At 62.2% G+C, this 57671-nt stretch carries 45 protein-coding genes, 5 pseudogenes and 1 other annotated feature (1 of these 51 running past the window's edge); of the genes and pseudogenes, 25 read left to right on the top strand and 25 right to left on the bottom strand.

All coding sequences use genetic code 11. The annotated features are described in order from the left end of the window. Window positions 1–177, top strand: partial view of a helix-turn-helix transcriptional regulator gene (locus PG896_RS08675; RefSeq protein WP_181023102.1) — the end only. Its footprint begins 522 nt before the window's first position; only the last 177 of its 699 coding nucleotides appear in the window; its start codon lies off the left edge, out of view; it ends in the stop codon at window positions 175–177. A gap of 66 nt (window positions 178–243) precedes the next feature. Then, on the top strand, window positions 244–564 hold the full coding sequence (locus PG896_RS08670) for a hypothetical protein (RefSeq protein WP_143237504.1): 321 nt from the start codon (window positions 244–246) through the stop codon (window positions 562–564). Window positions 565–656: 92 nt separating this feature from the next. On the opposite strand, the gene hisIE is transcribed toward PG896_RS08670, so the two are convergent. From hisIE to hisG, 11 genes are all read right to left on the bottom strand, one after another. Beyond that, window positions 657–1292: a bifunctional phosphoribosyl-AMP cyclohydrolase/phosphoribosyl-ATP diphosphatase HisIE gene (gene hisIE / locus PG896_RS08665; RefSeq protein ID WP_029314506.1), complete on the bottom strand. Its 636-nt coding sequence runs from the start codon at window positions 1290–1292 to the stop codon at window positions 657–659. Continuing rightward, window positions 1285–2058: an imidazole glycerol phosphate synthase subunit HisF gene (gene hisF / locus PG896_RS08660; protein ID WP_042881382.1), complete on the bottom strand. Its 774-nt coding sequence runs from the start codon at window positions 2056–2058 to the stop codon at window positions 1285–1287. Before hisF ends, hisIE begins: the two co-directional genes overlap by 8 nt. A 178-nt stretch (window positions 2059–2236) precedes the next feature. Then, complete coding sequence (locus PG896_RS08655; protein WP_270835607.1) at window positions 2237–6208, bottom strand: PAS domain S-box protein; 3972 nt, start codon at window positions 6206–6208, stop codon at window positions 2237–2239. Continuing rightward, window positions 6205–8358, bottom strand: a complete 2154-nt coding sequence (locus PG896_RS08650) for a PAS domain-containing protein (protein ID WP_270835606.1) — start codon at window positions 8356–8358, stop codon at window positions 6205–6207. Before PG896_RS08650 ends, PG896_RS08655 begins: the two co-directional genes overlap by 4 nt. Continuing rightward, window positions 8351–9460 carry a response regulator gene (locus tag PG896_RS08645; protein WP_010674688.1) on the bottom strand — a complete coding sequence of 370 codons (1110 nt, stop codon included), beginning with the start codon at window positions 9458–9460 and terminating at the stop codon, window positions 8351–8353. Before PG896_RS08645 ends, PG896_RS08650 begins: the two co-directional genes overlap by 8 nt. Window positions 9461–9592: 132 nt before the next feature. After that, a complete protein-coding gene (hisA, locus tag PG896_RS08640; RefSeq protein ID WP_171865388.1) occupies window positions 9593–10339 on the bottom strand; it encodes a 1-(5-phosphoribosyl)-5-[(5-phosphoribosylamino)methylideneamino]imidazole-4-carboxamide isomerase in 747 nt (248 codons plus the stop codon). Between the two features lie 5 nt (window positions 10340–10344). Next, a complete protein-coding gene (hisH, locus tag PG896_RS08635) occupies window positions 10345–10968 on the bottom strand; it encodes an imidazole glycerol phosphate synthase subunit HisH (protein ID WP_171865387.1) in 624 nt (207 codons plus the stop codon). Beyond that, complete coding sequence (gene hisB / locus PG896_RS08630; protein ID WP_042017604.1) at window positions 10968–12101, bottom strand: bifunctional histidinol-phosphatase/imidazoleglycerol-phosphate dehydratase HisB; 1134 nt, start codon at window positions 12099–12101, stop codon at window positions 10968–10970. Before hisB ends, hisH begins: the two co-directional genes overlap by 1 nt. Window positions 12102–12120: 19 nt before the next feature. Further along, window positions 12121–13191, bottom strand: a complete 1071-nt coding sequence (gene hisC, locus PG896_RS08625; RefSeq protein ID WP_270835605.1) for a histidinol-phosphate transaminase — start codon at window positions 13189–13191, stop codon at window positions 12121–12123. Further along, window positions 13188–14513, bottom strand: a complete 1326-nt coding sequence (gene hisD / locus PG896_RS08620) for a histidinol dehydrogenase (protein ID WP_270835604.1) — start codon at window positions 14511–14513, stop codon at window positions 13188–13190. Before hisD ends, hisC begins: the two co-directional genes overlap by 4 nt. 31 nt (window positions 14514–14544) lie before the next feature. Further along, entirely contained in the window at window positions 14545–15441 is an 897-nt protein-coding gene (gene hisG, locus PG896_RS08615) for an ATP phosphoribosyltransferase (protein WP_103243148.1), read from the bottom strand. Between the two features lie 24 nt (window positions 15442–15465). Beyond that, window positions 15466–15594: a sequence feature (His leader region), on the bottom strand. Window positions 15595–15784: 190 nt separating this feature from the next. Here hisG and PG896_RS08610 point away from each other — a divergent pair. From PG896_RS08610 to rnd, 7 genes are all read left to right on the top strand, one after another. Then, window positions 15785–16030 (top strand): hypothetical protein, encoded by a 246-nt coding sequence (locus PG896_RS08610; protein ID WP_010674695.1) that lies wholly within the window; start codon window positions 15785–15787, stop codon window positions 16028–16030. Between the two features lie 61 nt (window positions 16031–16091). Then, on the top strand, window positions 16092–18011 hold the full coding sequence (locus tag PG896_RS08605; RefSeq protein WP_270835603.1) for an ATP-dependent DNA helicase: 1920 nt from the start codon (window positions 16092–16094) through the stop codon (window positions 18009–18011). Between the two features lie 97 nt (window positions 18012–18108). Beyond that, complete coding sequence (gene tsaB / locus PG896_RS08600; RefSeq protein ID WP_270835602.1) at window positions 18109–18810, top strand: tRNA (adenosine(37)-N6)-threonylcarbamoyltransferase complex dimerization subunit type 1 TsaB; 702 nt, start codon at window positions 18109–18111, stop codon at window positions 18808–18810. Window positions 18811–18860: 50 nt separating this feature from the next. Continuing rightward, window positions 18861–19376, top strand: coding sequence for a Slp family lipoprotein (locus PG896_RS08595; RefSeq protein ID WP_113978450.1), 516 nt, complete (start codon window positions 18861–18863; stop codon window positions 19374–19376). 9 nt (window positions 19377–19385) lie between these two features. Continuing rightward, on the top strand, window positions 19386–20237 hold the full coding sequence (locus tag PG896_RS08590; protein WP_042863844.1) for an alpha/beta fold hydrolase: 852 nt from the start codon (window positions 19386–19388) through the stop codon (window positions 20235–20237). A 196-nt stretch (window positions 20238–20433) separates the two neighbouring features. Next, window positions 20434–22110: a long-chain-fatty-acid--CoA ligase FadD gene (fadD, locus tag PG896_RS08585; RefSeq protein WP_010674700.1), complete on the top strand. Its 1677-nt coding sequence runs from the start codon at window positions 20434–20436 to the stop codon at window positions 22108–22110. A 98-nt stretch (window positions 22111–22208) separates the two neighbouring features. Then, window positions 22209–23321, top strand: coding sequence for a ribonuclease D (gene rnd / locus PG896_RS08580; RefSeq protein WP_039039174.1), 1113 nt, complete (start codon window positions 22209–22211; stop codon window positions 23319–23321). Between the two features lie 157 nt (window positions 23322–23478). Here rnd and PG896_RS08575 read toward each other — a convergent pair whose 3' ends face one another. The 4 genes from PG896_RS08575 to dusC form a co-directional block, all read right to left on the bottom strand. Continuing rightward, window positions 23479–23847 (bottom strand): TraR/DksA family transcriptional regulator, encoded by a 369-nt coding sequence (locus PG896_RS08575; protein ID WP_270835608.1) that lies wholly within the window; start codon window positions 23845–23847, stop codon window positions 23479–23481. Window positions 23848–23928: 81 nt separating this feature from the next. Beyond that, window positions 23929–24894, bottom strand: coding sequence for a DMT family transporter (locus PG896_RS08570; RefSeq protein WP_210538450.1), 966 nt, complete (start codon window positions 24892–24894; stop codon window positions 23929–23931). A 74-nt stretch (window positions 24895–24968) separates the two neighbouring features. After that, window positions 24969–25796 (bottom strand): AraC family transcriptional regulator, encoded by an 828-nt coding sequence (locus tag PG896_RS08565; RefSeq protein ID WP_171865379.1) that lies wholly within the window; start codon window positions 25794–25796, stop codon window positions 24969–24971. 56 nt (window positions 25797–25852) lie between these two features. Next, on the bottom strand, window positions 25853–26797 hold the full coding sequence (gene dusC / locus PG896_RS08560; RefSeq protein ID WP_113978443.1) for a tRNA dihydrouridine(16) synthase DusC: 945 nt from the start codon (window positions 26795–26797) through the stop codon (window positions 25853–25855). Between the two features lie 177 nt (window positions 26798–26974). Between dusC and PG896_RS08555 the strand changes: the two genes are divergently transcribed. The 4 genes from PG896_RS08555 to PG896_RS08540 all read left to right on the top strand — a co-directional run bounded on the left by PG896_RS08555 (window position 26975) and on the right by PG896_RS08540 (window position 31142). Further along, complete coding sequence (locus PG896_RS08555; protein WP_039039141.1) at window positions 26975–27352, top strand: YbaN family protein; 378 nt, start codon at window positions 26975–26977, stop codon at window positions 27350–27352. A gap of 132 nt (window positions 27353–27484) precedes the next feature. After that, window positions 27485–28030, top strand: a complete 546-nt coding sequence (gene apt, locus PG896_RS08550; RefSeq protein WP_010674707.1) for an adenine phosphoribosyltransferase — start codon at window positions 27485–27487, stop codon at window positions 28028–28030. A 177-nt stretch (window positions 28031–28207) separates the two neighbouring features. After that, window positions 28208–30688 carry a DNA polymerase III subunit gamma/tau gene (gene dnaX, locus PG896_RS08545; RefSeq protein ID WP_270835601.1) on the top strand — a complete coding sequence of 827 codons (2481 nt, stop codon included), beginning with the start codon at window positions 28208–28210 and terminating at the stop codon, window positions 30686–30688. A gap of 124 nt (window positions 30689–30812) precedes the next feature. Continuing rightward, window positions 30813–31142, top strand: a complete 330-nt coding sequence (locus PG896_RS08540; RefSeq protein WP_005301028.1) for a YbaB/EbfC family nucleoid-associated protein — start codon at window positions 30813–30815, stop codon at window positions 31140–31142. Window positions 31143–31253: 111 nt separating this feature from the next. On the opposite strand, the gene PG896_RS08535 is transcribed toward PG896_RS08540, so the two are convergent. Next, a complete protein-coding gene (locus PG896_RS08535) occupies window positions 31254–32180 on the bottom strand; it encodes a LysR family transcriptional regulator (protein ID WP_113978440.1) in 927 nt (308 codons plus the stop codon). Between the two features lie 118 nt (window positions 32181–32298). Here PG896_RS08535 and PG896_RS08530 point away from each other — a divergent pair, with 118 nt between their 5' ends. Then, a complete protein-coding gene (locus tag PG896_RS08530) occupies window positions 32299–33180 on the top strand; it encodes a pirin family protein (protein WP_113978438.1) in 882 nt (293 codons plus the stop codon). A gap of 57 nt (window positions 33181–33237) precedes the next feature. Here PG896_RS08530 and PG896_RS08525 read toward each other — a convergent pair whose 3' ends face one another. Next, window positions 33238–34560, bottom strand: a complete 1323-nt coding sequence (locus PG896_RS08525; RefSeq protein ID WP_010674712.1) for a YjiH family protein — start codon at window positions 34558–34560, stop codon at window positions 33238–33240. Between the two features lie 543 nt (window positions 34561–35103). Between PG896_RS08525 and PG896_RS21150 the strand changes: the two are divergent. Continuing rightward, a pseudogene (locus PG896_RS21150) lies at window positions 35104–35346 on the top strand (LuxR family transcriptional regulator); the annotation flags it as partial. A 28-nt stretch (window positions 35347–35374) separates the two neighbouring features. Here PG896_RS21150 and PG896_RS08520 read toward each other — a convergent pair. Further along, window positions 35375–36517 (bottom strand): IS4-like element ISAs18 family transposase, encoded by a 1143-nt coding sequence (locus PG896_RS08520; protein ID WP_139701073.1) that lies wholly within the window; start codon window positions 36515–36517, stop codon window positions 35375–35377. A 90-nt stretch (window positions 36518–36607) separates the two neighbouring features. Between PG896_RS08520 and PG896_RS08515 the strand changes: the two are divergent. From PG896_RS08515 to PG896_RS08480, 7 genes and pseudogenes are all read left to right on the top strand, one after another. Then, window positions 36608–37420 (top strand): annotated as a pseudogene (locus PG896_RS08515) (helix-turn-helix transcriptional regulator); the annotation flags it as partial. A gap of 83 nt (window positions 37421–37503) precedes the next feature. Then, a complete protein-coding gene (locus tag PG896_RS08510) occupies window positions 37504–37926 on the top strand; it encodes a CBS domain-containing protein (RefSeq protein WP_010674714.1) in 423 nt (140 codons plus the stop codon). Between the two features lie 189 nt (window positions 37927–38115). Then, complete coding sequence (gene hrpA / locus PG896_RS08505; RefSeq protein WP_270835599.1) at window positions 38116–42015, top strand: ATP-dependent RNA helicase HrpA; 3900 nt, start codon at window positions 38116–38118, stop codon at window positions 42013–42015. 71 nt (window positions 42016–42086) lie between these two features. Further along, on the top strand, window positions 42087–42917 hold the full coding sequence (locus PG896_RS08500; protein ID WP_052815105.1) for a LysM peptidoglycan-binding domain-containing protein: 831 nt from the start codon (window positions 42087–42089) through the stop codon (window positions 42915–42917). A gap of 163 nt (window positions 42918–43080) precedes the next feature. Further along, window positions 43081–43368 carry a 50S ribosomal protein L25 gene (rplY, locus tag PG896_RS08495; RefSeq protein WP_010674717.1) on the top strand — a complete coding sequence of 96 codons (288 nt, stop codon included), beginning with the start codon at window positions 43081–43083 and terminating at the stop codon, window positions 43366–43368. 204 nt (window positions 43369–43572) lie between these two features. Further along, a pseudogene (locus tag PG896_RS21145) lies at window positions 43573–46741 on the top strand (response regulator). Next, entirely contained in the window at window positions 46738–47754 is a 1017-nt protein-coding gene (locus tag PG896_RS08480; protein ID WP_128312998.1) for a response regulator, read from the top strand. The pseudogene PG896_RS21145 and the gene PG896_RS08480 overlap by 4 nt, the downstream one beginning before the upstream one ends. Here PG896_RS08480 and PG896_RS08475 read toward each other — a convergent pair. The 5 genes and pseudogenes from PG896_RS08475 to PG896_RS08455 form a co-directional block, all read right to left on the bottom strand. Beyond that, window positions 47730–48374 (bottom strand): MBL fold metallo-hydrolase, encoded by a 645-nt coding sequence (locus tag PG896_RS08475; protein ID WP_042017624.1) that lies wholly within the window; start codon window positions 48372–48374, stop codon window positions 47730–47732. The two genes, PG896_RS08480 and PG896_RS08475, sit on opposite strands and share 25 nt — an antisense overlap. Continuing rightward, entirely contained in the window at window positions 48368–49498 is a 1131-nt protein-coding gene (gene mnmH, locus PG896_RS08470) for a tRNA 2-selenouridine(34) synthase MnmH (RefSeq protein WP_124243829.1), read from the bottom strand. The genes PG896_RS08475 and mnmH overlap by 7 nt, the downstream gene beginning before the upstream one ends. Then, window positions 49495–50532: a selenide, water dikinase SelD gene (gene selD, locus PG896_RS08465; protein ID WP_128312997.1), complete on the bottom strand. Its 1038-nt coding sequence runs from the start codon at window positions 50530–50532 to the stop codon at window positions 49495–49497. The genes mnmH and selD overlap by 4 nt, the downstream gene beginning before the upstream one ends. A gap of 348 nt (window positions 50533–50880) precedes the next feature. Further along, window positions 50881–51741, bottom strand: a pseudogene (locus tag PG896_RS08460) (acyltransferase family protein); the annotation flags it as partial. Between the two features lie 172 nt (window positions 51742–51913). After that, window positions 51914–52282 (bottom strand): annotated as a pseudogene (locus PG896_RS08455) (acyltransferase family protein); the annotation flags it as partial. Window positions 52283–52541: 259 nt separating this feature from the next. Here PG896_RS08455 and PG896_RS08450 point away from each other — a divergent pair. Continuing rightward, window positions 52542–53177 carry a glutathione S-transferase family protein gene (locus tag PG896_RS08450; protein WP_270835596.1) on the top strand — a complete coding sequence of 212 codons (636 nt, stop codon included), beginning with the start codon at window positions 52542–52544 and terminating at the stop codon, window positions 53175–53177. 468 nt (window positions 53178–53645) lie between these two features. Here PG896_RS08450 and PG896_RS08445 read toward each other — a convergent pair whose 3' ends face one another. Both PG896_RS08445 and PG896_RS08440 read right to left on the bottom strand, forming a co-directional pair. After that, entirely contained in the window at window positions 53646–54839 is a 1194-nt protein-coding gene (locus tag PG896_RS08445) for a class I SAM-dependent methyltransferase (RefSeq protein ID WP_171865369.1), read from the bottom strand. A gap of 184 nt (window positions 54840–55023) precedes the next feature. After that, on the bottom strand, window positions 55024–56454 hold the full coding sequence (locus tag PG896_RS08440) for a methyl-accepting chemotaxis protein (protein ID WP_171865368.1): 1431 nt from the start codon (window positions 56452–56454) through the stop codon (window positions 55024–55026). 85 nt (window positions 56455–56539) lie between these two features. On the opposite strand from PG896_RS08440, the gene PG896_RS08435 reads away from it, so the two are divergent. Further along, entirely contained in the window at window positions 56540–56812 is a 273-nt protein-coding gene (locus PG896_RS08435; protein ID WP_010674727.1) for an acylphosphatase, read from the top strand. Window positions 56813–56824: 12 nt separating this feature from the next. Then, a complete protein-coding gene (locus tag PG896_RS08430) occupies window positions 56825–57559 on the top strand; it encodes a CHAD domain-containing protein (RefSeq protein ID WP_128313222.1) in 735 nt (244 codons plus the stop codon). Window positions 57560–57671 lie beyond the last annotated feature (112 nt).

Here is a 57671-nt window from a genome sequence, read left to right as displayed (position 1 = left end):
TGTGCGCTGCGCCGGGCCTACCGGGATTTCAGGGTGGATCGCATCGACACCCTGGCGCCGTGCCGTCAGGGGGAAGGGGCGCCCCCTGGCGCGACCCTGGCCGATTACCTTGCCCTGCGCCAGTCGGATGCGTTTCCCCCTGGGCGCAGTGGCGCCGAAAAAGTCATTCAGGACTGACACAAGGCTGTCAGTAGCCCTTCGTTATGCTGGGTTCTCCAGACCATCCACAACGGAGAAAACGAGATGATCATCAAGGGTGACATGCAACAGGCAGGGGGCGTCGAATTTGCCACCTTCAGGCTCAGGGAAGGGGTGACGGAGGCGGATTTGCTCGCCCTGTCACGGCGGGTCGAGTCCGAGTTTCTTCTTCAGCAATCCGAGCTCATCATGCACTGCCTGCTGCGCGGCGCCGACGGCCTCTATGCCGATGTGGTGATGGCCCCCAGCCAGTCGCTGGTGGAAGCCTATTGCCAGCAGTGGCTGCACAACGACGTGGCAGGGGAGTACCTGACCCTGCTTGACCATCACTCGGTCAACATGAGCTTCTGGACCCGTATCGGCTGAGGGCGGCGCGGGGCCTGCCATCCCCCGGCGAGGGGGCAATCATGAAATGAAACGGGCCCACAGGGCCCGTTTTGTTGAACAGAATTCAATAATTACTTGGTGTGGCGCTCATGCAGGCGCTGCACCACATCCTTCAAACCCAAGCCTTCGTTTTGCAGCAAGACTGTCAGGTGGTAGAGCAGGTCAGCGGATTCGTTGATGAGCTCTTCCCTGTCTTTCGCCATGGCGGCCAGGGCCACTTCCACCCCCTCTTCACCCACCTTCTGGGCGATGCGCTTGGTGCCTTTGCCATAGAGGCTGGCGGTGTAGCTGGTGGCGGGATCTGCCCCTTTGCGTGATGCCAGGATCTGTTCGAGCTCGGCCAGGAAGCCGAGCGGCGGCACGGGGTGGCCGTCGAAGCAGGAGGGGTTGCCCAGATGGCAGGTGGGGCCGACCGGGTCGGCGGCAATGAGCAGGGAGTCCTGATCGCAGTCGGTGGTGATGGCGACGAGCTTGAGCACATGACCCGAGCTCTCGCCCTTGGTCCACAGGCGCTGCTTGCTGCGGCTGAAGAAGGTGACCTGGCCGGTGGTCTGGGTCTTTTCCAGCGCCTCGCGGGTCATGAAGCCCTGCATCAGCACTTCGCCGCTGAGGGAATGCTGGACGATGGCGGGGATCATGCCCTCACACTTGGCCCAGTCCAGGCGCTCGGCCAGCGGCAATGCATTGTCTACTGCTTGATTATTCACGGATGGCGACTCCTTCGTTTTTCAGCCAGCGTTTCAATTCGGGAATGGGAATGAGGCCCTTGTGGAACACGGAGGCGGCCAGCGCCCCGTCCACGTCGGCCAGGGTAAAGGCATCGCGAAAGTGCTCCATGGCCCCGGCGCCGCCGGAGGCGATGAGGGGCACCTTGCACACGGCGCGCACCAGCTTGAGCTGCTCAAGGTCGTACCCCTGACGCATGCCGTCCTGGTTCATCACGTTGAGCACTATCTCTCCCGCGCCCCGGCGCTGCACTTCCTGTACCCACTCCAGGGTGGTCCAGGTGGTGGTGCGGGTGCGGCTCTCGTCGCCGGTAAACTGTTTGACCTGATATTGACCGAGGGCGGCATCGAAGTAGGAGTCGATACCCACCACCACGCACTGCACGCCGAAGCGCTCGGCGAGCCGGGTGATCAGGGTGGGATCGGCCAGGGCGGGGGAGTTGATGGAGACCTTGTCGGCACCGAATTCCAGGATCTGGCGGGCATCCTCCACGCTTTTGATGCCGCCGGCGACGCAGAAGGGGATGTCGATGACTTCCGCCACCCGGCTTACCCAGCTCTTGTCCACTACCCGTTCGTCGCTCGAGGCGGTGATGTCATAGAAGACCAGCTCATCGGCGCCCTCGGCGGCGTAGCGGCGGGCGAGGTCGACAATGCCGCCCATCACCTCGTGGTTGCGAAACTGCACGCCCTTGACCACCACGCCATCTTTGACGTCGAGACAGGGGATAATACGCTTTGACAACATGCTCATTGCTCCATGTAAAGCACGGTTAAAGAAACGTCGTTCTGCCGCCGGCGTTGGCCCGGGCGGCGGACGGGAACAGGGTTGGCATGCCTTGAACGGGGGCTCATGAAGGGAGAAACGACAGGCCCGGCAGGCCGTCTCGTCGCCTCTGGGCACCCCACTATATGCATGACTTCATTCAGTGATTCAACCCTTTGTCGCCCTTCACCTGCCCTGGATGGCAGGCTGGCGCCTCTGGGAGGGGAGCCCGATCGTCCGGGTGGGTCTCGTCCGTTGCCATATGCTGGCGCAGGGTGAGCAGGGCGGCATCAAAATCAAACGCCTTCAGTTGCCTGGTCAGGGTGTCGCTGCGAGACCCCAGCATGAGGCGAAGGGGACCGGCATACTGCTCGTAGAGGGGGATCACGGCGGTGTCGCTTTGCACCAGCAGAGCTTCCATCTGGCCCAGCAGTTGCTGGCGCCACTGATCCCCCAGAGGCACCAGATCGGTGGTCGGGGCGGCGAGATCGTCCCCGAGCAGAGCGCAAAGGGCGGCGATCTCTTCATCGATGGATGACATGAGTCCGGTGGGCTCAGTGTTGCCGTCCGCGATGGCCTGCTCCAGGGCCAGGCAGTGGCGCGACAGCTCATGTGCCCCCAGGGTGCTCGCCACGCCGCGCAGGCTGTGGACCATGCGGGTTGCACCGTTGTGCTCCCCGGCCTGCAAGTGGCGGTGCAGTCGGGCCATGTCCTGGCCATGCTCATGGATGAAGTAGCGAAGCAGGGCCAGGTATTTCTCCTGATTGCCGTTGAGGGCCGCCAGCCCCTGGTCGAGATCCAGACCCGGGTGTGCCTGCAGGCGGGCAAGGGGGCCTGTCACGGGATGGCGAGTGCTGTCGTCCGGGGCAAGCTCGGGGACCTTGCCCTGGGGCAGCCAGCGCTGCAGGGCTTCAAACAGCTTGGCGGGGGTGACGGGCTTGGCAATGAAATCGTTCATGCCGGCCGATGCGCTCGCCTTTCTGTCCTCCTCGAAGGCGCTGGCGGTGAGCGCCAGGATGGGCAGCCTGTCCATGCCGGGCAGGGCCCGGATGGCGCGGGTGGCGCTGTAGCCATCCATCACCGGCATCTGTATGTCCATCAGGATGAGGTCGAAGGGATGCTGGCTGACGAGGGCCAGGGCCTCCTGGCCATTGACGGCCGTCTCGATGACGAGGCCGCTGTGGCACAGGAGCTCGAGCACCACTTCCCGGTTGATGGCGTTGTCTTCCACCAGCAGGATCCGGGCGTGGCGAGGGAAGCTGAAGGCCTGTTGGTTCCCCTGCTCGGACGGGGTCCGGGAAGGGGCGTCCTCCTTTGCCTTGAACAGCCTGGCGGTAAACCAGAAGCAGCTTCCCTCGCCTGGCTCGCTGGTGACCCCGACCTCACCCCCCATCAGGGCGGCGATCCGGCTGGTGATTGCAAGGCCAAGGCCAGTGCCGCCATATCTGCGAGTGGTGGAGACATCCGCCTGTTCGAACGCCTGGAACAGCTTCTCGCGCTGCGCAGGGGTGATGCCGATGCCGGTGTCTTCCACCTCGAAGCGCAGCAGGTAGCCGGTGGTGAGGGGGCGGGCCAGCCTGACGCGCAGGGTGACGGTTCCCTGCTCGGTGAACTTGATGGCGTTGGTCGCATAGTTGAGCAGGGCCTGGCGCAGGCGGGTGATGTCGCCGTGCACCCAGGCGGGGGTATCGCCGATGTCCGTCACTATGGTGAGCCCCTTGGCCCTGGCCTGGTCGCTCATCAGGGTGCGGACGTTGTCCAGCATGGCGGTGAGGGAGAAATCGGTCAGCTCCAGCGTCATCTTGCCCGCATCTATCTTGGAGAGATCCAGGATGTCGTTGAGGATGCTGAGCAGGTGCTGGGCGGCAGTGTCTATCTTGGTCAGCCGTTCGAGGTCGGTGGGATCCCGGGTGTCGCGCTTGAGCAGATAGGTGAGCCCCAGGATGGCATTCATGGGGGTGCGGATCTCGTGGCTCATGTTGGCAAGGAAGGCGCTCTTGGCGTGGTTGGCACTTTCGGCCCGCTGGTGGGCCTGGGCCAGCTGCCGGGTGCGCTCGTTGACCATCTCCTCCAGGTGGTAGCGATACTGGTCCAGCTCCTCGCCGAGCTGCTTCTTCTCGGTGATGTCGGCCTGGACCGTGACGTAGTGGGTGATTTCGCCGCTCTCCTGGCGGATCGGCGACACCGTGGCCAGCACCTGGTAGTGGGAGCCATCCTTGCGCTGGTTGATGAATTCGCCATGCCAGCGCTGGCCGTGGTTGATGGCATCCCACAGGGCGACATAGCTGGCATCCGGGGTGAGGCCCGAGCGCAGCAGGGACGGGGTCCGGCCTATCACTTCGTGCTGCTGGTAACCGCTGGCGGCGAGGAAGGCGGGGTTGACGTACTCGATGCGCGCCCGGGTGTCGGTGATGAAGACGCCGTCAGGGCTCTGTTCGAGGGCCAGGGACAACTGGCGCAACTGCTGCTCGGCCAGCTTGCTCTGGGTGATGTCCAGATGGATGCCAAGGAGGCGCACGGGTCGCTGCTGGGCGTCCCGATAGACGCTCCCTTTGCTCACCAGCCAGCGGATGCCGCCATCTGGCAGCAGGATCCTGAACTCCAGCTCGACGGGGGCGCCGCTGACCGCCCGCTCCGCCAGCAACTGCTCGATGCGGGGCCTGTCATCCGGATGCAGGCAGGCCTGCCAGGCTGCCAGCTCGCCGAGCACCTCGGCACTGCGGCCATAGAGGCGGGCGCATTCCGGCGAGAAGAAGAGACGGTTGCTGACCATGTCCCATTCCCAGATGCCGACATGGGCCCCTTCCTGGGCCATCAGCAGGCGCTGCTCGCTCTCGCGCAGGGCGCTGCTGACGGTTTCGGCGCGCACCCGTGCACTGATGGCGTCGTCCATCAGGTTCAGGGCTGCGAGGCGAGCACGACGCTGGGTATCGAGCGCCATCTGCTGATTGTGTTGCAGGCGCTGCTCCGCGAGCTTGCGCTCTGTGATGTCCTGCACGGTGCCGTAGAGCTCGAGTATGGTGCCATCCCTGTCCCTGAGCGCCGCCCCGCGGGCAATGACCCAGGCGGTCTCCCCCTGCTCCGTGATCACTTCGGCATCGCACTCGTAGGGCTGCCCGTCCATCCTGCAGCGCTCGACGGCCTGGGCCACCGTGTGCCACCCCTCCTGAGTGAAGTATTTTCTGACCTCGGGATAGACGGCGGGGGGGAGGGCCGGATCCCGGCCATAGATGCGATAGATCTCCGGTGACCAGAAGTGGCTGTCATCGGCCACGCGCCAGCGCCAGTTCCCTATCTTGGCGAGACGCTGGGACTCGCGCAGTATGGCTTCGTTGCGGCGCAGCGCCTCCTCGGTCTCCTTGTTCTGCCGGTTGTCCTCGATGATGGAGATGAAGTAGTCGGGATTGCCTTCGGCGTCGCGCACCAGGGCCACCGTCAGAGTGGTCCAGATGATCTCGCCCCCCTTGTGCAGGTAGCGCTTCTCCAGGGTGTAGTGGGGGATTGTCCCCGCCAGCACCCGGGCGACGTGGACCTCATCGAGGTAGAGATCGTCCGGGTGGGTCAACTGCTGGAATGTCATCCCGGTGAGCTCGTCGGCCCGGTAGCCCAGGATGTGGCACAGTCGCTGATTGACACGCAGCCAGTGTCCATCGGGGGAGACCAGGGCGATGCCGACCGCAGCCTGTTCGAAGGTGACCTGGAAGCGGTTCTCGCTCTGCTGCAACTGGTTCTGGGTGTTCATCAGCTCCTGCCAGCGCAGGACCTCTCTGGCCCGGGCGCGATGAAAGGCGGCACTGAGCACGCTGATGAGCAGACCGTTGGCGATGAGCAGGCACCATTGCACCAGATCCTGGCCAGCCTCGACACTCAGTGAATAAATGGGGGGGAGCATGAAATAGCTGGTGACCAGGGCGGTGATCAGGGTGCAGAGCAGACCTGGCAACAAGCCCCCCAACAGGGCGCAAATGATGATGGGCAACATGAAGAGAACCAGCAGCGGTCGCTCGCCAAAGGCGATGGGCAGCTGGACCCGGATTTGCAACATCAGAACGGGCAGCAGCACGGCCAGTAGGGAGATCCCCCAGCGCTGGGTGGAGGGGCGCACATGCCACAGGGGTGACCAGCTCATCATGGGAGATCCTCCGGTGGCATGGGGGCCTGGGGATAGGGGGGCGGCACTCCGAGCTGACGGGAGAGCCCGTTGATCTGGTGCTTGAGGGCCAGCATGGCGAGCTCCCTGTCCACCATCACCTTGTTGAACCGCTCCAGCTCATGGTTCTGCTGGCGCAGCTCGCTGGCCTGGCGGGTCAGGGCCTGTTCAACCTGCTCCCGTTCGGTGACGTCGAGCAGAATGCCGATGATGGCGGGCTGGCCGAGGTAGTCGACGCGCCGCCCGTACAGCTCGACCTCCAGGGATTCCCCGTGCTGATGCAGGGCACTGAAGCGGGTGTGGATATCGCGCGCGTCCTGCTCGCACGCGTGCACCAGCTCGGCGACCCTGGTGCTGTCCCTGGGAGCGGCAAGGGCGTGTAACTGGCCAACGGCGATCAGCGCCCCCGGGGTGTCATAGCCAAACAGTCGGGCAAAACAGGGGTTGATGTAGCAGAGCCGACCCTGCTGGATGATGTAGATCCCGGCAAGGGATTGCTCCACCAGTGCACGGAACAGTCCCTCGCGCTCTCGCAAGTCGGCCTCGGCCCGTTTGAAGTCCGTGATGTCCCGAGAGATGCCGAAGATCCCGATCACCTGCCCCTCGCTGTCTTGCAAGGGGCCTTTGGTTGCGAGAAACACATGCTCGCCATCGGGCAGGGTCAGGTACTCCTCCTCGGTCTGCACCCGGTTGCGCTCTATGACCTGGCGCCCGGATGCCATCAGCATCTGCGCCTGCTGCGGCGGGAAGAGCGTCAGATCATCCTGGCCCAGCACCTCGTCAACCGGCTTGCCGACAAACTGGCTGGCGGCCCGGTTGAAGAGGATGTATCTGCCCTCCTTGTTCTTGGCGAAGATGGCGTCTTCCGAGCTGTCGGCGATGGTGGAGAGCAGTTGCAACGCCTCCAGCCGCTGGGACTGGGAATGCTGAAGCTGCTCGGCCATCTGCAGCCGGGTGTGCTGGCGCAGCAGGATGATGCCGGCGTTGGTGACAAAGAGCACCAGCAGGCCGATGAGACCGATCCAGACGCTCTCCTTGAAGGTGGCCTGGTAGAGTTCCGCCTTGTCGATCTTGGCCAGCAGGTACCAGTCCGTGTTCATGACCGGATAGACAACCCCGAAGACCTCGCTGCCCCGGTAATCCTGGCCATAGAGTACCTGGGGCACGCCGCGTTCGGCGAGCCGCAAATACTGGGCAGCCAGCAGGGTGGGGTGGGTGACGGGATAGTGCAGAGTGAGAGCCGGTTCCGGGCGATAGCGCAGGCTGCTCAGATAGTGGACCTGATCCCCCTGCTGGCGAAACAGAATGGCTTCTCCGCTGCTGTCTGGGACGGGCCAGGCCCCCAGGATCTGATCGAGCCAGCGATTTGCGCTTATCTGCATCACCAGCACGGGGGCAGGTCCTGCAGCAACCTCCAGATTGACCAGAAAGTCCAGCCTGGCGTGACCGCGATCATCGAGATAGGGACCAAGACGCATGACGTTGCCCTGCTCGAGCCGTGGCAGGGCGTCACGCAACGTGGCATTCATGGTGTCGCCACCCGGGGTATGCCACAGGGGCTGTCCGGCAGGATTGAACACGGCCGCACCGTGAAATCCGCGTACCGAGATGAATTCGAGCAGCCTTGCCAGTGGTGGCGTGATCGCTTCGGGTGAGGATGGTGCTTGTCCGGGACGATAGAAATCAGTACTGCCCAGACCCTTTATGAGCTGGTGAATATCCTGCTCGTGGGTTCCGAGCCACTCGGTGACGCGCTGGCTCTTGAGATCCGCGATGGCTTCGAGACGAGCCACCTCCTTGTTGCGTGCCAGTTCGATGTTGCGGGCGATGGCCATGGCGGTCAGGGCCAAAATGAGCCCGTTGAGCAACAGGAAGGGGATCCATTGACGCCGCGTAAAGACAGGTGTGCTGCCGGTGGTGTCAATGCGACGACGCAGCATGGCATAAAGCATGAGGGCCGTGATGAGGATAAAGAGCCAGCCCTTGATGGTGCTTGCCATGGCGAACTGGGCAGGGGTGCTGAACAGCCACTCCACCGCCTTGTCGGAGAGCAGGATCCACAGGCTTGCCACGGCGGCATAGGTGAGCACGACGTTGAGCACATGTGCCCGGGTCAGAGGAGCCTCAGCCATCCACGGCCTCGCTGCCATCCTGGTAGCGTTCGGCAATGGTGACGAATGCGTCGAAATGGCGATCGAAGGCGGTCACGACATCGGGATCGAAATGGTGGCCGCTGCCGGAGAGGATGAGGGCGCGAGCCTCGTCGTAGCTCATGGCCGGCTTGTAGACCCTGGCGCAGATGAGGGCGTCAAACACGTCTGCCAGCGCCATCAGGCGAGCCGAGAGGGGGATGGCGTCCCCTTGCAAGCCGTCCGGGTAGCCGCTGCCATCCCACTTCTCGTGGTGCCAGTGGGCGATCTCCTTGGCCAGGGTGAGGAAGGCCAGGGGCTGCTCCATGTCCTGTTCGGCCTCCTCAATGGCATCGCTGCCGAGCTTGGCGTGGGTGCGCATGATCTGCCACTCCTCCGGAGTCAGCTTGCCCGGCTTGAGCAGGATGTGGTCGGGAATGCCCACCTTGCCGATATCATGAAGCGGTGCGGAGCGGCTCAGCAGGTCGATGTAACCCGGGGTCAGGGTATCGGCGAAACGGGGGTGATCAGCCAGGGCGCTGGCCAGCAGACGTACGTAGCCCTGGGTGCGCAGGATATGGTTGCCGGTTTCGGGGTCGCGGATCTCCGCCAGATGGGCGAGTGCGCGGATGGAGACCTGCTGGATCAGGTCGTTTTCCGCCATTCGCCGCGCGACCTCGGCTTCCAGCGCCGCATTCTGGTTTTGCAGGCCGTCACGGGCCTGCTTGGCCTCCAGCTGGGTGCGCACCCGGGCCTGAACGACCACCGGCTTGATGGGCTTGGTGATGTAATCGGCAGCGCCGAGGGAGAGGCCGAACTCCTCGCTCTGGGGGTCGGCGAGGGCGGTGAGCAGAACGACGGGAATACGGCTGCTGATCGGGGACTGACGCAATTGCCTGAGCACTTCATAACCATCCATGCCGGGCATCATCACATCCAGCAGGATGAGGTCAGGCTTTGGATCCGCGCTGACGATGCGCAGGCATTTTTCCCCGCTCTGCGCAGCCAGCACACGGTAATGAGGCGAAAGCAATTCGGTCAGTACCATCAGATTTTCGGGTGAGTCGTCGACGATCAGGATGGTGGCGTTGTGAGGTGTCAACATATGTCTTCCATGACGCTATCCCTGTGAGGTCGAGTATAGAGCCAATTGCTGCCAAATCATAAGGTTCGCCCCCATCGGGGAGAAAGAGGCCTGCCCGGATGGGCAGGCTGTCTGATGCCGGAAAGGGGCGCGTCACGCAGCGCGGCCGTCACCCCAGCAGCGAATGGCTTCTGCCACGTCAAACTTGCCCTCCAGCAGGGCACGGCCGAGGATGATCCCCTTGACGCCGGTTCCCTTGAGCGCCTCGATATCCGCCAGACCGCCGATACCGCCGGACGCCTGGAAGCCGACGCTCGGGTAGCGGGCACAGAGATCCCGGTAGAGTTCGACGTTGGTGCCCGCCAGGGTACCGTCCCGGCTGATGTCGGTGCAGAGCACGTGTCTGAGTCCGGCGGGGAGGAAGCGCTCGATCAGCGCCTCGATGGAGATGCCGCTGTTCTCCTGCCAGCCAGCCACTGCGATGTGGCGGTTGCCCTGTTCATCGATGTTGACATCCAGCGCCAGCACGATGCGCTCGGGGCCATATTTCTCCATCCAGCTGGCCACCAGATCCGGGGATTTGACGGCGGTGGAACCGATCACCACCCGGCTGGCGCCGGCCGCCAGCAAGTCGGCCACATCCTGTTCGCTGCGCACGCCGCCGCCGACCTGCACCGGTGCCTCGGTGGCGGACAGCAACTGGGCGATGAGGACCAACTGGCGGGCCTTGGCATCCTTGGCGCCGTCCAGATCCACCAGGTGCAGCTGCGCCGCCCCCTGGCTGACATAGTCATCGAAGCGGGCCTGCGGGTTGTCGCTGTAGGCGGTTTTCTGGCCGTAGTCGCCCTGGTAGAGGCGCACGACCTGACCGTTGATAAGGTCGATTGCGGGAATAATCATGCCTGTCATAGCTCCAGAAAGTTTTGCAGTAGGCGGGCACCGGCCGGGCCGGATCGCTCCGGGTGGAATTGGGCGCCAAAGAAGTTGTCCCGCCCGGCGATGGCGGTAAAGGGCAGGCCGTAGTCGCAGGTCGCCAGGGTCGCGTCGGTCACCTCCAGCGCATAGGAGTGGACAAAGTAGAAGTAGCTGCCGCTGGGGATGCCTTTGAGTAGCGGGTGGGTCTCGTCGTGTTCAATCTGGTTCCAGCCCATGTGGGGCAGGCGCAGGTTGCCCACCTCCATCAGGCGGATCCTGCCAGGCACGATGCCGAGGCAGTCGATGAGCGCTCCTTCGCTGCCATCGGCGCTCATGTTCTCTTCCGAGGCCTGTGCCAGCATCTGCATGCCGAGGCAAAAACCGAGCAGCGGCTGCTTGGCGGCGCGAATGAGGGGCACCAGTTCCCGCTCATTGAGGTTCTTCATGGCGGCGATGGCAGTGCCGACGCCGGGCAGGATCAGCTTGTCGGCCTGCTCGATGTCGGCGGCCTTGCAGCTCACCCTGGGCTGCACGCCGAGGCGCTCGAACGCCATGCGCACCGAGGCGAGATTGGCGCAGCCGGTGTCGATGATGACCAGGTTCTGTTTCCCCATCACAGCACCCCCTTGCTGGAGGGAAGCTCGCTCCCTTCCACGCGAATGGCCTGGCGCAGGGCGCGGCCAAAGCCTTTGAACAGCGCTTCCACCTGGTGGTGGGTGTTGCCGCTGCCCACCTTCATCTGCAAGGTGATGGCCATGGCGTCAGAGAGGGAGCGGAAGAAGTGGGGCACCATCTCGGTGGCCATCTCTCCCACGCTGTCGCGACCAAAGCCGCTCGGGCAGTCGAACACGAAGTAGGGACGGCCGCTCAGATCCAGCGCCGTGGCCACGTCCAGCTCGGTCAGCGAGGTGTTGTCAGCCTCCTGGCGGGGACGCCCGTCGATCACCGCCTGCACCTCGTCCATCGCCAGCACGAAGCCGAAGCGGCCGATGCCGCGCTTGTTGCCAAGGGCCTGGCGCAGGGCTTGACCCAGCGCCAATCCCACATCTTCCACCGTGTGGTGATCGTCGATGTGCAGATCGCCGCTCACTTTGAGCTTGAGGCGAAAGCCCGCGTGGGTCGCTATCTGATCCAGCATGTGATCGAAGAAGCCGATGCCGGTGGCGATCTGGTTGCCACCGCTCTTGTCGAGATCCACCGCCACCTGGATGCGGGTCTCCTTGGTGTAGCGCTCCACCTCGGCCACGCGCCCCTTGGAGAGCAGCTGATCACGAATGGCAGTCCAGCCGTGATCTTGCGGGTGGTAACGTATGCCGCGGATGCCCATGTTCTCGGCAAGCTGGATGTCGGTCTGTCTGTCGCCAATCACGAAGGAGTTGGCAAAGTCGATGCGGCCCGAGGCGAGATACTCCTTCACCAGCCCAAGGTGAGGCTTGCGGCAGCTGCAACCGTCGGTGGGGAAGTGGGGACAGATCAGCACTTGCTCCCAGGTAACACCCTGGGATTCGAAGAGGTGCATCATCAGGTCGTGGGGCGGCTGGAAGTTTTCAAGGGGCAGGCTGGCGGTGCCGAGCCCATCCTGGTTGGTCACCATCACCAGCACGTAGCCGGCGGCCTGGAGCTCACGCAGCACAGGTATCACCATGGGCTCGAAGCGCAGCTTCGCAAGGCTGTCCACCTGCTTGTCGGTGACCGGCTCCTCGATCAGGGTGCCGTCACGGTCGATAAACAAAAACGGGGTTTTCATCGCTACATCCTTGCTTGTCTTACAGAGAGGGTGGGGGCAGGTCACGCAGCACGGCCAGCACGGCGTCCATTTCGCCCTGATAGCCGATGGTGATGCGGATGCTGTTGTCAAGGCCAGGCTTGCTGGAGAAATCACGCAAGATGATGCCGGCGGCCTTCATGGCGGCGAACACGGCGGCGCCATCCACGAAGCGCACCAGCACGAAGTTGCCCTTGTCCTCGAACACTTCCTTGACGCAGGACAGACGAAGCAGCTCCGCCTTGATGAGCGCCTTTTGCTTGTTGAGCTCCTGCACCCGCTCCTGCATCAGTTCCAGCCCCATGGGAGAGAGCGCCTGAGCGGCAATCTGGGCGATGGGGTCGGGAATGGGGTAGGGCGCGATCACCTTGGCCAGCATGGCAATCACCTCGGGATCCCCCAGGGTAAAGCCGCAGCGGATCCCTGCCAGGGCGAAGGCCTTGGAGAGGGTGCGGGTCACCACCAGGTTCGGGTATTGGGCGAGCAGGTCCACCACGGAGGCCTCCGGGCAGAACTCGATGTAGGCCTCGTCCACGACGATGATGGCGCGGTCCCGGGCCTTCTCCAGCAGGGCGAAGAGTCCCTTGCGGCCCACCAGATCCCCGGTGGGATTGTTGGGGGAGCAGAGGAACACCAGCTTCACGTCAGAGAGGCGATCGGCGATGGCGGGCCAGTCCGGCTGACGGCTGGCGGTCAATGGCTGCTCGACAATCCCCACGCCACAGGTCTCGGCGCTGATGGCGTACATGCCGTAGGTGGGGGGGCAGATGAGGATCTGATCTTCCCCAGCCTCGCAGAAGGTGCGGATCAAGAGCTCGATGGCCTCGTCGGCGCCGCGGCTCACCAGCACCTGATCCGGATTGACCCCGGCGTAGGCGGCATAGCCATTCACCACCTCGGCCGGCTGGCACTCGGGATAGCGGTTGAGACGGCTCCCCTCGACGGTGAAGGGGTAGGCCAGGGGGGCCTCGTTGGCATTGAGCCAGACGTGGCCCTGGCCGCCGATGCGGCGCGCGGACTGGTAGGGAGTGAGAGCCCGCACGACGCGACGGGCCAGATTGACGATGCTCATGACAAATCCTTCTGCTGTGCTGTTTGTTGGGGCTCGGCGGCCAGGGCGTTCAACCTGAGGGTGACGGCATGCTTGTGGGCATCGAGCCCCTCGGCCTGGGCGATGCGCTGGACGATGGGGCCAAGGCCGCGAATGCCGTCTGCAGTGAGCTCTTGAACCGTGTAGCGGCGCTGATAGTCGGCAAGTCCCAGGCTCGAGCAGGTGCGGGCATAGCCGTAGGTGGGCAGGGTGTGGTTGGTGCCGCTGGCGTAATCACCGACCGACTCCGGTGTCCATGCCCCGAGGAAGATGGAGCCCGCGTTCTCGAGCTTGTCCAGCAGATCCCGGGGGGCCCGGGTCTGCACGATGAGGTGTTCCGGGGCATAGGCGTTGGAGATGGCGCAGGCCTCCTCCAGGTTGTCGCAGAGGATCACCAGGCTTGCCTTCAGGGCTTGCTCGGCGATGTCGCGGCGGCTGAGGTCGGCGAGCTGCACCTGGAGCTCGCTGCCGATGGCATCGGCCAGGGAAGCGGAGGTGGTGACTAGCACCACCTGGCTGTCGGGGCCGTGCTCGGCCTGGGAGAGCAGATCCGATGCCACGAAGGCCGGGTTGGCGCTCTCGTCTGCGATCACCAGCACCTCGGAGGGGCCGGCTGGCATGTCGATGGCGGCGCCCCGCCAGTCACGGGAAACCTGGCCCTTGGCTTCGGTCACATAGGCGTTGCCCGGGCCGAAGATCTTGTCCACCTTGGGGATGGTCTGCGTGCCATAGGCCATGGCCGCGATGGCCTGGGCGCCGCCGATGGCGAACACCTGGCGAACGCCACAGGCGCGGGCGGCAAACAGGATCTCGTCGCTCGCCGGAGACGGGGTGCAGAGCACCACCTCACGGCAACCGGCCAGGCTTGCCGGAATGGCCAGCATCATCACGGTGGAGGGGAGCGGCGCGCTGCCTCCCGGGACATAGAGACCGACCCGGCTGATGGGTTGGGTGCGCAGCTCGCACAGCACCCCGGGCTGGGTCTCGACGCGCACGACGGGCTGCACCTGGGCGGCGTGGAAGGTACGGATATTGGCGATGGCGGCCTCGATGGCGCCCTTGATGTCATCACCGAGTCGAGCGCAGGCGGCATCCACTTCCGCGTCGCTCACCCGAAGCTGTTCGCGGGGCGCGCGTTCGAAACGCTGGCTCAGCTCGCGCAGGGCCTCATCGCCCCGGCTGCGTACCGCAGCAATGATGTCTCGCACCACGGTACCGATGTCGGCTTCGTCGCCAAGGGCGGGCCGGGTCAGGACCTCGGCTTGCCGGGCGGGGGAGAGGGTCTTCCAGATCAGGGTCTGCATGATGTGTCTTCCTTATTCCATCTCTCTCGGCTTATTCCATCATCTTTTCAATGGGCAGCACCAGGATGGAGCTGGCACCCAGGGCCTTGAGCTGTTCCATGGTCTCCCAGAAGAGGGTTTCGCTGGAGACGACGTGCAGGGCCACCTGGTTGGTGTCACCGGCGAGCTGCATGATGGTGGGACGTTCCGCCCCCGGCAGCAGATCGGTGATGGCATCGAGCTTGTCTTTGGGGGCGTGCAGCATGATGTATTTGCTTTCGCGCGCCTGTTGCATCCCCTGGATGCGAGGCAGCAGCTTGTCGATGAGTTTCTGCTTGGCATCGTTCAGGGGGTTGGGGGCCTGCACCAGGACGGCCTTGGAGCGGTAGATCACCTCGACCTCTTTCAGGCCGTTGGCTTCCAGGGTTGCGCCGGTGGAGACCAGATCGCAGATGGCATCGGCCAGACCCGCGCGGGGGGCCACTTCCACCGAGCCGCCCAGCATCACGCTCTTGAAGCCCAGGCCCTTCTCGTCGAAGAAGCGCTTGAGCAGACCGGGGTAGGAGGTGGCGATGCGCTTGCCGGCCAGGCTCTGTGGCCCTGTGTAGTTGACATCGTCCGGCACCGCCAGAGAGAGGCGGCAGCCGCCGAAGTCGAGCTGCTTGAGGGTCTTCACCGCAAAGGGCTGCCCCTGGGCTGCGCGGATGAGCTGCACCTCTTCGAGAACGTTCTCGCCGATGATGCCAAGATCGACCACCCCTTCCATCACCAGACCCGGGATGTCGTCATCACGCACTCGCAGAATGTCGATGGGCATGTTCTCGACATGGGCGATGAGGCGCTGTTCCCGCAGGTTGATCTTGAGGCCGCAGCTCTTGAAGAGGGCCTGGGAATCCTGGCTCAGACGACCGGACTTTTGCATGGCGATGCGCAGACGTTGTGTTTCCATTGCTCGATTTCCTTTTAGTCAAAAACGAAAAAACCCTCGGAAGTATGTGCTTCCGAGGGTTCATGAATCTTGCGGTCCTTTTGGAAGTCACCAGTTAAGTGTCTTCCAGCAGTCAACCTCCTGAAAGACTATTCGGGATGATGATGGTGATGATGAGTCTTCAGGGTGGTGAACTTCATGATGTAATCAATCCTTTACAAATCAGATGCCGTTGTTGACGCCCGGTTTAAACTACCTGCCTTGACAGAAAAAGCAACCGAAAAATGTGATCCGGACGATTAAAGTTGAGAAAACGGTTTTCTGGTCGATAACTAGACAATGAGATGCCAAAGGAGGCGACATCATGCCCAGCCAGGACCTGTTATTTCCCATCCTGCCCCGCGCACCCTCGACACCGAGCCCGGATGACATCAAGCGGGAGGTGACCCAGATCAGCCAGAAACATCAGCTGCGCAAGATAGGCACCGACAATGGCGGCGGTGGCCAGCATCACCAGCAGAGAGAGCAGCCGCCAAAGCCTGATCAACCAGCGGTGCAGGATGATGATCACAAACCGGATCCGGACCACCGGATTGATCTCTTCGTCTGAACGCATTATCAGTCCCGCTTTTTCCGCGCTTTTGGCATAATGCCCGCTTTTGCAGCGGGACATGCCTTTGACCATCATCCAGACCCTGTTCAAGCCAGACGGCCCCCTGGCCCGCCATATTGACGGCTTCAAGGCCCGTGCCCCGCAACTGGAGATGGCCGAGGCGGTGTCGCGCGCCATCAAGCAAGGTGGCCGCTTGCTGGCGGAGGCTGGAACGGGCACTGGCAAAACCTATGCCTATCTGGTGCCTGCGCTGGAATCCGGCAAGCGGGTGGTGATCAGCACCGGGTCCAAGAACCTGCAAGAGCAGCTCTTCTATCGGGATCTGCCCACGATCACGGGGGCGCTTCACTACACCCCGCCGGTGGCATTGCTCAAGGGGCGCAGCAATTACCTCTGCATCGAGCGGATGAACCGGCTGTTGAGTGAATCCCATCTGCAAAAGCCCGAGATCCTGAGCGATCTCGTGAAGGTCAAATCCTGGTCGACTGCCACCGACAACGGCGATGTGGGGGATATCCCGGGGCTACAGGAGAACGCCGAGATCCTTGCCCACGTCACCAGCACCAACGACAACTGCCTGGGTCGCGACTGCCCCTATTACGATGATTGTCATCTGGTCATCGCCCGGCGCCGTGCCATGGACGCCCAGGTGGTGGTGATCAACCACCACCTCTTTTTCGCCGACATGGCGGTCAAAGACACCGGCTTTGGCGAGCTGGTGCCCGAGGCGCAGGTCTATGTATTCGACGAGGCGCACCAGCTGCCTGAGATCGCCAGCCATTACTTCGGCAAGTCCGTGGGCAGCCGCACCATCCAGGATTTGGCGCAGGATATCCAGCTCGCCTACCGGGCAGAGGCTCATGACATGGCCCAGCTTGGCAAGGCGGCGGACAGGCTCGCCATTGCCAGTCAGGATCTGCGCCTTGCCTTCGGCGTGGAGGGGGGGCGCGGCAACACCCGGGATCTGCTGAGACAATCCCTCTGGGCCCAGGCGCTGGCCCGCCTCAACGATGCCATCGGGCTCTGTTATGAAGTGCTGAAACTGGCGCTCGGGCGAGGGGAGCAGCTGGATCACTGCTTCGAGCGCATCAGTGAGCTGCGCACTCGCCTTGGGGAGGTGCTGGCGGTCAACCAGACCGGTTTCTCCTACTGGTATGACTGTTCGCGTCTGCACTTTACCCTCAATCTGACGCCGCTGTCGGTCGCCGAGCGCTTCGGTGCCGAGGTGCAGCGCCCCGAGGTGGCCTGGGTCTTCACCTCGGCCACCTTGACGGTGGACAATCGCTTCGCCCACTTCGTCGCCGAGATGGGGCTGGCCGGCAGCGCCGAACTCATTCTCGACAGTCCGTTCGATTACGCCGAGCAGGCGCGCCTGTGCGTACCCCGTTTCCTGCCAGAGCCCAATGCCTTCGGGCGCGGGGAGCAGCTGGCGACCCTGATGATCCCCCTCATCAACAAGACGCCGGGGGGGTGCTTCTTCCTCTGCACCAGCCATCAGGTGATGCGCCAGGTGGCCGAGGTGCTGCGCCGGGAAATCGGCCGCACCGTCCTGCTGCAAGGGGAAGACAACAAGCAGCGGCTGCTCAAGAGCTTCGTGGAGAACGGTCGGGCCGTGCTGGTGGCCACCAGCAGTTTCTGGGAAGGGATAGACGTGCGGGGGGCGGCATTGTCCTGTGTTATCATCGACAAGCTGCCCTTTGCGAGCCCGGACGATCCCCAGCTCAAGGCTCGGGTGGAGGATTGCAAGCTCAAGGGGGGAGATCCCTTTGCCGAGCTGCAGTTGCCCAAGGCGGTGATTGCCCTCAAGCAGGGGGTGGGGCGGCTCATCCGTGATCGCAGTGATCACGGCGTACTGGTTATTTGTGATCCCCGGGTGGTCAACAAGCCCTATGGCGCCACCTTCATCAAGAGTCTGCCTGCCATCCCACGGACCCGGGAGCTGGCGACCCTGGGAGAATTTTTCGGACCACGGGAGTGAGTCCGCCGCGCCGGGGCTGATTGCACCCGGCCATGCATGACGGCAGGCCTTGGCCATGCTGACGATTTAACTGACTGATGTGAAGAGAATAAAAAGAATGGATGAGTTGAAGATCCTGGCCGTGGATACCGCCACCGAAGCCTGCTCCGCAGCCCTCATGGTGGGCGATACCCTCTACTCCCGCTGGGAAGAGGCGCCCCGTGACCATACCCGCAAGATCCTGCCCATGGTTCAGGCTCTGTTGGATGAAGCAGGTCTATCGTTGGATGAGCTCGACGCCATCGCCTTCGGCCGTGGGCCTGGCTCCTTCACCGGGGTACGGATCGGGATCAGCGTGGCCCAGGGGCTCGCCTTTGGTGCCGGCGTGCCGATGATCGGTGTCTCCACCCTGGCAGCCATGGCCCAGGGGGCCCATAAGCTGGAAGGGGCCGAGCAGGTGCTTGCCGCCATCGATGCGCGCATGGACGAGGTCTATTTCGGCCACTACGCCTTGGTGGACGGAGTGATGACGCTGGTGGGCGAGGAGGTGGTGAGCGAACCAGCCGCACTGGTGCAGTCCCGTGACAAGCTTACTGGCGCGGTGAGCTGCGTTGGCACCGGTTTTGAAACCTATGGCGAGACCCTGTGCGGCCTGGCAGATGTGCTGACCCCAAGCCAGGTGCGTTTCCCGGCGGCCGCCGACATGCTGCCTCTGGCACGCCAGGCCTGGCTTGCGGGTGAGGCGGTGCCGGTAGAGCAGGCCACCCCTGTCTATCTGCGTGACAAGGTGACCTGGAAGAAACTGCCGGGTCGCGAATAGGCGGCAACAGCTGCCCCGGGCTGCTTTGTCGGACGATGAAGGAGAGACGAATGAGAAAATCCGTGATCATGCTGGGATTGGTGGGGCTGCTGCTGGGCGGTTGCAGCACGGTGCCCAAAGAGCTTGCCTATGAGCCTGCGGATCAGCTAGTGGCCTATCAACCCGCCCTGCAGGGGATGGAAAGCAAGCCGGCCCGCTGGAGCGGTGTCATCTCGGCGGTCCACAACAAGGCGGATCAGAGTGTCATCGAGGTGGTCTATCTGCCCCTCAAGTCCAACGGGGTGCCGGAGCAGACCGAGCAGAGCCCAGGTCGTTTTCTCGCCATCATGCAGGGGTTTGTCGACCCGACCCTCTATGCCAAGGGTCGCAGCCTGACGGTGCTCGGCACCCTCGACAAGCCGGTGGACAGCCAGATTGGCGAGCACAAGTATCGCTTCTCGGTACTCAAGGTGACGGGGAGCAAGCTGTGGCCACCGGTGAAGGAGGTGGAGATCCGCTACATGGATCCCTACTTTTACGATCCTTTCTATGATCCCTTCTGGCCCAGACGGCCCCTGCGCCGCTGAGGAGCCCGGATGACGGCGACATTGCAGGAGCGCAGGCTGCGCCTGGCGGACGGGCGGCACATCGCCCTGCTGGACAATGGTCAGGAGGGCAGACCGCTGCTGGTGGCCCTCCATGGCTGGCTCGACAACGGTGCCAGCTTTTTGCCTCTGGCCCCCTGGCTGGGAGCGTTTCATCTGGTCTGCGTCGATCTGCCGGGCCATGGTCACTCCGATCACAAGTCGACTCCCTATGTCTTCGTGGACTGGCTGGATGATCTCTACCAGATCACCCAGGCCGCGGGCTGGCAGCGTTTCATCCTGCTTGGTCACTCCCTAGGGGCGCTGATTGCCTCTGCCTATGCCGGCGTTTTTCCCGAACAAATCGAGCGGCTCATTCTGCTGGAGGGGCTCGGCCCCTTGAGCCAGCCCGACGAGGAGGTACCGGGGCAGCTGCGCCGCGCCATCCTCAACCGCACTCGTACCCGTGAGCGTGCAACCAGTGGATTTGCCACCCTCGAGGAGGCGGTGGCTGCCCGCTGCAAGGTGGCAGACATCCCCCCGAGTGCGGCACGCCTTATCTGCGAGCGACAACTGGAGGCGCGGACAGGGCGCTGGTATTGGCGCAGTGATCCCCGTCTTCGCGATCTCTCGCCCCTGCGCATGAGCGAGGGGCAGGCCCAGGCCCTGATCCGGGCCATCGTCTGTCCGGTGCTCTTTATCCGGGGAGAGCAGGGCTTCCCCGGGCTCCTGGCACAGTGGCAGTTGCGGGAGGCGGCCTTTGGCCACATTGAACGGGTGACAGTGGCAGGAGGCCATCATTTTCATATGGAAAATTCATCAGAAACCGCCGTTTATATCGAAAACTTCGCTCAAATCCGGTAGGATCGGCGGCTTTGAATCATGTCAGGTTTGCTTTCTCCCTCACATTTCCCGTTGTTAATTCACTGTTAATTGATGTTGCCTTATGTAAATATGTGCGGCATTAGAGCATGAACTTAAAACAATTGATTGAAATGGATGTGACAGGGACGGAGGCAACACAGTGAGCGCACAGGTGCGAGTTATGCAGGAGAAGTTCGTGGAAAGAGTCTGGCTGAAGCGTTATCCAGAAGGGGTGCCCGCCGAGATCAATCCAGACCAATACGGCTCTCTGGTCGAGATGTTTGAAGAGTCGGTGAACCAGTTCGCCGATCAGCCCGCCTTCGTCAACATGGGGCAGACCATTACCTACCGCCGGCTGGAGGAGCAGTCCCGAGCCTTCGCCGCCTACCTGCAAAACGAGCTCAAGCTCGGCAAGGGGGACAGGGTGGCCGTGATGATGCCTAACCTGCTGCAATACCCCATCGCGGTATTCGGCATCCTGCGGGCCGGCATGACGGTGGTGAACGTCAACCCCCTCTATACCCCGCGCGAGCTGGAGCATCAGTTGAAAGACTCCGGCGCCAAGGCCATCGTCATCGTCTCCAACTTTGCCCACACCCTGGAAAAAGTGGTGTATGACACCCCGGTCAAGCATGTGATCCTGACCCGGATGGGAGACAACCTGGGGCTGGCCAAGGGGACCCTGGTCAACTTCGTGGTCAAATACGTCAAGAAGCTGGTGCCCAAGTACAACCTGCCCCATGCCAGCACCATGCGCCAGGCCCTCGCCAAGGGGCGCTACCTGCAGTACATCAAACCCGAGATCAGCAACCAGGACATCGCCTTCCTGCAATACACCGGCGGGACCACCGGCCTCTCCAAGGGGGCCATGCTGACTCATCGCAACATGATCGCCAACGTCGAGCAGTGCCTCGGTGTCTATGGCCCCGTGCTGGAGCGCGGCAAGGAGTTTGTGGTCACGGCGCTGCCGCTCTATCACGTCTTCGCCCTGACGGTGAACTGCCTGCTGTTCATGCGTCTGGGGGGCTACAACCTGCTCATCAGCAACCCCCGCGACATCCCGGGTTTTGTCAAAGAGATCAAGAAGTATCCTTTCACCTGCATCACCGGAGTGAACACCCTGTTCAACGCCCTGGTCAACAACGACGAGTTCAAGGGCATGGATTTTGCCAAGCTCAAGCTCACCATCGGTGGCGGCATGGCGGTGCAACGGGCGGTGGCCGAGCAGTGGAAGGGGCTGACCGGCACCCCGCTGCTGGAGGGCTATGGCCTGACCGAGTGCTCGCCGCTGGTGAGCGTCTGCCCCTATGACCTGGTGGATTACAACGGCTCCATCGGCCTGCCGGTCTGCTCCACCGAGATCCGTCTGGTGGATGACGAGGGGAACCAGGTCACCGAACGGGGCGCCCCCGGCGAGATGCAGGTGCGCGGTCCTCAGGTGATGACCGGCTACTGGCAGCGCCCGGAGGCGACCGCAGAGGTGATGCAGGATGGCTGGCTCTGCACCGGCGACATCGCGGTATGCGACGAGCAGGGTTTCTTCAAGATCGTCGATCGCAAGAAGGACATGATCCTGGTCTCCGGCTTCAACGTCTACCCGAACGAGATAGAAGACGTGGTTGCCCTGCATCCCAAGGTGCTGGAGGTGGCCGCCGTCGGCGTACCCAACCCGGTGTCCGGCGAGCAGGTGAAGATCTTCGTGGTCAAGAAAGATGCAAAGCTGGCGGAAGAGGAGATAATTGCCCACTGCCGCAAACATCTGACTGCCTATAAGGTGCCGAAACTGGTAGAATTTCGCGACGAACTTCCCAAGACCAACGTGGGCAAGATCCTGCGCCGCGTGCTGCGCGACGAGGAGATTGCCAAGCAGTAACCGGCATGCACTGCTTTGCAGTCCAGCGCTGTCGTTATGCAAAACCGTGGGACATCCACGGTTTTTTCTTTCTGGATCCGACCAACGTGCAGGCAACGATGCAATATCAACTCATTTCACAGCAAGCCGAACTGGATCAGTATCTCGCTTCTCTGGCCGACGTTCCCCTGGCCATCGATACCGAATTCGTTCGCACCCGTACCTACTATCCCCAGCTCGGTCTGTTCCAGATCTACGATGGCAAGCAGCTTGCCCTGCTCGATCCCCTGACCCTGGATCTCTCCGGTTTGTGGCAGCGCCTCGGTCGGGCCGGACAGATTGCCATCCTGCACGCCTCCGGTGAGGATCTGGAACTTATCCAGCATCAGGCGGGTCACCTGCCCAACCAGATGCACGATACCCAGCTGGCGGCAGCCTTCCTGGGCCATGGCGTGTCGGTGGGGTTTGGCGCCCTGGTCAACGAATTCCTCGGGGTCGAGCTTGAGAAGGATCAGGCCCGTACCGACTGGCTGGCGCGCCCCCTTACCCCTCGTCAGCTGGAATATGCCGCGGCGGATGTCTTCTACCTCATGCCCCTCTACGAGAAGGTGATGGCCAGACTGCGCGAGAGCGGCAAGTTCCCCTGGTTCGAGCAGGAGTGCCAGAACCACTCTGCCCGCAAGACCCAGGGCAGCGATCCCCGTCAGGCCTACCTCGAGATAGTCAACGCCTGGCAACTGGGTCGCCGTGAGCTGGCCATCCTGCGCGAGCTGGCCGCCTGGCGCCAGCAGGAAGCGGTACGCCGGGATCTCGCCCTCAACTTCGTGGTCAAAGAGCTGCACCTGTTCAAGGTGGCGGAGCGTCGTCCCGCTTCCCTTCGGGATCTCAACGAACTGGGCCTCTCGCCCATCGAGATCAAGATCCACGGCAAGCGGATGCTGGACATCGTCGCCGCCGCCCAGCAGAGCGACCCTGCGAGCTGGCCCGATCCCATCCGCCGTCTGGTGGACTTCCCCCAGTACAAGGCCGAGCTCAAGCGCATCAAGGCCATGGTGGAGGAGAAGGCCAAGGCCAGCAACATTCCACCGGAGCTGGTGGCGAGCAAGAAGATCATCCACCAGTACTTCACCTGGAGCTGGCGCATGAGTGCCGAGGAGCGGGCCAGGGCGGACAAGCCCATGCTGCTGCAAGGGTGGCGTCATGAGCTGGTAGGCCACCTGCTGGCCCAGTGACGAGTACGCAGTACGAGAAGGGGAGTCAATGACTCCCCTTTTTCATGCCTGTGCGGTTGCCCCCGGGGTTGCCGGGATCGTCGCGCCAGGGGGTTGGTCATGATGGGAAGCGAGTAGGGGGGGAGGAGGAAAATGGCGGGCACAAAGGGTGCCCCCATCAGAGTTCGTGAGCGTGGAATCCCTTGCGGTAGCGGGCCTCGCAGCGCGGGCAGCGTTGCAGGGTCGGATCCTGTTCCAGCTGTTCAGGGAGCAGCGGCTCCTCACAATCGGAGCAGAAGCCATAGAGCCCCAGATCCATCTGGCAGAGCGCCGCGTCGAGCCGTTTGAGGCGTGCCACGCGGTGTTCCACCCCGGGCAGATCGAGACGGCTGGTCAGATCAACCAGTTGATCCCGCTCGCAGCGCTCCACCTTCTGTGCCCAGTCATCTTGTCGACAGGCCTTGAGCTGACGGATCAGCTCCTCTCTTGTTTGCGCCCAGTCGGTCAGAAGGCGCTGATGCCATTCGGCCAACCGGGCTTGCGTCACTTCACACACAGCAGCCCCCAAAAACGAGTGATAAAACTCGGCCAGTATAGGGAAACCCGCGGTTTATCAAGATGACATGAGTCAAGTTAACCGTGCTTTGACGGGTTTTTCCGGCAGGTGCTGCGGCTTACCGGTGATGACGTAGAGCACCCCCGCCACCAGACAGACGACACCTACCAGGGTACTCATGGGGGGCATGATCCCGCGCAGCATGAAGGCGTACAAGAGTCCCGCAAGAGTCTCGAACACGATGAGCGGCCCGACCAGCACGGTCGGCAGGCGCTGGCTCGCTTCGTTCCAGCACAGGGTGCCGAGCCAGGAGCAGAAGAGCCCCACTGCCCCCATCAGCAGCACGAAGCGCAGGGGCGTCGGCCCGAAGGGCAGGGGAAAGTCCGGTGCGCTCAGGGCAAGATGGCCGAGGCTGCCGAGATAGGCAATGAGCGCTACCGGTAGGGTCACCAGCCCCTGGGCGGTGGCCCAGACGGCCGGACTGCGGCCCGGGTGCTCGCGCAGCCAGCGGGCGTTGCGCAGGGGATACCAGGTCCAGCACAGCACGGCGCCCACCGCCAGGGCGAGCCCAAGCAGTTGTTCGGTGCGCGCCTCGGTGTGCCAGATCAGCTCGGCGCTGTTGACCAGATAGAGGCCGGCCCCCATCAGCACCAGGGACGGGTAGAGCCGGGTGCGGGAGAGGCGACCGTCCCGTGCGCCATAGAGGCGGTTGGCGGCCAGGGCCGTCACCACCGGCAGGGTGCCGATAAACATGGCCGCCAGGGGCGAGCCGATGCGCAAGATGGCCCCCGACAGGCAGAAGTAGTAGAGGAGGTTCCCCACCAGAGTAAGGGCGAGGGCCTCTCGCCAGTCGCTGGCCGAGAGGGCCGCCAGGTGTTTGCGGGCCTGCCAGGCGAGCGGCAGCACGATGAGGCCGAAGGCGAGGTAGCGGCCGCTCGCGAGCAGGGCGGGGGGGTAGCCGTCCACCAAGAGGGGGGCGACGAAGATGAGCCCCCACATCAGGCCGGCCAGCAGGGCAAACAGCACTCCGATCAACATGTTTCATATCCGGTAAAGAAGAAGGAGGCCAGCCTAGCAGGGGGGAAGGGGGGCGTATTGAACCAGATTGCGCTTTAGCGGCCAGCCTGCACCTGTTTCTGGTAGCGGACCGGGGTGGTGCCATAGCGGCGCAGGAAGGCACGGTTGAGGTGGGACTGATCGGCCAGACCACAGGCGGCGGCCACCTCGGCCGCGGGCAGGCCGGCAGCCAGCCACCCCTTGGCGCGCTGCAGGCGGATGGCCATCAACATCTGCTGGGGGGTGACGTGAAAGCGGGCCTTGAAGCTGCGCTGGAAGTGGTAGGGGCTGAGGTTCACCGAACCGGCCAGCTCGGCCAGGGTAATGGGGCGGGCGAAACAGGCCTGCATATAGTCGATAGCGCGGCCCAGAGGGTGGGCCGCTTCGCGCGGGGCAGCCAGGGCCCGGGCATGGGGGCGCAGGGTCTCGCACACCCTTAGCAGCAGGCCGTCGGCGGCGAGCTTGCTGTCACAGTGCCAGAGGGCATCCAGGGCCGCCTGCAGGACGGGGGCAGTGCGCGGATCGCTTCGTACGGCATCGGTGAAATACCAGTCGCGCTCGCCGCTGATGGCCTCGAGCCGGTCGGCGGGCAGGTAGAGCATGCGATAGCGCCATCCCTGCTCGCAGGCTGACTCGCCCGTGTGCAGCTCATCGGGGTTCATCAGCACCAGGCTGCCGGGACCGGCAAGGAGCTGGCTGCCGCGATAGCGAAAGCGCTCGGCACCGCACTCGATGACACCGAGGCCAAACCCCTCGTGACTATGGGGATCGAAGATGTGGTGCTGGATGTGGGCGCGATAGAGCTCGGTCGCAGGCTGCCCCGGCAGGGCGCGGAAATCGGCCCTGTCGTGCTGATGGGTAAAGTTGACCGGCACTCCCTGCATCCTGACCTCCTGTCAATGAGCCTTCATCATAGGGCGCCGCGGGGCGGCGGCCAAGTCTAGGCCTGTGAGGCGCACTCGCGCTCGAGGGCGGTGCGGATCTCCTCTGCGGTCTTGATGGTGCGGATGCGACGAAACAGCTCGTCGGCCTGGGGGTATTCCCGCACTATGTAGGAGAACCACTGCTTGATGCGACTGGGGTAGTAGTCGGCCTTGTCGCTCGCCAGATCCTGCTCGGTGTAGGTCACCATCAGTTGCAGTACCTCGGCCCAGCTCATGTGGGCACACCCCGTCTTCATCACGTTGGCCAGGTTGGGCAGGGAGATGGCGCCCCGGCCCACCATGAGGGCATCGCAACCGGACACCCGGGCACAGGTCAGGGCATCGGCATGGTTCCAGATCTCGCCGTTGGCGGTGACGGGGATGGGCAGGGCGCGGCGGATGGCGTCCACGTACTCCCAGTGTGCCGGCGCCTTGTAGCCTTCGCGCTTGGTGCGGGCATGCACCGCCAGCTCGTTGGCCCCCCCCTGATAGACGGCCTGGGCGTTGTCCAGATAGAGATCCTTGTCATCGTATCCCAGACGGATCTTGGCGCTCACCGGCAGGTGGGCAGGCACGGCCTCCCGCACCGCCTTGACGATGCGATAGATGGTCTCGGGCTCCTTGAGCAGCACGGCGCCCCCCTTGCTCTTGTTGACCGTGGGGGCAGGGCAGCCGAAGTTGAGATCGACCCCGGGAGAGCCGAGCTCGATGGCCCGTATGGCATTTTCTGCCAGCCACTCCGGATGTTGTCCCAGCAGTTGCACCCGTACCGGGGTCCCCGCACGGGTCTTGCCATCCTGTTTCAGCTCGGGGCAGAGGCGATGGAAGACCTTGGCGGGCAGCAGTTGATCGACCACCCGGATGAATTCACTGACGCAGAGGTCGTAATCATTGACGGAGGTGAGGACCTCCCGCATCAGGTGATCCAGCACCCCCTGCATGGGGGCCAAAATAACGCGCATAGCTGCTTCCGAAGACAAGGGGAGAAAAAAGAGCGCAGATTGTAGTGGCAATGGCCGGGATTGTCAGCCGTCTGCCCACTCGATGACCCCAATCGACGGCCGCCGACTGGGCCAGGCTGTCAGCTTCCGGGCCAACTCTGTTAGGCTAAAGGCAGAGATACATGCAGAGGAGTACCCATGAAACGCTGGTGTCTGATGGCCCTGGGCTGGCTTGCCTTCGCCACCGGGATAGTCGGGATAGTCCTGCCCCTGCTGCCGACCACCCCTTTCATGTTGCTGGCGGCGGCGCTGTTTGCGCGCTCCTCCCCCCGCTTTCATGGCTGGTTGCTGGCGCATCCCTGGTTTGGCCCCCCCATCCTCGACTGGCAGCAGTATCGCGGCATTCGCCGTCACGCGAGACGCCGCGCCATCATCTTTATCCTGATCTCGTTCTCGGTATCGCTGCTGGTGGTGCCGTTGCCCTGGGTGAGGTGGCTGCTGGTTGTCATAATGGTGATCCTGCTCACCTGGTTGATGCGTCTGCCGGTGCTGGAGCCGGTTGCAATGAAGAAGTGAAATCCCTAAGCTATCGCGGCAATAATGCTATGGAGTCGGCTCGTCATTTTTGCGTGACGGGCCTTTTTATTGCCCCCAGGCGGAGACCCCGTGCGCCGCCATGGCAGGGCTCAAAAAATAAGCGGTCAAATAATGAATCCGGAAACCCTGAAGTTTATCGAAGCGAGCATCAAGACCATTCCCGACTATCCGAAGCCGGGCATTCTGTTTCGCGACATCACCAGCCTGATCGAGAATGCCGAGGCCTTCAAGGCCACCATCGATCTGCTGGCCGATCATTACCGTGATCAAGGCATCACCAAGATTGTCGGCACCGAGGCCCGTGGCTTCATCTTCGGCGCCCCGGTTGCCTACGCCATGGGGCTGGGGTTCGTGCCGGTGCGCAAGCCGGGCAAGCTGCCCCGCGCCGTCATCGAGGAGTCCTACGCCCTGGAGTACGGCACCGACACCCTGCAACTGCACACCGATGCCATCGTGCCCGGTGACAAGGTGCTGGTGGTGGACGATCTGCTGGCCACCGGCGGCACCGTCGATGCCACCGTCAAGCTCATCCGCCGCGCCGGCGGTGAGGTAGCGGATGCCGCCTTCATCATCTCCCTGCCGTCCCTGGGCGGTGATGCCCGCCTGACCGCCGCCGGCGTCAAGGTGGTCTCTCTGGTGGAACTCGCGGGGGCGTAAATCGCCCCTTCGCGCGGCAGGCCTCGTCACCCTGCTTTCTGCCGCAAACCGGTGCCTGAACGGGCACCGGTTTGAAATTCAAGCGATCCCTCCCAAGGCGGCGCATCCCCCATACAGCCAGCCCTCCATTTGTGTTAGCATCCAGCCTCAATGCCTCGTTTCCCAGCATCGAGATCTATGAGCTATCAGGTTTTGGCGCGCAAATGGCGCCCCCATACGTTTGAACAAGTGGTCGGCCAGCAACATGTGCTGACTGCCCTGACCAATGCCCTGGATCAGGGACGGCTTCACCATGCCTACCTGCTGAGCGGGACCCGCGGGGTGGGCAAGACCACCATCGCCCGCATTCTGGCCAAGAGCCTCAACTGCGAGCAGGGGATCAGCAGCCATCCGTGCGGTGTGTGCGATACCTGCCGCGAGATCGATCAGGGCAATTTCGTCGATCTGCTGGAAATCGATGCGGCGTCCCGCACCAAGGTGGAAGACACCCGCGAACTGCTCGACAACGTCCAGTACCGTCCGGCCCGTGGTCGTTTCAAGGTGTACCTCATCGATGAAGTGCATATGCTGTCGCGCCACAGCTTCAATGCGCTGCTCAAAACCCTGGAAGAGCCGCCCCCCTATGTGAAATTCCTGCTGGCCACCACGGATCCGCAGAAGCTCCCCATCACCATCCTCTCGCGCTGCCTGCAGTTTCATCTGAAGAGTCTGGATCAGACCCAGATTGCCAGGCAGCTCGAATGGGTGCTGGATCAGGAGGGACAACCCTTCGAGCCTCGCGCCCTGCTGGCCCTGGCCAAGGCGGCCGATGGCAGCATGCGCGATGCCCTGAGCCTCACCGATCAGGCATTGGCCCACGGCAACGGCAGCGTGCGCCTGGAGAGCGTGCTCGCCATGCTGGGGACCCTCGATCATCACCACCTGCACCAGTTGCTGGAGGCAGTGCTGCGCCAGGATGCACCCGCTACCATGGCCAAGATCACCGAGATTGCTACCCTGGGGCCGGATTTCGATCAGCTTCACGCCGAGCTGGAAGCTTTGCTCCATCGGGTGGCCATGGCGCAACTGCTGCCTGCGAGCGTGCAGGAGCAGGGGGCGGATGCCGATGCCTTGCTGCAGCTCGCCGGAGCCATGAGCCCGGAAGAGGTGCAGCTCTGCTATCAAATCGTGCTGGGGGGGCGCAAGGATCTGCCCTGGGCCCCTGACGGGCGCACCGCACTGGAGATGACCTGTCTGCGGATGCTGGCCTTCTCTCCCCGGCGCGAGGTGGTCCATCCCGCCAACCTGGCGGCCCAACCTCTCATGACAGGGCACTCCGGCGTGATGGCGGCTGCGAGGGAAAGCGCGCCGCTCCTGCCGGGAAAGCCCCAGGGGGCTGAGCCGGCCCCGGCTGCCAGCGCAGCACCACAGGCTCCCGCCGCGCCAGCATCGGTCCTTGAGGCCGAGCACGTCGCCCCCGCACCCAAGGCGGAGGAGGGCGCAGTGCTGGATCCGCTCTTTGCCGAGCAGGATGAGCTGCTGCGTGAGGCCGAACGGATGGGCTACGAGGCCGTGGTGCCCGCCAGTCCGCCTGCAGCAGAGCCAGCCTCTGCGCCGTTGGCGGCGGATGACGCCGGGCAGACGCAGCAGGTTGAGGTCCAAGGGGAAGACGTCGCCATCTCTTCGACCTCCAGCATGCAGAGCCTGCTTGGCAAGCGCAATCTGCTGCGAAGCCGCCTGCGTGGCGAGCAGAGTGCAAACGCCGCGCCCCCCCGAGTCACTCCCGTCAAACCGGTGGCCGCGACCAAACCGGCCCCGATGCCTGCCGTCGCGACTTCGCCCCAGGCCGAGGTGCAACCAGCGGCGCGGCCCGAGATGCCGGGGCAGGGATCTGCCATGCAAACGGGGTATGACGACCTGCCCCCTCTGGATGCCTATGAAGAGGGGGCCAGTGACTACGAAGAGTATCTGAATCAGGGGTTTGACGAGGGGTTTGCCAGTGCCCCGTTGCCCACGCGGGCAGTGACTTCCGCCCAGCCAGCTCCCGCCACCATGGCATCTCCTTCGCAGGAGGATCTGCCGCCCTGGGATCTGGGCGCTGACGTCGGCAGCGCGGATACGGCGGCACCTGCGGTTGCCGCTATGGTGTCTGCCGCGCCTCCAGTGGCCGCCAGCGAGCCTCAGCCCGCCATTGCGTTGATGGAGACTATCGACTGGGATGCCCTGGAGAGCGACGCCCAGCCCGAAGAGGAGGGGGAGGTCGCCCGTCTGATCCCCTCGTCCTTGCTGGTCAATTGCGGGGACGCCTGGGCCGAGCTCATCGCCCGCACCGGGGTGGGTGGTCGGCTGCGTCAACTGGCCATCAACGCGGTGATGACCCGGGAAGGCAATCGGGTCTCCCTGCTGCTCAAACCCGAGCAGCGCCATCTGGTGAGCGACAAGGCCCGCGCCGATCTGGCCGAGATCATCGGTCCCGAGCTGGGCGGCCCGGTTCACATCGATGTGACCCTGGGCTCGGATCCCGCGCGGGAGACGCCGCTCGAGATAGAGCATCGTCTCTATCTCAGGGTGCGTGAACAGGTGAGCCGGGATCTGGCGGCGGATCCCAACGTACAATTCTTGCTGCAGCGTTTCGGCGCCGTGCTCCATCCCGAGAGCATCGAACCCCTGAGTCGCTGAGTTGCGGTGAAAAAACCGTGCCGGGGTTTGTCCCCGGTTGAAAAGACCTTTGGCTGCCCCCACTTAGGGCAGATGAACCCACAGCCCGGCGCTGGATGCCGGATTTCAAGACGAGAGACGATCTATGTTTGGTAAAGGTGGAATGGGTAACCTGATGAAACAGGCCCAACAGATGCAAGAGCGCATGCAGAAGATGCAAGAGCAGCTGGCCCAGATGGAAGTGGTCGGTGAGGCGGGTGCAGGCATGGTCAAGGTGACCATGGCCGGCAGCCACAGCGTGCGTCGTATCGAGATCGATCCCAGCCTGATGGAAGATGACAAGGAGATGCTGGAAGATCTGGTCGCCGCCGCCGTCAATGACGCCGTGCGCCGCGTGGAAGAGCAGAACAAGGCCAAGATGGGCGAGCTGACCGGCGGCATGCAATTGCCCCCGGGCTTCAAAATGCCCTTCTGAGGATCCTGCCCGTATGCGTTTCTCCTCCTCTGAGAAGGGGAAAAATGAAAAGGCCAGAGCCAAGCTCTGGCCTTTTGCATGTTGGCACCCCCGGGAACGGCCATGCACAGATCATGGCGGGAGCTGCGTACTTGCCTGCCCCAGGGGGGAGAAGCCCTCGACCAGATGATCGATGAGGGCGCGGATGGCAGGCAGCAGACCGCGGCGTGAGGGGAAGACCGCGTGGATCACCTCCTGGCGCGGTGCCCAGTCGGGGAGCAGACGCACCAGCCGGCCATCGGCCAGGGGCTCATTCATCATCATGGTGGGCAGTTGCACGACCCCGAGCCCGTCGATCGCCCCCTGACGCAATGTCTGCATGTCGGTGGTGGCAAAGCGGGGGCTGTGGTGCTGTTTGACTCGGGCACCATCGGGGCCCAGCAGGGTCCAGTGATGGCCTTCCAGGCTGGCGCCGTGACCGAGGCTCGGCCATGACAGCAGATCTGCGGGGGCCCGGGGCATGCCGAGTGACGCGACAAGGGCCGGACTTGCCACCAGACACTGGGTCGCATAACCCAGCACCCGCATGGCGAGATCGCTGTCCTCCAGGGGCAGTGGTCGCACCCTGAGCGCCATGTCCAACCCCTCCGCGACCAAATCCACCGCCCGGTTGACCCCGACGAGTTGCACCTTGACGCTGGGATGGGCCAGGGCGAAGGAGACCAGCATCCTCCCTACGTGGGCGTGCAGCAGATCGATGGGGCAGGCGATGCGAACCAGACCGCAAGGCTCGCTCTGGGTCGCGGCGATGAGATCCTGCGCCGCATCGGCTTCCACCAGCATGGCCCGGCAACGGGTGTAATAAGCCTGCCCGAGTTCGGTGACGGTGAAGCTGCGGGTGGAACGCTGGATAAGGCGCACTCCGAGTCGCTCCTCCAGCATGACGATGCGGCGGCTGAGCCGCGATTTTGGCATGCCGAGGGCCCTGCCGGCCTGGGCAAAGCCCCCGTGATCCACCACCTGGACATAGAAATAGAGGTCGTTGAGATCCTGTTGCATGGGTTTATCGTTCACAAAATAGGACGCTGATGGCCAATTTTACGTCTACCGGACGCAGCGTTCCAGACTCACAATGCGAGCAACGGCACATCCCGTGACGATCACCCAGGAGAGCATCATGAAAAGAGTCATCGGTATTTACAGCGCCCCTCGACAACACTGGGTCGGCGACGGATTCCCGGTTCGCTCGCTGTTCTCGTATCAGACCCATGGCCGCGCCTTGAGCCCTTTCCTGATGCTGGACAGGGCTGGCCCGGCACATTTCGAGCCCGCCGATCATGCCAGGGGAGTGGGGGAGCACCCGCACCGTGGTTTTGAGACGGTCACCATCGTCTATGAAGGGGAGGTCGCCCATCGCGACTCGACCGGCCAGGGGGGGATCATCGGTCCGGGAGACGTGCAGTGGATGACGGCCGCCGCCGGCATCATGCACGACGAGTTCCACTCCCAGGGGTTCACCCGTCGTGGTGGCACCCTCGACATGGTGCAGCTGTGGGTCAACCTGCCCGCCAAACACAAGATGTCGACGCCCGGTTATCAGGGCATCACCAGCGACAGCATCCCGCAACTGAGCCTCAAGGAGGGCGATGTGCGGGTGCGCATCATCGCCGGGAACGATGCCGGGTTGCAACAAGGCGAGGTAGAGGGGCCAGCCCGAACCTTCTCGCCCATGAACATCTGGGATCTGCGGCTCAAGGGCGGGGCCAGCGTGGTGCTGCCGGCGGTAGCGGGATGGAACAGCGCCTTGGTGGTGCTCAAGGGCTCTCTCATTATCAACGGTCAGGAGCGCGCGGGCGAAGCACAACTGGTGCTGCTCGATCCCAACGGGGAGGAGTTCATGCTGGAGGCGGAGGGCGAGGCCAGCTTGTTGCTGCTGAGTGGCGAGCCCATCGATGAACCCATCGTGGGTTATGGCCCCTTTGTCATGAACAGCGAGGCAGAGATCCATCAGGCGATAGATGATTTCAACAGCGGCCGGTTCGCCGTCATCGCCCCCTGAGACAATCCTGATAAAAACAAAGCGCCTGATGGCGCTTTGTTTTTTTATGAGCCCTGGTCAACCGAGCCAGCCGAGGGCCAGCGCCAGCCTGCCGCACAAGGCGGCCAGCAGGATGCCAAGCAGGGTGCGCAGCAGCCAGATCACCACCAGCTGTCCCACGCTCACCGGGATCCGGGTGGCCAGGATGCAGGGGATGGAGGCAGAGAAGAAGAGCACCGAGCTGACCGAAACCACGGCCGCGACATAGCGCACCAGCAGGTCGGCATCCTTGAGCAGGATGGCGGGCAGGAACATCTCGGCCAGACCGGCCGAGAGGGCCTTGGCGGTGGCGAGCGGCTCGCCGAGATCCAGCAGCCAGGTCAGTGGCCAGAGCAGCCAGCCCAGCAGATCGAACAGGGGGGTGTGCTTTGCCAGCAGCAGGCCCAGCAGACCGACGGACAGTATGGTGGGCACCACGGCAGCGGCCATGTGAAGACCGTCCCTGAGGTTGTCCTTCAATTGCCGCAGCAGGGGATCGGCCTGGTGGGACTGGGTCAGGCCGCAGGTGAGGGCTGCCTGCCAGCGGCTCATGCCAGCCGGTAGCGGCTCGTCGGTCTCGCCATGGTGAGCCAGGCGACTGATGGGAGGAACACGCGCCAGGATGGCGGTGATGACGAAAGTGATCACTAGGGTGGACCAGAAGTAGAAGTTCCAGTGTCCCATCAGGTTGAGGGTCTTGGCCACGATGATCATGAAGGCGGCCGAGACGGTGGAGAAGCCGGTGGCGATGATGACGGCTTCTCGCACCGTGTACTTGCCCGCGAGGAAGACTCGGTTGGTGATGAGCAGGCCCACCGAGTAGCTGCCGACGAAAGAGGCGACCGCATCGATAGCGGAGTGACCCGGCGTGCGCCACAGGGGGCGCATCACGGGTTGCATCAGCACCCCGATGAATTCCAGCAGGCCGAAACCGAGCAGGAAGGTCAGGGCCATGGCGCCGATAGGCACGATGAGACCCACTGACATTGCCAGTTTGTCGAACAGGAAGGGGAGGCGATCCGGGGTCATCAACCAGGCAGGGCCCCAGTCTGTGACATACAAAATGGCCAGGGCCAGTCCGAGCAGCTTGAACAGGCTCAATACCCTGTCGATGGGACGGGCGCGCCAGCGGCCATCCAGCAAGGGGGTGATGGCGCCATAGGCGATGAGCAAGAGAATGAGGGTCAGGGCAAGGGGGCGCTGGGCAATCAGAAAGCCGGCCAGGTGATCCACCACTATGGTGCTGCGCCCGCCAAGCTCGAAGGGAACAAAAAAGATGGCGATGCCAAGCAGGCTGGCCAACAGCAGCTTGATGCCGGCCCCTGATCCTGCCGGTGCAGTGAGCGTGTGTTCAGGTTCCATTTTCTCTCCTTGTGGTCCGCATGGTTCAATTCCGTTGAGGGGATGATTTGTATATACAATATCGTCCGGCGCTCAAAATGGAAACACCAAAGTCACCAAAATGCAACATGTGAATCGGTGTGGATGCAGATGACCCCAATGTTGAAAAGCGTGATCTTGGGGGGAAGAGGGGCCGGGATGGCGAGTGGGTGGTGAGACATCAAGAGGTAAAACAGGGAGGTAAGCGACCAGCGCCAGGAAAAACATGAGCGGCTATTTACCCTTTTTGGCCATATTCATTCATGAGCCTATATTCATGACTATTTATGAATAAATCATAAACCCTTTGTTCATTTGACTACTTTTCGACTATCCCATTGCAGAGTAAGATGCCTCTTCAATAAAAATAAGAATTAGGAGTTCGGGTGTGAAGGCATTAGGGAAGGTGCGAATAAGTCATATGGCACGAGAGCATTTACTGGTAACCCATTGATATTAAATGACTAAAATTTTCATTTTTTGTTCTTGGGATACTTGTTCGCACTTTCCTTAGAGAAAGAAAGGATATCGCCCTATATCAGCCAGTTATACGAGTGCGGTATTAATGATTCTGACATTAAGCTCGTCGTGGACCAATTTCGCGCCGACGTTTCCTGTAGTTCATCCCTGTTTTTATTGCGGGATGATGACAAGAGCGACGGAATAAAGCTTTTTTCCAGCGGTCTGACCGAGGCCCAGCAGCAGTTTTACCTGCAACATCATCGCCAGGATGTGTGGTTCAACCATTACTTGGATAAAGGGTGCAAGGCTCAGAGATCCCCTCATTTTTAGAGACTCAAATAATTCCAAGTGTGCGGGTATATAAGCGGTGTTGCTTCAGGTAGTAGATAAATTTATCCATCAACAAGACCGCATTGGCTTCTTTCATTTTAGGTAGCAACTGGTAATAGATGACCCCTTGCCGAAAGAACGAATAGGTTCGGCTCTTGCTGGTATTGACCTTGATCGTTCTCTCTAGACCGACACTGTCTCCAGCCTTACCCAGCAGCGTCAGCAAGACGATGGCCAGGGCACTGAATAAAAACAGTCGGTCGCGCCGGACCGGATTACTGATGTGCACATCTCCCATACCCATGCCGAATTTGTAATCTTTGATATCACGAAAACTGGTCTCGATACCCCAGCGCTGGCCGTATAGTTGCAACGCCTTGGCGGCGCTCAGGTCGGTCCGGTTACTGGCCAGAAACCACGCGTCTTTCATGCCACTCTTGTGACAACAATAGACCCGTTCGACAGGCTGTCGCTGCCCAGTTAGCTCCACCGCTTTGAGGGTTCGGGTGCGCCCGGTCGGCGTTAGCCAGTCCCGAGCTGGAACCTGCTCTACACCAGGGTAACCAACCAAAACATTTCCTTTAAATCTAATGAGATAAGCAAAGCCTAGCTCTTGCTCCAGGCGTTCGAACAGCTCCATGTAACCAAAGCCGCGGTCAGCGACTACCGTCACGAAGATACCCTCTGGCAACGTCTGCTTGAGCTTGGTGAGCAGCTCTTTCTCATGGGCATTGCGTTGCCCTTTGAGCAACGATTTCCGATGGGTTTTCCACAGCAGCGGAGTACTGCGACTGTGGTTGGTTTGCAGGCTGATAACCAAGGTACTGTGATCATCGGCATCGAATTCGGTCCAGTCCATGGAGACTACGATCTCGGTACGTTCACCGACCACATAGGGCACCCAATCGTCAAAGAGGCTCCAGACATTGAGCTTGGTGTTAGTGAGCAGGCGATCCACCTGTTTAACCGCATGTTTACGTTCGAGACCGTTGGCCAAGGAGAGGCCACTACCGATGGCGTGGATGGCCAGTGAACCTGACTCGATAACCCCGAGGGTAGCATTGGCGAGGGAAAGAACACGCTTGGCATGCATGTCTTGTCCAAATATATCGTCGATGTGGTTGAGGATTAGTTCGTGGTTAAACATGGGGATAGTCTGTTGGGTATTAGCTGGTCAAGGATGGCGATCATACCTCAGAAGCCGCGCCACGCCTCGCTCATATGAGGGGATGGTTAAGGGTGCAAGGGGATTGTCAGCGCCAACAGCATTTCAAGCTCGGTGGGCCTGCTGGCAAGTTTCGGCGCCCAATTCGCCGCCGGCGGCGTCTGCCAGGTGAAAGGGCGTGGGCTGAGCAGCCTGTGCAGTTACCGTGGTGCAGCGCAAGATGATTTCAGTAGTCGCGACCTCACCTCGCTCTCTGAAATCTATTCCGGACTGGCGGCCTGGAGCCACCATTATTGGAACTTGCTGGCCCTGGAAACCCAGAACTATCAGTTGCAACAGCTGGTGAAAAACCATAATAAGCCCAGCGCCATCATAGACGACAAGGGGCATATTCATTATTCCAATGTGGCCTTCAACCGTATCGCCGATGAAAATGTGGAATTGCGGGCCATCAATGGCATTTTATCTTTGCAGAATAAGGAGCAGCAACGCCAGCTCAAGGAGATCCTCAATGGCTTTGCCTATTTGCTGCCCGGCGCCAGCGCCTATATGTCCATTCCCCGTCAGCCTAACCTGCGCCCGCTGCTGGTCCAATGCACCCTGATGAGCGGACTCAGCCGCTTTGAACGCTATGTGGAAGTGGTGCTGCGTGACCCCGAGCACGCCTTCAACCCCGACATCGAAGCGCTGGCCAGCCTCTATCCCCTCACCATCGGCGAGAAGGAGCTGCTGGTACTGATGAGCAAGGGTTACAGCAGCAACGACATCGCGGAGCTGCGCGGTGTCAAGGTGGAAACCGTGCGCTCCACCCTGAAAGGGGTGTTCAAGAAGACCGACTGCCACAGCCAGAACGAGCTCTTGCTCTTGCTGCAATCCATCTCCTGATCCATGCGGACTATGCTTGGAGTGAGCCGGACATAGTGCCCGGCTCTTGCCTCCCCTCGGGAGGCTCGTTGGGGGAAAGCGTCATGGAATCACTCAAGGCAAAGGACTACATGCAGACCAAGCCCATCACCTTCAGCGCAGAGATGATGGTACAGGCGGCGGTGGAAAAATTTCTCAACAGTCATCAGTTGGGCGGCCCCGTAGTGGACAGCCAGGGACATCTGATTGGCTGGGTCTCCGAGCAGGATTGCATCGCCGTCATGTTGAAAGAGGCCTACCACTGTGAACAGGTGGCCCAGGTCAGGGATGTGATGCGCAAGGAGGTGCTGGCAGTCGGCCCCGACACCAGCATCCTGGATCTGGCGGAGATGATGATGGGTCAAAAGCCCAAGATCTATCCTGTGGTGGAGGAGGGGCGCCTGCTCGGGGTCATCAACCGCCACAATGTGATGCAGGCCATCCACGCCCAGCTTGGCACCTGTTTCGTGCATCAGGCCAGAGTCTGAACGGTGTTGTCTGGTTGTTTTCAAAGAGCAGGCTCCGGCCTGCTCTTTTCATCCGTGACGGTCATGACGCCTCCGGCTTGATGTGCTGGCGCGGCGCTTTAAGGCTTGCACCGCCCAGCCTCGCTCTTTAGGATCTCCTCCAGCTATCGATATGGCCCTTGATGGGCACTCTTTTAAGGAATTCGTACCTTGTCTCTCTCTATCGAGGCGCTGCGCCGCCGTCTTACCGCCTGCATGAATCTCGACGCCCGCCGTCTCTCCAGTCGACTGCACGGGGTCAAGAAGCTGCCGGAAGCCAAGCAGGCTGCCGTGCTCGAGACCATCGCCGCTGACCTGGATGTGGCACAGGCGCGCTACCAGTCCCGTCTGGCGGGCGTGCCCAAGGTCACCTATCCGGACAATCTGCCAGTCAGCCAGAAGCAGGGGGAGATCGCCAAAGCCATTGAAGAGCATCAAGTGGTGATCATCGCCGGCGAAACCGGTTCGGGCAAAACCACCCAGATCCCCAAGATCTGTCTGGCGCTCGGGCGTGGGGTCAAGGGCTTCATCGGCCACACCCAGCCGCGCCGTCTGGCGGCCCGTACCGTCGCAGCCCGCATCGCCGAGGAGATGGAGTCCGAGCTTGGCCACTACGTGGGTTACAAGGTGCGCTTTACCGATCAGGTGAGCGAGCATACCCACATCAAGCTGATGACCGACGGTATCCTGCTGGCGGAGATCCAGAACGACCGGATGCTCACCCAGTACGACACCATCATCATCGATGAGGCCCACGAGCGCAGCCTCAACATCGACTTCATTCTGGGCTATCTCAAACAGCTGCTGCCCAAGCGCCCCGATCTCAAGGTGATCATCACCTCGGCCACTATCGACCCGCAGCGCTTCTCCCGTCATTTCAACAAGGCGCCGGTGATCGAGGTCTCTGGCCGCACTTATCCGGTGGAGGTGCGCTACCGCCCGCTCGTCAGTGATAAAAGCGAAGGGCTGGAGGAGCGCGACGAACTGCAGGGGATCTTCGATGCGGTGGAAGAGCTGGCCCGCGAAGGGCTGGGGGACATCCTCATCTTCATGAACGGCGAGCGGGAGATCCGCGATACCGCCGATGCCCTGCGCAAGCTCAATCTGCGCGACACCGAGGTGCTGCCGCTCTACGCCCGCCTCTCCAACGCCGAGCAGAACAAGGTATTCCAGCAACATGCCGGACGGCGTATCGTGCTTGCTACCAACGTGGCGGAGACCTCGCTGACGGTGCCGGGCATTCGCTACGTCATCGATCCGGGCACCGCCCGCATCAGCCGCTATTCCTGGCGCACCAAGGTGCAGCGCCTGCCCATCGAGCCGGTCTCCCAGGCCAGCGCCAACCAGCGTAAAGGGCGTTGCGGTCGGGTGGCGGACGGTATCTGTATCCGTCTCTACTCAGAGGAGGATTTCAATAGCCGCCCCGCCTTTACCGACCCCGAGATCCTGCGCACCAACCTGGCATCGGTCATCCTGCAGATGCTGGCGCTCGGCCTTGGCAATATGGAGGCGTTCCCCTTCGTCGAGCCACCCGAGTCGCGCCATATCAAGGACGGTCTGACCCTCTTGAAAGAGCTGGAGGCGGTGCGCGAGCTGCCCGCCACCGGCGATCGCGAAGCCAAACTGCAGCTGACCGAGATCGGTCGCCAGCTCTCGCGCATTCCCCTTGATCCGCGTCTGGCGAAGATGGTGATCAGTGCGGCGCAGACCGGCTGCCTGAGTGAGGTGATGGTGATCACCGCCGCCCTCAGCATTCAGGATCCCCGCGAGCGGCCCATGGAGAAAAAGCAGGCCGCCGACGAGCAGCACAGACGCTTTGAAGACAAGGATTCCGACTTCCTCGCTTTTGTTAACCTCTGGAACTATCTGAAAGAGCAGCAGGATGCCCTTGGCAGCAACCCGTTTCGCCGCATGTGCCAGAAGGAGTTTCTCTCCTACCTGCGGGTGCGCGAGTGGCAGGACATTCACTTCCAGCTGCGTCAGACGGTCAAGGAGCTGGGTTTTAAAGCCAATCAGGAACCGGCAGATTTCAAGACGGTGCACTGCGCCCTGCTGACCGGCCTCTTGAGCCATATCGGCAACAAGGATCTGGAGAAGCCCGAGTTCCTCGGCGCCCGCAATGGCCGTTTCCACCTCTTCCCGGCCTCGGGTCTGTTCAAGAAACCGCCCAAGTGGGTGATGGCCGCAGAATTGGTGGAGACCTCGCGCCTCTACGCCCGCATCAACGCCAAGATTGAACCGGAGTGGGTGGAGCCGCTGGCAGGTCACCTCATCAAGCTGCACCACAGCGACCCTCACTGGTCGAAGAAAAACGGCGCCGTGATGGCCAAGGAGAAGGTGACCCTCTATGGTCTGACTTTGGTCAACGAGCGCACCATCAACTTCAGCCGCATCGATCCGGCCCTGTGCCGCGAGCTCTTCATCCGCCGCGCGCTGGTGGAGGGGGATTTCGAGACCCGTCACCGTTTCTTCAGCGATAACCGCAAGCTCCTGGCCGAGGTAGAGGCGCTGGAGCACAAGTCGCGGCGTCGCGACATCCTGGTGGATGACGAGGACTTGTTCCGCTTCTACGATGCCCGTTTGCCGGAGGAGGTGATATCAAGCCGTCACTTCGACAAGTGGTGGAAGGAGGCGCAAAAGCAGGACGCCGAGCTGCTCAACTTCGAAAAAGAGATGTTGATGAAGGGGGACGCGGCCCACATCAGCGATCTCGACTACCCCAACTTCTGGCAGCAGGGGCGTCTCAAGCTCAAGCTAACCTATCAGTTCGAGCCGGGGGAGGCCGCCGATGGCGTGACCCTGCATATCCCGCTGCCGCTCCTGAATCAGGTGGAGGTGAAGGGGTTCGAGTGGTTGATCCCGGGGCTTCGTCACGAGCTGTTGGTCGCCCTCATCAAGTCGATGCCAAAACCGATGCGCAAGAACTTCGTGCCGGCCCCCAATTATGCCGATGCGCTGCTCGCCAGCATCAACCCTGAACAGGGGCCGCTCTTGGACGAGATGGAGCGCCAGCTGCGCCGCATGACCGGTGTGACCGTGCCCCGTGAATCCTGGGACTGGGCTGCGGTGCCCGATCACCTGAAACTCACCTTCCGGGTGGTGGACGACAAGCACAAGAAGGTGGCGGAAGGCAAGGATCTGGAGGCCTTGAAAGAGTCCCTGCGTGGCAAGGTGCAGGAGACCCTGTCACAAGTGGCGGACGATGACATCGAGCAGTCTGGCCTCACCCTGTGGAGCTTTGGCGAGTTGCCCCAGGAGTACAGTCAGAAGCGGGGCGGTTTCGAGGTGAAAGCCTATCCGGCCCTGGTGGATCAGAAGGATTCGGTCGCCATCCAGCTGGTGGAAAGTCCTGTGGTGCAGCAGCAGCTGATGTGGGCTGGCCAGCGTCGGCTGGTGCTGCTCAACGTGCCATCTCCCATCAAGTACCTGCAGGAAAAGCTGCCCAACAAGGCCAAGCTCGGGCTCTATTTCAACCCGTTTGGCAAGGTGGCCGAGCTTATCGATGACTGCATCGCCTGCGGCTGTGACAAGCTGATTGAGCAGCACGGCGGCATGGCCTGGGACGAGGCCGGTTTCGAGGCGCTCAAGGAGTTTGTCCGCGCCGAGCTCAACGATGCGGTGGTGGAGGTGGCCAAGCAGGTGGAAGGCGTGCTGACGCTATCCCACGAGATCAAGAAGCGGCTCAAGGGCAAGATGCAGCTCGACACCGCCTTTGCCATGTCCGACATCCAGCAGCAGCTCGGCAACCTAATCCACAAGGGCTTTGTCACCGAGACCGGCTGGCAGCGGCTGCCTGACTTGCTGCGCTACCTGCGGGCCATCGAGCGTCGTCTCGAGAAGCTCGCCATCGATCCCAACCGGGATCGGGTCTACATGCTCAAGGTGCACAGCGTGGAGTCGGAGTACAAGGCACTGCTCGCCAAGATCCCCAAATCCCAGCTGATCCCGGCCGAGGTAGCCAATATCCGCTGGATGATCGAGGAGCTGCGAGTTTCCTTCTTCGCCCAGCAACTGGGGACGCCATACCCTATCTCGGATAAACGGGTGCAGAGCGCCATTGCCCAGTGCTAAGCTGCCATCTATCTGTTTTCTGAGCCATAGTGTGAAAGCAACGAGACGCCAAAGGGAAGGGAGGCCGTCATATGCTGGGGATCTGGTTGGGGGTGGCACTGGTCAACATCAGCGGGTATCAACCCATTGCGGAACAAACCTGGGTGCAGCTCAACCCGGAGTTCTATCCGGTGCAGCGCCCCGTGCCGCCCATTTTTGCGGCCTGGCGGGGCAATCAGTTTCCCCCACTTGAACAGAGAAAGAAGAATGGCCGCTGGCAGATCCTCTTTCCTGCCCGGCTGGTGCCCCCCTTCGATCTGTTCGAAGGGGAGGCCCAGCTCTCCAAGGCTTACCTGGCCAGGCTGAAGCGCATCGATGAGATGGCCTATGGAATGGCTCCCCACCAATCAGTACTGCAAGCCGCCTCCTCGGCCCCCTCGTTCGAAGTCCCGGGCGCTGTCGCCTTTGTCGCCGAGTTCTCCCTGCCCCGGGAGAGGAAGATGCGGATGCCTCTGGGGGAGCCCTTGCTCGCACGGCTTGGGGGGCTGGTCCCCACACAGGCCTTGGCAAGACAGGGAGATGCACAGCCCATGGCCACCGCAGATTCTGCCCCTGAGCAGGCGACCCTGATTCTTTCCGCCACGGCGGCAGGGGAGGCATCGCGGGTTTGTCATCAGGTGGCGCCGGGAGAAACCCTGTGGCGCATTGCAAGCCAGCTTCAGTCAAAGGAGGCCGGCGGCTCGGATACTTACAGTTATCTGCTGGCGCTGGTGCAGGAAAATCGTGACAGGATGGCCAAAGGGATCCAGGTACAGGCCGGGCAGCGCCTCTATTGCCCGAAAGCGCAGACTCTGGCGCAATTCGATTCCCTGAGCCCGGCCCAGCGACAGCAGCAGTTTGCCCGTCTGGAGCAGGGGCGCTAGGGGATGGCGAGAGGCGTGGTGGAGTGCCTTTTGCCTAGAGAAGAGTGCCGCGGGTTCTTTCCTTGTATCCCCTCCGGGCCCGTGCTAGTATTCGCGCTCGTTTTGCGAGGTGCTGACCGGTCGCAGTCAACACCATACATTCATCTTAAAAGAGATAATCACTATGTCTTTCGTATTCCAAGCTGAAGTCCGTTCTGACCTGGGGAAAGGTGCGAGCCGCCGCCTGCGTCATGCTGACCTGGTTCCTGCCATCGTTTACGGTGCAGGCAAAGAAGCCGTGTCCGTTACCCTGGACCACAAAAAGCTGATCCTGGCCCAAGAGAAGCCGGAGTTCTACTCCTCCGAGCTGACCCTGGTCATCAACGGTGAAGAAGTCAAAGTGAACGTGAAGGCTATCCAGCGTCACCCGGTTCGCTACAAGCTGGTTCACCTGGATTTCGTTCGCGTCTAATCGACAACGAACTTTCCTGTGAAGAGGCCACCCAATCGGGTGGCCTCTTTGTTTTTACAGCATTTTTTCCGGGAAAATAAAATACTCAAACAGCACTATTGGTCTTTACTTGTAGGCATGATTGACAGCAGGACACGTGTTGTGGTGCTCTGATGTTCAAGAGGTACTCGGACAAGTCCATTTTTCGGGGCGATGTTGACCGTTATGAAGGGAATCGTACGGACATATATCCTGCTGTTTTCACCTATTCTGCGCTGGTCCTGGCGGGTGGCTATTTGCTGGGCAATGCACTGATCGAACGCGAGCTCTATCGCGTTCGCAGTGATGAGAGCACCTTCCTGGCGCTTGCCAGCGGCCGCCTTGACGGCGAGCTGGCGGTGCCACTGCGCCATGTGCGCAGCATGTCGGAAGAACCCATCCTGCTCGAAGCGGCGGCTCGCAATGACCGTGAGACCCTGGCCGTCCAGTTCACCATCCTGATGAACCGCAATCCCGACTATGCCCAGGTGCGTTGGCTTGCCCCGGATGGCATGGAGCTAGTGCGCATCGATCGTCAGGGTCCGCGTCTGTGGCGGGTAGCGGACGACCAGTTGCAGAACAAGGGGGAGCGTTACTACTTTCGTGATGCCATGGCGCTGCCCTGGGAGCGGGTCTACGTCTCGCCGCTCGATCTCAACGTTGAACACGGGGTGATCGATCGCCCCTTCAACCCCATGATCCGCATTGCCAAGCGTCTGCGCCTTGGGGGGCGTGATCTTGGTTTGCTGCTTATCAACGTCCAGGCCGCCCGTATGCTCAAGGAGTTTGCCGACAGCAGCGGCAAGGCAGCCAATCACACCATGCTGTTCAACCAGGACGGATACTGGCTGCGCAGCCCGGACCCATCCCGGGAGTGGGGCTTCATGCTCGAGCGCCCGGATCTGACTCTGAAGCAGACTTCACCCCAGGCTTGGCAGGCGTTCTGGGACGCATCAAACGGCCAGATGGAGTCTGCCGACGGACTCTGGAGCTGGACCACCCTGTACCCGGCACAGAATCATGATCAGCTGATCTGGAAAGCCGCGTCCCTGGTGCCGCACAGCGAGCTGCAGGCCATTCGCACTCATATCTGGGGGATCATCTTGGCCGCCAGCGCCGTGCTGCTGCTGTTGTTTGGTGCCGGTGTGGCTGCACTGGTGCGCAGCAGGCACAAGGAGCAACTGGCCCAGCAGGAAGCGGCCAGGTTGGCACAGGTCAAAGGTGATTTCATCGCCAACATGAGCCACGAGATCCGCACCCCCATGAACGCCATCATGGGGCTGACCTACCTGCTCGAACAGGGAGGGCTCGAGGATGGTCAGCATGCCCTGGTGCGCAAAATCCACCAGGCCGGGCAGGCGCTGCTCGGGATCATCAACGACATCCTCGATTTCTCCAAGATTGAGTCGGGTCGGCTCAAGCTTGAGCGGGTGCCATTCAGTCTCGAAGAGGTGCTCGATCACGTGGCGGCCATCATGTCCACCTGCGTTGGCCAGAAGCACCTCAAACTGGTGGTGAGCAGTGCCCCCGAGCCGGTTTCCCATCTGATTGGGGACGCCCTGCGCCTCGAGCAGGTGCTGCTCAACCTGACCGGCAATGCCATCAAGTTTACCGAACGCGGCGAGGTGGAGGTCAAGGTTGTGCTGGAATCAGAGCAAGACGGCATGGCCACCTTGCTGTTTCGGGTGCGCGACACCGGGATCGGCATTCCCCCCGAGCAGCAGGCCAACATTTTCAATGCATTCTCCCAGGCAGACTCCTCCACCAGTCGCCGCTTCGGGGGCACCGGGCTTGGTCTGACCATCAGTCGCCGCCTGGTGAATCTGATGGGGGGGACATCGGCGTCACCAGCGAGCTTGGCAAGGGGAGCGAATTCTGGTTCCGCGTCCGGCTGGAGCAGGGGGAGCGGCCCGAGGCCTTGAACGAGCGCCTGCAGCACATCTCGCTGCTCATCGCCGACGACAATCAGGTGACCCGCGACGCCCTGTCGATGACGGTGGGTTCCCTCGGATGGCAGTCGCGGGTGGTGGAGTCCGGTGAGCAGGCGCTGCACCATCTGCTGCGCCAGGGGGAGCGTTTTGACGTGATCCTGCTCGACTGGATCATGCCGGGCATGGACGGGCTCGAGACCTGCCTGGCCATTCGCCGCGCCTTCGAGCAGCAGGAGCGTTCACCCATCATCATCATGGCGACCGCCTATTCCCAGGATGAACTGATGCACCGCCCCGGCTCGGATCAGGTGGATCTGGTGCTGCACAAACCGGTCACCGGCTCCAGTCTCTACAACGCGGTGGCACGTCTCATCCACGAGAAGCGCGAGCATGTGGAGCCCCTTGAGAGTGGCCAGCGCCGTCTGCGCCTGCCGGGCGTGCACATACTGCTGGTGGATGACAGCGACATCAACCTGGAGGTGGCGACCCGCTTGTTGCAACGGGAGGGGGCCGAGGTGATCACCGCCATCGATGGGGAGCGAGCCCTGGCCTGCCTGGCAGATCCGGCACGGCGCATCGATCTGGTACTCATGGATGTGCAGATGCCAGTGATGGATGGCTACGAGGCGACCCGTCGCCTGCGCCTGCTGCCGGGGCGGGAGGAGACTCCCGTGCTGGCACTCACCGCAGGGGTATTCAAGGATCAGCGGGAGGCGGCGCTGGCCTCTGGCATGAACGACTTCATCGCCAAGCCGCTCGATGTGGAGCAGCTTATCGCGACCTTGCTGCGTTATCTGCCGGACGTAGTCCTGCCGCTCACCGTGAACGACGAGCGACTCCCCCACGAGCCGGTGGCCGGCATCGATATCGATACCGGACTGCGCAACTGGGGTGAAGCCTCGGTCTATCTTAAATACCTGCGGCGTTTTCGCGATGACTACATGACGGTCGGTACCGTGTTGCCGGGTTACATCGCCCAGCACGAGACCGATGCGGCCGCGAGCCTGACCCACAAGCTCAAGGGGGTGGCGGGCAGCCTGTCGCTCACCGATGTGGCGCGTATCAGTGCCGAGTTGAACGAGGCCATCGAGCAGGGGAGCGATACCAGCCAGCTTATCGCACCCTTCCTCGAGGCCCTGGAGCGGGCACAACACTCCATCGATACCTATGCCGGGCGCGAGCCTGGCGCGGTCAGTTCCCCGCTGGCCCAGGGGGAAGCGCGGGAGGTCTGCCTGCACGCCCTGCATCAGGCCCTGGTGAGCGAGGATCTGGATCTGATTGAGCCGGCGCTGAGCCAGGCAAGGAGTCACTTGCCTTGCGAGCTGGTGAGCGAAATAAGTGCAGCCCTGGAGCTGTTCGATATCCCGTTCGCCACCCGCAAGCTGGAGGATTATCTGGAGGATCGGGAGGAACCTGCGCCATGAGTCGACCGCGAGTGCTGATCATCGACGACGAGCCGAGCAACCTCGGGTTGCTGCGGCAAATCCTCAAGGAGGAGTACAACCTCTTCTTTGCCAAAGGGGGAGAGGAGGGGTTGGCCGCCGTGGGGCGTCACGAGCCGGCACTTATCCTGCTGGACGTGCGCATGCCCGACATGGATGGTTACGAAGTGTGCCGCCGGCTCAAGGCCGATCCGGCTCACGCCGAGATCCCGGTGCTCTTTATCACCGCGAGTGACAACGCAGACAGCGAGAGCCAGGGGTTCGAGGCGGGCGGAGTGGATTATATCTACAAGCCGGTCTGTCCGAGCACGGTGCGTGCCCGGGTGCGCAATCATCTCTCCCTGGTGCGCCTCGATCAGCTCGAGTGCAGCTATCGCACCGCCATCGTCATGCTGAGCGAGGCGGGCCACTACAACGACACCGACACCGGGGTGCATATCTGGCGCATGGCCGCATACGCCCGGGCCCTGGCTGATGCGGCGGGCTGGAGCCCGGAGCAGTCGGATCTGCTGGAGCTTGCGGCCCCCATGCACGACATGGGCAAGATTGGTATCCCCGATCACATCCTCAAGAAGCCCGGCCCCCTCACCGAGGAGGAGTGGGTCATCATGCGCAGTCACCCACGCATCGGTTACGAGATCCTGAGGCGATCCGATGCCCCCATTTTTCGCATGGCGGCGGAGATTGCCCTGCACCACCACGAGAAATGGGACGGCTCGGGCTATCCCGCCGGCGAGACCGGCGAGGGGATCCCCGAGGCGTCGCGGATAGTGGCCATCGCCGACGTCTTTGACGCCCTGAGCGTGCGTCGTCCCTACAAGGAGCCCTGGCCCCTGGACCGGGTGCTGGCTACCATGCGCGATGGTGCAGGCCAGCACTTCGATCCCCGGCTGCTCTCCCGTTTTCTCGAGATCATGCCGGAGATCTTGCGCCTCAAGGCGCAATGGGATGCCCGCGAGGAGCGAGGGGATTACCAGATGGGCTGTGTCAGATAGGGATTGCTGGCCCGTTCGTGACCAAAGGTGGAGCTCGGGCCATGGCCTGGAATAAAGACGATCTCATCCCCGAGCGGCAGCAGGGTCTCGGTGATCGACTTGATCAGCGTCCCGTGATCCCCGCGCGGGAAATCGGTGCGGCCTATGCTGCCGGCAAAGAGCACATCCCCCACCCATGCGAGGCGTTCTGCCTGGCAGAGCAGCACGATGTGGCCCGGAGTGTGGCCCGGGCAGAAATAGACCTCCAGCTCGCATTTGCCAACCTGTACCTTGTCACCCTGTTCGAGCCAGCTATCCGGTGTAAAGGCCGGAGTATGGGCAAAGCCGAACATCTGGCTCTGCTGGGGCAGGATATCGAGCCAGAAGGCATCCTCCTTGTGGGGGCCGGTAATGGCGACACCGGTTCTCTCGCGCAGCTCGGCGGCGGCGCCCACGTGATCCAGATGGCCGTGAGTCAGCAGGATATGGGTGAGGGTCAGCCCCCGTTTGGCAATGGCGGCCAGCAGCTTGTCCGCCTCGCCGCCGGGATCGACGAGGGCAGCCTGGCGGGTCTCGTCACACCAGATAAGAGAACAATTCTGGGCGAACTGGGTGACCGGGATCACCTCGAACTTCAACATGTGGGACTCTCCTGAGGGGTCTGAAGGGGGGAGCGTTTGGCGAAGAAGGCGAGGCAGGCCTCCTTGTCACCACGAAACAGGATCCGCTCGCGCTTGTTGTCCAGCTGATAGCGGTACATGGGGTCATAGTAGCGAGTCAGCAGCAGTCTGATCCAGACCAGATGGGCGCGGGTGTCCCCGCTCTGGGCCTGCTCCCTGAGGGCGGCCTGCAACAGCCCATCGAGTTCGCGATAATCCTTGTCACCGAGTCGGCGCTTGAGCCTGGCCATGGCGTCGGTGAGGTAGCCGGCAAACAGCGGCCAGCCTGCATCTGGCCCATGGAACTCCAGATAGCGGAGCCAGAGATCCTGCACGTAATCGGTGCGGATCTGCTCGGCCCGTGCCTCCTGCGGCACCTCCACCACCACTAGGGGAGCCCGGCACATGGCCTCATAAAGGTTGAGTGGCAGGGCGCAGCGACCGATGAGACGGCTCTCGTCTTCCAGTACAAACTGTGACTCTCCCCGGTTGCGACGCTGAAGCAGCTCGATGGCAAGCCGATTTTCGAAGTCGATGTTGCCGGGTTGCCCACCCGGCAGTTGGCCAAACGACGACCCCCTGTGACGGGCGTGCCCTTCCAGATCCACCGCCTGGGTGATGTGCGCCAGCATGTGGGTCTTGCCGGAGCCGGTCATGCCGGTCAGCACGGTCCAGTCGCACTCTGCACTGGTCTTCGCCTGGGTGTCGATGAGAAAGTGGCGCAGCGCCTTGTAGCCGCCCGCGACCCGGGGGCGGGTGATGCCGGCCTCGGCCAGCCACTGCTGTACTGTCTGGGAGCGCAGGCCGCCGCGAAAACAGTAGAGCAGGGCGTCGGGTTGCTGGCGCAATCTGGCCAGCCAGCCTTCCATGCGCGCGGCGCGCACCGCGCCTCCCACCAGTTGATGGCCCAGGGCGATGGCTGCGGCCTGACCCTCCTGCTTGTAACAGGTACCGACCCGGGCACGCTCCTCGTCCGTCATCAGCGGCAGGCTGACGGCGGTGGGAAAGGCCCCTTCCTTGAACTCGACGGGGGCGCGCAGATCGATGAGTGGAACCTCATCCAGAAAGATCCGGGCGTAATCCGTGGCCAGTGGCAGGGTACTCATCGGACAACCTCGATGAACTGGTTGCCGGTGCGGGCCTGCAACTGGCCGATGGGAGAGAGGGTCAGCCCTGCCTGTGCGGCAATGGCAAGGAGCTCGGCTTCACTTTCTTTACCGACGGCTACCAGCAGGCCGCCGCTGGTCTGCGGGTCGCACAGAATGTTGCGGGTGCGATCATCCATGGCGCCCAGCTTGTCACCATAGGAGTCGAAGTTGCGCAGGGTACCGCCCGGTACGCAGCCCTCACTCAGGTAGTAATCCACCTCGTCCAGCAGCGGCAGCGCCTTGAAGTCCAGACGGGCACTGACGCCGGAACCTTCGCACATCTCCAGCAGGTGGCCTGCCAGTCCAAAACCGGTCACGTCGGTCATGGCGTGTACGCCGGGTAAGGCGGCGAAGCGCTGGCCAATCTTGTTGAGGGTGCACATGGCATCCGGGGCCAGTTGCTCATGCTCGGGCTTGAGCTTGCCCTTCTTCTGGGCTGTGGTGAGGATGCCGATGCCAAGGGGCTTGGTCAGATAGAGGGTGTCGCCCACCTGGGCGGTGTCATTCTGCTTGATGGCGTCGAGTGGCACGATACCGGTCACCGCGAGGCCGAAGATGGGCTCGGGGGCATCGATGCTGTGGCCGCCGGCCAGAGAAATACCCGCTTCGTGGCACACCTGGCGGCCGCCGTCGATCACCTGCTGGGCCACTTCAGGTGCGAGTATGTTGATGGGCCAGCCAAGGATGGCGATGGCTACGATGGGTTTGCCACCCATGGCGTAGATATCGCTGATGGCGTTGGTGGCGGCGATGCGGCCGAAGGTGAAGGGATCATCGACGATGGGCATGAAGAAGTCGGTGGTGGAGACGATACCCTGACCGTTGCCGATATCGACCACGGCCGCGTCATCCTTGCTGCTGTTGCCGACCACCAGCGTCGGGTCGTCAAAGCCCGGGATCTGGCTCTTCAAGATGGTGTCGAGCACCTTGGGGGAGATTTTGCAACCGCAGCCAGCGCCGTGGCTGTATTGGGTCAGACGAATGGAAGACATGCTTTCCCCTTGTGTGGGCAGACTTGCGTGTGCAAATAACTGCTGTGGCACCGTCAAATGTGCGCGCAAAAATAGGGTGGCCCTGGCGGCCTGTGAACACAGTGATGTCAGGCTGCCTGGCAGGACGGGAGGAGGGCAAGGATGCGCCGGCGAAGCCCCGCCGAGGACCACAGGACGGGCCATTATGCCACAGACGGCCCTCTTGATTCGAACTGAAATTCACACAAAGCGCAGGGGATCGTCGGGTTCAAAAAGATCCGTACCCTTCGCCTTGCTCAGGCTAGTCTCACTTTGAGCCGCCCCGACGACGTGCTGGTCTTGCATCGGGGCTGCATGTGGTGACGGAAACTAGCCAGCTTGCTCCATCACTGGTTGGGGAGCCTTGCCTAGCCGGCGCAGTCGCCGTTGCAGCGGCCGCTCCAGCAGGGTGTAGCTCAGCGCCGAGAGCCCGATCAGCACGGCGAGCATCAACAGGGTGGCCAGCACCCCCAGCAAGGGGTTGGTCTGGGCGTACCACCACGCGGTGAGCCCCGGCGCCAGAGAGTGGACAAGCTCGCAGCCGGTGAGCAACACCAGGGCGTGGAGCAGGTAGATGGAGTAGGAGAGATCCCCCAGCCAGTTGGTGAAGCGGTTGTCCAGGAGGCGCAGCAGCGGGCTCTGGCGATCGCCCTGGCAGGCGGCAATCCAGATCAGCAACACGTAGGCGCTGATCAGCAGCAGGGTCAGCTGCGGCGTCATGGTGAACTGCATCAGCGCGAAGGGGAGCAAAAAGGCGAGCAGCAGCGGCAGATCCCGCTGCATCATGGGCCACTGGCGGGCAGCCTTCACCTTCGGCAGCAGCCAGAGGCCGAGCACGAATTCACTCACCCCGCGCCCGATGGCCAGCGCCCCGCTGGTGACATCCAGGGTACCGCGACTGTGCACGATAAAGGCCAGCACCGTCAGGGCCAGCAAGGGGGCGAGGTTGCTCCAGCGGCTGCGGGTGACGGCGAGGGGAATGAGCAGCGGAAACAGCAGATAGCTAATCCACTCCACGCTGAGCGACCAGGCGGCGAAGTTCCAGGTCAATCCGTGATCGGTCACCACCTGCAGCAGCAACAGGCTGCTTGGCAGCGCCTCGGCCGGGGTAAAGGGTGAGCCGAACGGAGGCATTCCTTCCCACTCCCACATCTTGAACAGGGGGCCGGCGTAGAAGCCAATCCCATGGTGCAATGCTGTTCAGATAAGCACATTTTTGACTAATTATTCATAAATGCGACTTGAGTTGGGGGAGCAAGGCTGTTTCCAGTCGATGTTCCTTCAGCCTTTATCCAGCGTGGCTTGCAATAGAAAGAGGGAGGCATCATGCCTCCCTCATTTTTTAGCCCTGATACTACGTGGACTGGAACTCAAATTCTCTTAAGTGAACAGCATTGATCCCATGGTGGGCCTTGTAGAGCTCCCAGCCCACCAGCAGCAGCAGGGTCACCAGGTAGAGGGGATACACCCGGGTGAGCCGCAGCCAGAGGAAGCGGCCATAACTTATGGTGCGGGGCGTGCGGGCGAAAGCCTCCCCGTAGACATGGGCCAGCACCAGCCCGCTCAAGATAAAGAAGAGATCGACCCAGAGGTAGCCGTTCTCGATGAGTTGGGTGTGGCCGGCGATCGACTCCATCCACTGGGGGAAGAGCAGCAAGCGGGCGTGGAACAGCACCACCATCAGGGCAGCGATGCCCCGCAGCGGCGTCAACAGCGGCAATGATTGATTCATGACGGGATCCTTGATGATGTTCAGCTTGGCCTGACATCGATTTTTGTTGTGGTGCCGCTCATCAACCCTGATGAGTCGGCTGCCCCGGCTTGGCGGCCACAGGCGGGATCACCCTACCTAAAAGAGAGTCATACGGGTGTGATTGCCGTCATGAATGGGCGTTTATCATCCCAGAACCAGCATGGGATAGGGACGCATCGAAAATAGAGAGGGGATCTAGACTAGGGAAGTCATCCCTCTGAGCGTCAGGAACATCCTCATGAAACTCTATGCCCACCCCTTTTCGTCCTACAGCCAGAAAGTGCTGATCGCTCTCTACGAGAATGCCACCCTGTTCGAATACCGGAACCTCGAAGAGCCGGCGGCCAGCGCCGAACTTGCCGCCCTTTGGCCACTCAAGCGCTTCCCGGTGTTGCTGGATGATGGTCGCTGCATCCTCGAGAGCAGCACCATCGTCGCCCATCTGCAGGCGCACCATCCGGGCCCCGTCAGCCTGATCCCGCCCGGCGATGCGGGTCTGGAGGTGCATATGCTGGATCGCGTCTTCGACAACTATGTGATGACGCCGATGCAAAAAGTGGTGCTGGATGCGCTGCGCCCGGCCGCTGATCGCGACCACTATGGCGTAGCGGAGGCCCGCGAGCTGCTCGATCAGATCTACCCCTGGCTTGATCAGCGACTGGAAGGACGCCACTGGATTGCCGGCGCAGACTTCACGCTGGCCGATTGCGCCGCCGCCCCCTCGCTCTTCTACGCCGACGAGATCCCGGCTGGCTATGGCCGTCTGCGTGCCTATCGCGCCCGTCTGCTCAATCATCCCTCCATCGTGCGGGTGGTGGAGGAGGCGAGGCCATTTCGACACTACTTCCCGCTGGGCGCGCCAGCGCGTGATTGAGCGGGATGACTTGTGGTGGGCGAGTATTGTCGCCCCAGGCAATGTGCGAGGCGGACAAGGGGCATGGCGTGATCCATTGCAGGGGAAAACAGCAATATTCATTCAAATGAGTGGGTATGCGTTTATGGCTGATATTTCCCCGAGGATTTTTTAATATTGATGCGTAATATTTCATGCTTTTGCATATAGCAAATGCCGGGCATGTCTCTGCTGGTGGGTTGTGTAGTGAAAGAGAGATGAGAATCGGGTTAACGATGCGGCAACCTTTGATTGAAGATGGCAGTCGTCAGTCGAAGAGGAGGGATGGGGGCAGCAATCGCTGTTGGTGGCAAAGTCGGGGGGAGGTTGTCTCTTTGGCGGCCGCATAAAAAAAGCCCGCTTTGATCGCGGGCTTTTTGATGACTAGCAGAACCCAGCCTGGCCCGGATCTGGCACCGGGAACAAGGGGGCTGCGCTGGTCTGCTCGGCTTAGCGGGCGCGCACCACCAGTCCCTTGAGGTAGAAGCCTTCCGGATAGGCGGTGCCGATGGGGTGATCGGATGCCTGGGAGAGGAGCTCCAGGATCTGGGCGTCGCGGCCGGCATCGAGGGCCGCATCGGCCACTATCTTCTGGAACAGGCTCTGCTCCATCAGGCCGGAGCAGGAGTAGGTCAAGAGCACGCCACCCGGCGCCAGCAGTTGGAACGCCAGCATGTTGATGTCCTTGTAGCCGCGGCAGGCGCCCAGCAGCTGGGCCTTGCTCTCGGCAAACTTGGGCGGATCCAGCACGATGACATCGAACTTCTCGCCCTTCTCGCGATATTCGCGCAAGAGCTTGAAGACGTCGTGACGCACGAACTGGGTGTTGCTGGTATCGAGACCGTTCAGCTCGGCGTTCTGGCGGGCGATGTCCAGCGCATTCTGGGAGAGATCGACGTTGACTACCTCCTTGGCACCGCCCTGGAGGGCATAGACCCCGAAACCGCCGGTGTAGCAGAAGCAGTTGAGCACCCGCTTGCCTTCAGTGTATTTCGCTGCGGCAAGGCGGTTGTCCCGCTGATCCAGATAGAAACCCGTCTTGTGACCGTTACGAATATCGACCAGGATCTTGACGCCGCCATTCTCCTCGATCACCACGGGGTCGGTCGGGGTCTCGCCATGGATGACGCCGGTGCGCTCCTTCAGCCCTTCCTTCTTGCGCACGGCCACGTCGGAGCGCTCATAGATGCTGCACTCGGGGTAGAGGGTGCGCAGGGCCTGGGTGATGAGCTCGCGCTGGAACTCGGCACCGGCGGAGAGGATCTGGCACACCAGGAAGTCGGCGTAGCGGTCTATAGTCAGGCCCGGCAGGCCGTCGGATTCGGCGGCGCAGAGGCGATAGCCGGTGAGGCCCTGACGCTTGATAAGCGGATCCCGGGACTCTTGGGCATATTTGAGACGGCGGATGAAGAAGTCGAGATCGACGGTCTCGTCCTTGTCGAAGGTCCAGACCCGGGCACGGATCTGGGAGCTGCCGGACCAGGCGCCACGGGCGAGCCATTTGCCGTCATGGGTGAAGATCTCGACGGTATCGCCGTCAACGGGGTTGCCCTGCACCCGCTCAATGCCCTTGGAGAAGATCCAGGGGTGGCGACGCAGCAGGGATTTTTCGCGGCCTTTGACGAGATAGATGGAAGCGCTCATGGGTAGTTGCCGATGGTAGAAAAGAAGGGGGCATATAGTAGGGGCTGTGAGGGTAGGCACGCAAGCCGCGTCTACCGGGATCCGTGCATCCTCACGCGGTCAGGGTCGGACGGGCTGTTTCGCGCGTCCCCAGCGCCTGGCCCAGACGCGGCAGGCCATCTGGAGGATGGCCTGCCGGAGGGGGTCAGATCCGCAGGCCGGTGAGCGCCTGACCGAGTTCGCTGGCGGTTCCCTTGAGGCCGGTGGTGCCGGCGACCGCCGCGCTGGCGGACTCCTCCACCCGGCTCGCCTCGTGGCGCACCTTGTCGAGGTTGCGGGTGATCTCTTCGGCCACCGAACTCTGCTCTTCGCTGGAGGTGGCGATCTGGGTGCTCATCTCCAGCACCGCATCGCTGTGGTTGCTGAGCCGCTCGATGTCCATGCCCACCTCGGTGATGAGCTGCTGGCTGTCGGCCGCGCGCCCCACCGTCTTCTCCATGATGTCGTTCAACGCCCCGGTCCCGGCCTGGAGCTCCTCGATCATCTGCTGGATTTCCACCGTGGCCTGCTGGGTGCGGCTGGCGAGGGTGCGCACCTCGTCGGCCACCACCGCAAAGCCGCGTCCCTGTTCACCGGCGCGGGCGGCCTCGATGGCGGCGTTGAGGGCCAGCAGGTTGGTTTGCTGGGAGATGGCGTTGATGACGTTGACCACTTCGTTGATGCGATTGGCGTTGTGAGTCAGCCGCTCGACCGCGCCCGAGGCATTGCCAATCTCGTCTGCCAGGGTGCGGATGGCGGTGATGGTACGTGCCACCCGCTGTGCCCCGTGAGTCGCCTCGTCGCTGGACTGGCGGGTTTGCAGCAGGGTGTCGTTGGCGTTGCGGGCCACTTCCCGGATGGCGGCGGACATCTGCTCCATGGCGGCGGCCAGGGAGTCCATGTGCTGGCGCTGGGCGCGGGCAAGCTGCTCGCCGTCGCTGGCATGCTCGCGAAATTCGTCGGCGGCCAGGGTAAGGGCATCGGCGGACTCTTCCACCAGTTGCACTATCTTGTGCTGGCGGTCGGTGAAGGTGTCGATGCTGCCCGCCAGAATGGAGAACTCATCGCGCACCGGGAAGAAATTGAGCCGGAAGGTGAGATCGCCGTTCGCTACCGTCTGCAATGCCTTGTTGGTGGAGTAGAGGGCCCCCGAGACGAAGGTCATCAGATAGTGAGTGATGAGGGCCAGCAGGGCGGCCAGCACCGCGATGATGGTGAGCGTGGTGCCCTGACCATCCCAGAGGGCGTAGTGACTCGTATCCAGGGTGCCGGAGACGACGCCCGCCTGACCTGCGCTGGCGCCATAGCGATAGATGTCCCCTTGCTGGCTAAGGCCGGTGGCGGTGCCAGGCGTGAGTACGAGATCCGCGGGCAGGGTAAGGGTCGGCTGCTGGCTCACCAGCTGGGCCGTGGTCTCGACCCGCCCTTTTAGCTGATCCACTCTGAGCTGCATCGCCTGATCATGGCCGTCGGCCAGCAGATACCAGGTGAGGAAGGCGATGAACACCAGGGGGCACCAGAAGGTGATGAGAAATTTCTCGCTGATCGTGAGGTGAATGAGATAACGGTCAACCCACCGAAACTTTACTTCTTTCATAATGGTATTGCGTCCTGCAAGGGGAAGAGAGTGTCGCGCTCATTATCGCCCCGGGGAAAAATTACTTAAGGGAAAGGTGTGATAAATGGGAGAGCAATCGTTTGTCGTGCGGGTGTGGGGTCAGGTTCAGGGAGTGGGGTTTCGCTACTTCACCCGGGAGCGGGCGCTGCAACTGGGGCTGCGGGGGCATGCCTACAACCTGGAAGATGGCTCGGTGGAAATCCTGATTGCCGGTCCCGAACAGAAGGTACAGATGATGCTGGGCTGGCTTGAGCACGGGCCCCGAACCGCCACCGTCACCCGAATGGAGTGCACCCAGGCGTTGCCACCCACCGGAACCGGTTTTCATACCAACTAGCCGGGAGGGTTCATGGGGGAGAGCGGGATTGCGCAGGCCAACCGGCTCGTTGGGCAATATCGGGGGGCGGCCCTGGCACTGCGCCAGCACAAGGGGATGGAAGAGGTGCATGCCTACCGGATCGCGGCCCGTCGCCTGCTGGCGCTGCTCGCCCTGTGGCGACCCCTCATTCATGAGCCCGAGCTGGAGCTGCGATTGACCCGTGCCGTCGGTACGCTCTCCGCCCTGCGCGATGCCCAGGTCTATGCGCAGCATCATGGTGGCTCGCTTCGGCAGAGCCGCTTGCCACGGGTCCCCCTGTTGACCGGCCCGCTGGCCCGTTGGCTGGCCCGACTGGAAGAGGTACCCGTCGGTGTCGATCTCTTGCCGCTGTTTCGGCTGCATCTGGCGCTGTCACTGTCGGATGCACTGGCGAAGACCACCTCCCTTCCTGTGGGCATCAGGGCGAAACTTCGGTGCTGGCACCGGCTGCGCCTGGTGCTGAAACAGGCGCGCTACGGGATGGAGCTGCTGACGGCACAGGGGGGAGGGGATCCGGCCTGGTTGTCCATGCTGGTGAGCTGGCAGGAGCGGCTTGGGCAATTGCAGGACAGGCGCCAATGGCTAAGACGCCTTGGGGGCGAAACGGGGCGAGGCCAGCAACGGCGAGCCCTGAAAACAGAGATCCGCTGCCAACTACTGCAACTGGATTGCCATCAGGCGGAGCTGGTCGGCCTTCGCATGGCATTGCTGCAGAGCGGGCAGTAAGCACCCCACAAGATAAAAAAAGAGAGGCCATTGGCCTAATGCCGATCAGTTAAGGATCCATTGACCGATCCTCAGGCTGTGTAAGAATCCGAAACTCCTTGTTGGGTTTCGG

It is taken from the genome of Aeromonas sp. QDB30 (assembly GCF_027707645.1).
GTDB classification, from domain to species: domain Bacteria; phylum Pseudomonadota; class Gammaproteobacteria; order Enterobacterales; family Aeromonadaceae; genus Aeromonas; species Aeromonas caviae.
Note: the sequence above shows the minus strand (reverse complement) of the source record. Positions and strands in the feature narration are given on the sequence as shown.

Coding starts and splice junctions, on each gene's coding strand:
- PG896_RS08670 (WP_143237504.1), top strand. CDS start 244: ATGATCATCAAGGGTGACATGCAACAGGCAGGGGGCGTCGAATTTGCC.
- hisF (WP_042881382.1), bottom strand. CDS start 2,058: ATGTTGTCAAAGCGTATTATCCCCTGTCTCGACGTCAAAGATGGCGTG.
- PG896_RS08655 (WP_270835607.1), bottom strand. CDS start 6,208: ATGATGAGCTGGTCACCCCTGTGGCATGTGCGCCCCTCCACCCAGCGC.
- PG896_RS08650 (WP_270835606.1), bottom strand. CDS start 8,358: ATGGCTGAGGCTCCTCTGACCCGGGCACATGTGCTCAACGTCGTGCTC.
- PG896_RS08645 (WP_010674688.1), bottom strand. CDS start 9,460: ATGTTGACACCTCACAACGCCACCATCCTGATCGTCGACGACTCACCC.
- hisA (WP_171865388.1), bottom strand. CDS start 10,339: ATGATTATTCCCGCAATCGACCTTATCAACGGTCAGGTCGTGCGCCTC.
- hisH (WP_171865387.1), bottom strand. CDS start 10,968: ATGGGGAAACAGAACCTGGTCATCATCGACACCGGCTGCGCCAATCTC.
- hisB (WP_042017604.1), bottom strand. CDS start 12,101: ATGAAAACCCCGTTTTTGTTTATCGACCGTGACGGCACCCTGATCGAG.
- hisC (WP_270835605.1), bottom strand. CDS start 13,191: ATGAGCATCGTCAATCTGGCCCGTCGCGTCGTGCGGGCTCTCACTCCC.
- hisD (WP_270835604.1), bottom strand. CDS start 14,513: ATGCAGACCCTGATCTGGAAGACCCTCTCCCCCGCCCGGCAAGCCGAG.
- hisG (WP_103243148.1), bottom strand. CDS start 15,441: ATGGAAACACAACGTCTGCGCATCGCCATGCAAAAGTCCGGTCGTCTG.
- PG896_RS08610 (WP_010674695.1), top strand. CDS start 15,785: ATGCCCAGCCAGGACCTGTTATTTCCCATCCTGCCCCGCGCACCCTCG.
- PG896_RS08605 (WP_270835603.1), top strand. CDS start 16,092: ATGCCTTTGACCATCATCCAGACCCTGTTCAAGCCAGACGGCCCCCTG.
- tsaB (WP_270835602.1), top strand. CDS start 18,109: ATGGATGAGTTGAAGATCCTGGCCGTGGATACCGCCACCGAAGCCTGC.
- PG896_RS08595 (WP_113978450.1), top strand. CDS start 18,861: ATGAGAAAATCCGTGATCATGCTGGGATTGGTGGGGCTGCTGCTGGGC.
- PG896_RS08590 (WP_042863844.1), top strand. CDS start 19,386: ATGACGGCGACATTGCAGGAGCGCAGGCTGCGCCTGGCGGACGGGCGG.
- rnd (WP_039039174.1), top strand. CDS start 22,209: ATGCAATATCAACTCATTTCACAGCAAGCCGAACTGGATCAGTATCTC.
- PG896_RS08570 (WP_210538450.1), bottom strand. CDS start 24,894: ATGTTGATCGGAGTGCTGTTTGCCCTGCTGGCCGGCCTGATGTGGGGG.
- PG896_RS08565 (WP_171865379.1), bottom strand. CDS start 25,796: ATGCAGGGAGTGCCGGTCAACTTTACCCATCAGCACGACAGGGCCGAT.
- dusC (WP_113978443.1), bottom strand. CDS start 26,797: ATGCGCGTTATTTTGGCCCCCATGCAGGGGGTGCTGGATCACCTGATG.
- PG896_RS08555 (WP_039039141.1), top strand. CDS start 26,975: ATGAAACGCTGGTGTCTGATGGCCCTGGGCTGGCTTGCCTTCGCCACC.
- apt (WP_010674707.1), top strand. CDS start 27,485: ATGAATCCGGAAACCCTGAAGTTTATCGAAGCGAGCATCAAGACCATT.
- dnaX (WP_270835601.1), top strand. CDS start 28,208: ATGAGCTATCAGGTTTTGGCGCGCAAATGGCGCCCCCATACGTTTGAA.
- PG896_RS08540 (WP_005301028.1), top strand. CDS start 30,813: ATGTTTGGTAAAGGTGGAATGGGTAACCTGATGAAACAGGCCCAACAG.
- PG896_RS08535 (WP_113978440.1), bottom strand. CDS start 32,180: ATGCAACAGGATCTCAACGACCTCTATTTCTATGTCCAGGTGGTGGAT.
- PG896_RS08530 (WP_113978438.1), top strand. CDS start 32,299: ATGAAAAGAGTCATCGGTATTTACAGCGCCCCTCGACAACACTGGGTC.
- PG896_RS08525 (WP_010674712.1), bottom strand. CDS start 34,560: ATGGAACCTGAACACACGCTCACTGCACCGGCAGGATCAGGGGCCGGC.
- PG896_RS08520 (WP_139701073.1), bottom strand. CDS start 36,517: ATGTTTAACCACGAACTAATCCTCAACCACATCGACGATATATTTGGA.
- PG896_RS08510 (WP_010674714.1), top strand. CDS start 37,504: ATGGAATCACTCAAGGCAAAGGACTACATGCAGACCAAGCCCATCACC.
- PG896_RS08500 (WP_052815105.1), top strand. CDS start 42,087: ATGCTGGGGATCTGGTTGGGGGTGGCACTGGTCAACATCAGCGGGTAT.
- rplY (WP_010674717.1), top strand. CDS start 43,081: ATGTCTTTCGTATTCCAAGCTGAAGTCCGTTCTGACCTGGGGAAAGGT.
- PG896_RS08480 (WP_128312998.1), top strand. CDS start 46,738: ATGAGTCGACCGCGAGTGCTGATCATCGACGACGAGCCGAGCAACCTC.
- PG896_RS08475 (WP_042017624.1), bottom strand. CDS start 48,374: ATGTTGAAGTTCGAGGTGATCCCGGTCACCCAGTTCGCCCAGAATTGT.
- mnmH (WP_124243829.1), bottom strand. CDS start 49,498: ATGAGTACCCTGCCACTGGCCACGGATTACGCCCGGATCTTTCTGGAT.
- selD (WP_128312997.1), bottom strand. CDS start 50,532: ATGTCTTCCATTCGTCTGACCCAATACAGCCACGGCGCTGGCTGCGGT.
- PG896_RS08450 (WP_270835596.1), top strand. CDS start 52,542: ATGAAACTCTATGCCCACCCCTTTTCGTCCTACAGCCAGAAAGTGCTG.
- PG896_RS08445 (WP_171865369.1), bottom strand. CDS start 54,839: ATGAGCGCTTCCATCTATCTCGTCAAAGGCCGCGAAAAATCCCTGCTG.
- PG896_RS08440 (WP_171865368.1), bottom strand. CDS start 56,454: ATGAAAGAAGTAAAGTTTCGGTGGGTTGACCGTTATCTCATTCACCTC.
- PG896_RS08435 (WP_010674727.1), top strand. CDS start 56,540: ATGGGAGAGCAATCGTTTGTCGTGCGGGTGTGGGGTCAGGTTCAGGGA.
- PG896_RS08430 (WP_128313222.1), top strand. CDS start 56,825: ATGGGGGAGAGCGGGATTGCGCAGGCCAACCGGCTCGTTGGGCAATAT.